The following is a 57671-nucleotide window of genomic DNA, read 5'->3' on the forward strand; positions in this document are numbered from 1 at the left end:
TTCCTGCTTCTGGTCAGCACCCTGGCCAGCTTCGTCAGCTGGCTTGCCGGCATGGCCTGCGAAGCAGCGGATATCGCCCACTGGTTGTGGCCGGTCAAAAGCACCCGAAAGCTGTATTCCACCCTGCGTATCGGCCGCGAAGCATTGGCCAGAGGCTGGCCACTGGGACCAGCATCGCGCTGCCTTGAACATCTCAGATCACCGCCACAGGCCGTCTTGGAGCAGATGTCTCTACGCCCGTGAAAACGTGGGGAAACCTAAGACTCTGACCCGTGTTTTCGCCAGCTCATCGTCCAGTGGCAGGTCCATATCTCCACGTACCTGCGATGCGGCACGAACCACCGCACCAGTCACCAGATACACCAACACCGTCTCCCCGCGTATCAACGTGGCATCACCGAATCGGGACGATGGCCAGCAGCCGATGGTGCCGAGTACACCCTGCCCAGGCGTTCGCACCTGCAACACAGCATTCAACGTGCCCTTGAGCGACCGCAGCACGCGCATCTGCGCAGTGCCATCGCCATGCTCCATGACCTCACCAACGAACACGGCATCCGCCCGCGCAGCCAGCTCATCCGCCAGCTGCGACTGTACAGCCAGCTCCTGTGCCTGGGTCTGCAGATACCGCTCACTCCCCACAACCAGCGACGGACATGCCGAAGCCAAAGGTGCCAACAAGCACAGCAACAAGACCAACTGGCGCATAGCAATCACCACACTCCTACCCATAAATCACCGGACACCATTAAGTGCACTCTGACCCGGGTTTTTGAAAGCGAAAGGCTAGGCCAGCGTGCTGCCGGAGTTGACGGGAAGCTCCTTACGGAATTGTTAGGCTGCTAGCCCATGATGTAGTCGTATACGATCTCAGCCTGCTGGCGTTCTAGCGCAAGCTCGCGATTACGGACTAGTGCATCAGAGACTTTCGCCCGATCGTCTCCATAACTCGTATAAATCAGCGATAGCGCAAAAACCAGGATGCTGTGGCACTGGTCGACGGAAAACGCGTTCCCAAGGTACTCGCGGAGCGTTGGGGCGTCGACAGCACATGCAGCCGACAATTCAGCGCCAAACTTCTGTAGTTGCTTAAGGTTCGATGGGTCTTTCGGGGGAGCGACCCGATAACGGCCGCGGCCAAAGTTGGCGATGCGAAAGCCTTCAATAGGCTTTAGCTCAAGGTGGCCGCGGTGATACATGTCAAAGTACACCTCGCGCTCTGTGCCATCCGAGGTGCGGACCCGGTAACAGTCTAGAAGATTCCCGTAAGGGCCCGTCCCCACGCTTCCTGCGCGGGTGAACTCCGGAGACTGTGCTTGGTTGTCGCGGAGGTTAGACAAGTATTCCTTCTCACCGCTAGGGTCTTCGCAACGAACTGGGTTCGTTTTGCTCCCCAACGGTCCGCTGACGTTGTGGTTGGCCATGGCATTTCGCGGCGCGCCAGACGCGGGCGATTCAAGCCACTCCTGCTCCTGCACAGTTATCGCGCCCCAGGCGCACGCCGCGATTTGCACTAGAGCGGAGGCTCCACCCCAGAAATCCGAGTACCTTGCGAAGTAAGTGACTGCAACCAAACAGCTTAGGCCGATGCAGCCAAACACAGCGATCTTGCGCCTGTTCGGGGCGACAAGTGTTCCAACCGCGCCGAGGATGAATCCAGACACGCCATGCAGAAAAAGCGCACTAATGACTACATTCCGGCCAGTATCAAGTGACCAGATTGAGAGATAGATACGTGTCACGAGCCATGACGCCATAAACGCCAAAGGCAAGAACAGGATCCATCGCGCGGTGTTTTTGATCAATTCCACACTCCCCTCCCCAAGAAGCGACGTACCTTACCTAGCAGCCTAACGTTCGACATGAGCGGCATGACCCGGCTTGCCGGGGCATGTCCGCTCGATGGAGGGGTTAGGCGGCTCTTTGCGCACGGAGCTACCTACACAAGCTGTCGATCTGCTCGGAAAAGCTAGGGTACGCTTCGTTTGCCCTTGCGAGCACCTCTGCAGCCGAGAGCTTGGCAATCCCCGAGTTCTCTTGGGCAAACAAGGTGAACTGAGCATTTGGCTTGCTATCTGGGCTTGGATAGGCGACAGCCTCATATGGACCCACACCATCTGCTAGTAGCCAAAGGTATTCGTCCAAACTGAGCGCCACAACACCCTTCTCGCCTTCCGAGCCAAGAAACACTACGGGCTGCTTCTCAATCGGTTGGTCCGGGAGAACAAGCCAGAAGGCAGCGTAGCCACCAGTACCGTCTTGCCCAAAGACCCGGAACTGCGAGCCGTCGATCGCGGCATTGCCTGTCCACGCTTTGAACCAGCTCGCATTCTCTTCCGCTGGGAAGAAGCTTTGGTACGGCTCAAAATCATATCCGTCGCCGTCGTCGTAATCGAACTCAAGTTGGTGGAGCTTGTGCAGCAGCGGCGGGAATGTGGTGTCCCAATTGCTCAATGGTCTCTCCTCAAGATGGTCTGAGCTGCCTAACACCTAGTAGGCCGCCTAATTGCGGCATATTTGCCGAGTCTGGCCGGAAGCGCGTCACTTGTAAACCTGCAGACGCCTTAGCAAGACTGGCGCTGCTTCGACGCATCACTGCGATATCGACTACTCCACCCGCGTGTTAGGCCGCAGTTCTACGGACGTATTGATTACCCCCGCGATGTAGCGGGTGTAATCCGGGCCGAAAACACGCCATGACGCGCTTTGGCCCTGCAACCAACTACGCAGGGCGCCGTTTCCTCGCAGCCCGGCGTTGCCACCGGGCGTTGCTGTTTCCCTGCCCGTTCCAGGCAGGGCGCTGCCCTCATTCCACAAACAAAAAATAGTCATGCGCGGCGCGTGCGAGGTTGGCAATCACCCGCTCGCGCTGGGCGGTATCGGCGGTGGATTCCATCAGCACGGCCACGATCACCTCGCCCTTGCCGTCAGGCAGGGTAATCACGCCGACATCGTTGATGACATCGCCCACGGTGCCGGTCTTGTGGGCGACGGGCGTATCAGGCGGCAGCACGCCGCGCAGGCGGCCTGCGCCGGTGCGGGTCTGGCCCATGATGGCCTTCAGTACGGCGGTGCTGTTGTCGCTGAGCACCTGGCCTTTCCACACGCTGGCCAGCAGCTGCGCCATCGCGGTGGTGGTGCCGCTATCGCGCGGGTCGCGGTTCCAGGCATCGGTATCGCGGCGGCGCACATCCGGGGCACGTACAAAGCGGTCCAGCACACCGTAGTCTTCCGGGCTGATGGGATTTGCCTGCGAGGCCGGGTTGCCCTGGTAGTTGGCCAGCAGCTCCCAGATGTAGCGGTCGATACGCACATCGTTGATGCCCAGCTGGCGCATGCGCTGGGTCACCGCATCGGTGCCACCACCCAGTTTGACCAGCATGTCGGTGGCGTTGTTGTCGCTGACCGTGATCATCATGTGCAGCAGGTCACGCACGCTGATGGACGAGCCCGGGGTGAGATGGATCTGCATCGGCCCACCCATTTCCGGGTAGATGTCGTTGGGCCCGATCACCACGTTCTGGTCCAGGCGCAGCTTGCCCTCGTCCACCAGGGTGAGGATGTGCACGGCCACCGGCACCTTCATCACGCTGGCCAGCGGGAAGGCACGCTCGCCATTGACGTGCACAGCACGACCGCTTTGCAGGTGCAGCATCGACACCCCCACCTCGCCGGGCAACATCGCCACCAGGCGCTGGGCCTCGTGCTGCAAGGGCGTGGCACTGGAGGCGGCAAACGCCGGCGCGGCGCACAGCAGGGCACCCAGCAGCAGGCTGCGGGCAATCATCGAACAACGCGGGGAAACAGCGGCACCAAGGCGCATGGCAGCAACTCCAACAAGACGGTATCACCGCATCTGAGCACAGCCCTGCACCATTGCCCACCTGCCGCAGGTCATGCCACACACAACAACGCCGGCCACAAGGGCCGGCGTCGGGGTCATTCCATTGAATCCACCAAATGCTTACTTGGTGATGTCCACGTCCTTGGTTTCGTGCAGGAACAGGGTGCCGACCACCACGGTCATCAGGGCGATGCCGATCGGGTACCACAGGCCGTAGTAGAGGTTGCCGGTGCCGGCGACCAGGGCGAAGGAAATGGCCGGCAGGAAGCCACCGAACCAGCCGTTGCCGATGTGGTACGGCAGCGACATCGAGGTGTAACGGATGCGGGTCGGGAACAGTTCGACCAGGTAGGCGGCGATCGGGCCGTAGACCATGGTCACGTAGATCACCAGCACCCACAGCAGCAGCACGGTCATCGGCACGTTGATGCGTGCGGTGTCGGCCTTCTCCGGGTAACCGGCATCCACCAGCGCGGTCTTCAGGGTGGCACCGAACTCGCCGCCCTTGGCCTTGAGCTCATCCTTGGACAGGCCGGCGGCCTCGTAGGAGGTCACGCTGTTGTCGCCCACCTTGACCACCGCCAGCGAACCGGCCGGTGCCGGCTGCACGGTATAGGGCACACCGGCGCGGGTCAGCGCGGCGGTAGCCACGTCACAGGAGTTGGTGAACTTGCGCACGCCCACCGGATCGAACTGGAAGGAACAGGTGGTCGGGTCGGCCACCACCAGTGCCGGGGAGTTGGTGCGGGCTTCCTCGATGGCCGGGTTGGCGTAGTGGGTGATTCCCTTGAACAGCGGCATGTAGGTGATGGCGGCCAGCAGGCAGCCGGCCATGATGATTTTCTTGCGGCCGATCTTGTCCGACAGCCAGCCGAAGAAGATAAAGAACGGCGTACCCAGGGCCAGGGCACCGGCAATCATCAGGTTGGCAACGGTGGCGTCGACCTTGAGCATGCTGGTCAGGAAGAACAGCGAGTAGAACTGGCCGCCGTACCAGACCACGGCCTGGCCAGCCGCGGCGCCGAGCAGCACCAGCAGCATCAGCTTGAAGTTTCCGCCCTTCAGGCTGTCACGGAACGGGGTCTTGGAGCCCTTGCCCTCGGCCTTCATCTGTTGGAACAACGGCGACTCGCTCAGCTGCAGGCGGATCCACACCGAAATGCCCAGCAGGATGATCGAGACCAGGAACGGGATGCGCCAGCCCCAGGCTTCAAAGGCTTCGGTGCCCAGGGTCATGCGGCAGATCAGGATGATCAGCAACGACATGAACAGGCCCATCGTGGCCGTGCTCTGGATGAAGCTGGTGTACAGGCCACGCTTGCCTTCCGGTGCGTGTTCGGCCACGTAGGTGGCCGCACCACCGTACTCACCACCCATGGCCAGGCCTTGCAGCAGGCGCAGGATGATCAGGATCACCGGGGCGGCAAAGCCGATCGTGTTGTAGTTGGGCAGCACGCCCACCAGGAAGGTGGAGATGCCCATGATCAGGATGGTGACCAGGAAGGTGTACTTGCGGCCGATGCGGTCACCCAGCGAGCCGAAGAATGCCGCACCGAACGGGCGGACGAAGAAGCCGGCGGCGAAGGCCAGCAGGGCAAAGATCATGCCCGTGGTTTCGTTGACCCCGCTGAAGAACTGCTTGGCGATGATGGCCGCCAATGAGCCATAAAGGAAAAAGTCGTACCACTCAAAGACCGTGCCAAGACTGGAGGCAAAGATGACCTTTTTGTGGCCCTTGGTGAGTTCGCCCTTGTGTGGGGCGCTGGCGCTGGTGTTGGACATAGGTGCTTCCCCTCCGAAGCAATCGTGTAGCGAGGCGGTGTTACGCGATGGAATGGTGCTGGCCAAACATGGGGGAGTTACATCGACAACAACTGCTGGTACTGCCGGTGTGGCGGGCACGGCGCAGCCGGCAGTGGGCTGCGCCGTGGATGTGGCTTAGAAGCTGTACTTGGTGGTGAACTGGACGCGGCTGATGTCGCCCTTGCGGCCATCCTCGATCTCGCGCACGCCGTACATCAGCTCGGCGCCGACATCGACCTTGGGCATCGGGGTGTAGAAGATGTTGCCGCGGATGGACTGCACGCTGCTGGTGACCAGCGGCCCCAGCGAGCTGTCATTGTCGTACTCGCTGCGGGCGTAGATCAGGTTGGTGCGCAGGGTCGGGCTGAAGGCGTGGCGCCAGCCGATGTAGCCGGCCAGCACGCCGGTCGGGTTGAGCTCATCGCGGGCGACGTCATAGGCCGTGTCGGCGGTGATGCCCAGGCCCACGTAGCGGGCAATGCCCTCGCCACCGCTGAGCTGGTAATGCAGGGTGTCGCTGCTGCCCATCACCCACTTGCCGCCCAGGGTCAAGCCACCGCCGATCTTGTCGGCATCGGCACCGGTGGTCTGGTTGTCCACCTTCAACTGGCGCAGCAGGCCGGCCACGCCGAAGGTGCCCCAATCCCCCTTCCAGCCATAACGCAGGGTCAGGTCAGGCAGGCTGCCACGGTCGGCATTGGCACTGACATTGGTCCACGCCCCGGTGACCGGGTTGCGGGTGCCGGTCAGGGTGGTGGTCTCCGGGTTTTCCAGGGCGATGCTGAAACCGCCGTTGGTGTAGCGCACCTGGGCCTGGCGCACGAACAGCACGCCGTCGGTGGGGCCGACGAAATCGGCCGCTTCCGGCAGTGCGCCGGCATCCATGAAGTTGGACCAGGTCTGGCCGGCCAGCCAGTTGTTCCAGTACATGTAGGCATGGCGCACGGTGGTGCCATAGGTGTTGGTGGCGGTCTGGTTGCCCAGCGCATTGCCGAAGAAATCCACTTCCAGCACCGCGCCGGCCTTGTCGCCCTTGTCGTTGGCGTGGTCCAGGCCGAAGGTCAGGCGCGAGAACTTGGCGTGGAAGTTGGTATCCCAGTCCGAGCGCTCGCCACTGCCGCCGGCCCCGTGCACCGGGGTCTGCCCGGGCAGGTACAGCGCGCGGCCGGTGGCATCGTCGGCCAGCTGGCCATCGCCGGTGGAGGTGGACAGGAAATCGGCCTTGATGAAGCCGCCGACGCGGAACGTGGTGCCCGGGTTGGCTGCCGGGGTGATACTGGTCAGCTGGATCGGCTGCTTGCCGGCCGGCACCGCTGCCGGGCTGGCGGCCTTGGCCTGGTCCACGTCCGCACGCAGGGCCTGCATCTGCTCGGCCTGCTGCGGCTGGGCGGCCAACAGGGCCTGCACCTGCTGTTCGAGCTGGGCAATGCGGGCTTCCAGCGCCTGTTCGCGCGGGGTATCGGCCAGGGCCAGGCCCGGTGCCAGCAGGGCCAGGGACATGGCCGCAGGCAACAGACGACGGACAACAGGGGCGCTATCACGAGGCTGCATCGGAACTCTCCGTAACAGAATATGAATATGACTAGAGAAAAGCGTCGAAGTGCAGACTGCCTGCGACGCGCCGCAACACACCATTAGCCATTGGTCGAAAGTGCCAAGGCCTGAAACAACGAAGGCCGGCAAAAGCCGGCCTTCGTCTGCAACATGGCTGGCGGATCAGTGATCCGACGCCTGGGCGGCACCGATGCCGGTTTCCGCCCGCACCTGCTGGGCCAGGTAGGCATCACGCTCGCCACGCGCACGCGCGCCACGGTCGGTGATGGAGAACAGCCAGATCGCGGCAAAGGCCAGCAGCATCGAGAACAGCGCCGGGCTGGCATACGGGAACGGCGCACTGCCGGCCACGTTGCCGAAGGTGTCTTCCCACACCGACGGCGACAGCAGGGTCAGGCCGACCGAGGACACCAGGCCCAGGAAGCCGCCGACCACCGCACCACGGGTGGTGCAGTCCTTCCACAGCAGCGACATGATCAGCACCGGGAAGTTGGCCGAGGCCGCCACGGCGAAGGCCAGCGAGACCATGAAGGCCACGTTCTGCTTCTGGAAGGCGATACCCAGCAGCACCGCCAGCACGCCCAGCACCAGGGTGGTGATGCGCGAGACCCGCAGCTCGGTGCCGCCCGGCGGGTTGCCCTTGTGCAGCACGGTGGAGTACAGGTCATGGGACACCGCCGAGGCACCGGACAGGGTCAGGCCGGCAACCACCGCCAGGATGGTGGCAAAGGCCACTGCCGAGATGAAGCCCATGAAGATGTCACCACCCACCGAGTGGCCGACCAGTACCGCAGCCATGTTGGTGCCGCCACGCAGGATGCCGGTGGCCGGGTCCAGATATTCCGGATTGGTCAGCACCAGGGTGATCGCACCGAAGCCGATGATGAAGATCAGCAGGTAGAAGTAGCCGATCCAGGTGGTGGCCCACAGCACCGACTTGCGTGCTTCCTTGGCATCGGGAACGGTGAAGAAGCGCATCAGGATGTGCGGCAGGCCGGCGGTGCCGAACATCAGCGCCATGCCGAAGGAGATCGCACTGATCGGGTCCTTGACGAAGCCGCCCGGGCCCATGATCGCCTGGCCGATGGCCGCCGCCTGTTCGGAAGTGGCACCACCGTCAGCGGCGATCTGCGCCTTGACCTGGACGGCGCTGGAGAACAGGCGCTCGACGTTGAAGTCGTACTGCCACAGCACTGCCACGGCCATGAAGGTCACGCCGAACAGCAGCAGGGTGGCCTTGATGATCTGCACCCAGGTGGTGGCGGTCATGCCGCCGAACAGCACGTAGACCATCATCAGGATGCCGACCATGACCACGGCGATCCAGTATTCCAGGCCGAACAGCAGCTGGATCAGGGCACCGGCACCGACCATCTGTGCGATCAGGTAGAAGGCCACCACCACCAGCGAGCTGGACGCGGCAAAGCCACGGATCGGGGTGGAGGCAAAGCGGTAACCGACCACGTCGGCAAAGGTGAAGCGGCCCAGGTTGCGCACGCGCTCGGCCAGCAGGAAGGTCAGGATCGGCCAACCGACAATGAAGCCGATGGCATAGATCAGGCCGTCAAAACCGGTCAGCATGACCGCCGCGGTGATGCCAAGGAAGGACGCGGCAGACATGAAGTCGCCGGCAATGGCCAGGCCGTTCTGGAAGCCGGAGATGCCGCCACCGCCGGTGTAGAAATCACTGGCCGAACGGGTACGCCCGGCGGCCCACTTGGTGATGCCCAGGGTGGCCAGGACGAAGGTGGCGAACATGATGATCGCCGTCCAGTTGGTCGGCTGGCGTTCGGTCTGGCCGAAATCACCGCCCGCGGCCACAGCCGCACCGGTGGCAGCGAGCAGGCCGAGGCCGGCCAGCAGGGGAACAATCTTGCGCATTACTTGCCGTCTCCCACGATCTGTCGGGTCATCGCATCGAACTTGGTGTTGGCCACGCGCACATACCAGGCGGTGGTGGCCATGCTCAGCACCATCAGGGCCAGGGCCACGGCAAAACCGATCGTGGTGACATGCCCGTCAACCAGGGGGCTGGCCAGCAGCTCCTTGTTGAAGGCCACCAGGCCGATGAAACCGAAATAGCTGACCAGCATCACGACGGTCAGCACCGCGGCGAGGCGGTTGCGACGTTGCCGCAGCTGCTGGTACAGCGGGTTGGCGGCAATGGCTTCCGGGCTGGAAGCAGTGGGGTTGGACATGGATAGCTCCGTAGGATCGTCACCAGCGCCCGCCAGGGACGGTGGTTGCATGGCCAAAAAAACCGTGCAAGGGTCCGCACTCCGCCACAGGGCAGAATGTTTCTCAGGGCCGGCAAGGCCGGGGTTGGGGGGTGCGGCAGGCCGCTACCGGTACAGGTGATCGTGTTCGTGGGGGGAACCCGGATCATCCGGGGCGCTGCGCCAAGCGCAGCGACCTGAACCAATAACGCATAGACAAAAAGACTGATGCGCCGCAGCAGGATACGCGCAAACCGATAGACATAAATGGCTGAATCGGGGCGCTTCGACCATTGTCTAGTGCTATTGCGGCCACCACCCCCAGTCAGCTGCGGCACACTGGCTGCAGAGGCAGCTGCGAGGGGCAGCTGTCAGATGATTGGTCATTGCAAGTGAGGGTGCCATGGCAGATATCCATCCGGTCGATCCGCAGTTCGCCGCCAGGGCGCGCTACGACAAGGCCCGCTATCAACAGCTGTACCAGCAGTCACTGGACGACCCGGAAGGGTTCTGGGGGCAACAGGCCCAGCGCCTGGACTGGTTCGTCAAACCGACCCGGATCAAGGATGTCAGCTACGCGCTGGAGGACTTCCGGATCAAGTGGTTCGAGGACGGCGTACTCAACGTCTCGGTCAACTGCCTGGACCGCCAGCTGGCCCAGCGCGGCGACAAGACCGCCCTGCTGTTCGAGCCGGACAGCCCTGATACCCCCGCCCGCCACGTCACCTATGCCCAGTTGCACGAGAAGGTGTGCAAGCTGGCCAATGCCCTGCGTGCGCTGGGCGTGGCCAAGGGCGACCGCGTCACCATCTACCTGCCGATGATCGTGGAAGCGGCGGTGGCGATGCTGGCCTGCGCCCGCATCGGCGCGGTGCACACGGTGGTGTTCGGCGGCTTTGCCCCCAACTCGATTGCCGACCGCGTCAGTGACAGCGGCTCCAAGCTGATCATCACCGCCGATGAAGGCCTGCGCGGCGGCAAGAAGGTACCGCTCAAGGCCAATGTGGACGCCGCACTCAAGCTGCCGGGCACCAACAGCGTGGAAACCGTGCTGGTGGTGCGCCATACCGGCGGTGCGGTGGCCATGCAGGCCCCGCGTGACCGCTGGTACCACGATGTGGTGGACAGCCAGCCGGCCCAGTGCGAGCCGGAACGGATGAACGCCGAGGACCCGCTGTTCATCCTCTACACCTCCGGTTCCACCGGCAAGCCCAAGGGCGTGCTGCACACCACCGCCGGCTACCTGCTCTACGCCAGCCTCACCCACGAGGCGATCTTCGACCTGCGCGAGGACGACGTGTACTGGTGCACCGCCGATGTCGGCTGGGTCACCGGCCACAGCTACATCGTCTACGGCCCTCTGGCCAATGGCGCCACCTCGCTGATGTTCGAGGGCGTGCCCAACTACCCCAGCGTGTCGCGCTTCTGGGAAGTGATCGACAAGCACCAGGTGACCATCTTCTACACCGCGCCGACCGCCATCCGGGCGCTGATGCGCGAGGGCGATGGCCCGGTCAAGGCGACATCGCGGGCCAGCCTGCGCCTGCTCGGCAGCGTCGGCGAGCCGATCAACCCGGAAGCCTGGCGCTGGTACTACGAGGTGGTGGGCGATGCCCGATGCCCGATCGTGGACACCTGGTGGCAGACCGAGACCGGCGGCATCCTGATTTCGCCGCTGCCCGGTGCGGTGGACCTCAAGCCCGGCGCGGCAACCAAGCCGTTCTTCGGCGTACAGCCGGCCCTGGTCGATGCCGACGGGCAGATCCTGGAAGGCGCGGCCGAGGGCAACCTGGTGATCCTGGACGCCTGGCCGGGGCAGATGCGCAGCGTCTACGGCGACCACCAGCGCTTCATCGACACCTACTTCCGCACCTACCCGGGCACCTACTTCACCGGTGACGGCTGCCGCCGTGATGCCGATGGCGACTACTGGATCACCGGCCGCGTGGATGATGTGATCAATGTCTCCGGCCACCGCATCGGCACTGCCGAAGTGGAAAGCGCGCTGGTCAGCCACCCCAAGGTGGCCGAGGCCGCCGTGGTCGGCTTCCCGCACGAGATCAAGGGCCAGGGCATCTATGCCTATGTCACCCTGATTGCCGACGAACCGGCCAGCGAGGAGCTGCACAAGGAGCTGATCAGCTGGGTACGCAAGGAGATCGGCCCGATTGCCGCGCCGGACCACCTGCAGTGGGCCCCCGGCCTGCCCAAGACCCGCTCGGGCAAGATCATGCGCCGCATCCTGCGCAAGATCGCCGAAAATGCCCCCGAGCAACTGGGCGACACCTCCACCCTGGCCGACCCCTCGGTGGTGGCCTCGCTGGTTGACCAACGCAAGGTCCGCTGACGCCGGAAAGAGCAGGAACGAGCCTGAAAGAGCAGGAACGAGTGGTGAGAAACGAGAAAAAAGTAAGTGCAACACCCCCACTCGTTCCTTTTTCTAGCTCCACCCACTCGTAGCTCGCTTCTCTACACTCGTTCCTCTTTCCTCGCTCCCCTACTCGTTCCTCGCTCCTCGCCCCACCCCACTCGTTCCTCTTTCCTCGCTCCACCCACTCGTTCCTCGCTCCTCGCCCCCTCCCCCATTACCGTTGTGCCTGCCATGCCTACCCTTCTGATTGCCGATGACCACCCGCTGTTCCGTGAAGCCCTGCGCGGGGCTGTGCAACGCGTGATGCCGGGGGTACAGCTGTTTGAAGCGGACAGCGTGCAGGCGCTGTACGCGCTGGCCGATGCCCACAGCGAGGCCGACCTGGTGCTGATGGACCTGAACATGCCCGGCGCCCAGGGCTTCAATGCCCTGGTCCACCTGCGCGCCCTGCACCCGCAGCTGCCTGTGGTGGTGGTATCGGCCCGTGAGGAGCCCAGCGTGATGCGCCGCGCGGTGGACCACGGCGCGGTCGGTTTCATTCCCAAATCCGCCGATTCGGACACCATCGGCCAGGCCCTGGCCGCGGTCCTGGACGGCGAGCACTGGCTACCCGAGGCGGCCTTGAACGAACCGCCCACCGATGCGGCCGAGCGCGAAATCGGCGCCCGCCTGCGCGAGCTCACCCCGCAGCAGTTCCGCGTCCTGCAGATGCTCGGCTCGGGCCTGCTCAACAAGCAGATCGCCTGGGAGCTGAGCGTTTCCGAAGCCACCATCAAGGCCCACGTCACCGCCATCCTGCGCAAGCTCGGCGCCACCAACCGCACCCAGGCCGTGCTGATGGCCGGCAAACTGGCCATCGACGGCGAAGGCATCGTGCTGCCGACCGAGGAAGACTGAAGGCGACAAACAGAAACGAGTGAAGAGGAACGAGCAACGAGGTGCCAGAAAAGAGTGAAGAGAAACGAGCAACGAGTGGAAAAGCCGGCAGCCGCTGCTTTTACTCGTTCCTTTTTCCTCACAACTCGTTCCTGCTCCCTCGTTCCTCTTTCCTCACAACTCGTTCCTGCTCCCTCGTTCCTCTTTCCTCACAACTCGTTCCTGCTCCCTCGTTCCTCTTTCCTCACAACTCGTTCCTGCTCCCTCGTTTCTCGTTACTACTCACTCGTTCCTCGCCTCCTGCCTCCACGCTCTGCTAGAATCCGCGCACCCCTTGGGGAGTAGCCGGCTTCCAGCCCTTGGAAGCAGCCCACATCAACATGCTTGGCCAGTGCGCCATGGTGTGGGCAACCAGCAACGGTAGGCGAGACCAGCGGCGCGCGTGCACAACAACGGTTGGGCGCGTGCGTGCGCCGTGTCCGACCCGCCCGACCGCCGAGCTTGCATGTCCCCGTTTTCGATTCTTCTGATTGGCCTTGCCATGTCCACCGATGCCTTCGCTGCGGCGATCGGCAAGGGGGTGGCAATGGGCCGCCCACGCCTGCGTGATGCCCTGCGTACCGGCCTGATCTTCGGCACCATCGAGGCCATCACCCCACTGCTGGGCTGGCTGCTGGGCAAGGCCGCCGCGCCCTATGTGCAGGCCTGGGACCACTGGATCGCCTTCGTCCTGCTGCTTGGCCTGGGCCTGCACATGATCATCAACGGCGTGCGTGGTGACGAACACGACGAACCCGAGGCACAGGCTGACAGCGCGCGCTCGTTCTGGCTGCTGGCCCTGACCGGCCTGGCCACCAGCATCGACGCGGCGGCCATCGGCGTGGGCCTGGCCTTCCTGGACGTGCACATCGGCATCGTGGCCGCGGTGATCGGCCTGTGCACCTTCGGTATGGTCACCCTCGGCGTGCTGCTGGGCAGCAAGCTGGGTGAAATCGCCGGCAAGCGCGCCGAAATCCTCGGCGGCATCGTGCTGATCCTGGTCGGCGCCGGCATTCTCTACGAACACCTGCAGCACCCGCTGGCCTGAGCCAGAGCGATGCTGGTGTGCACTGTGTCGCGCATCAGCATCGCCCTTGTGCCGGCCCGGCAGAGCGTAGGCTAAGCTGGCCCGACATCTGACCGGAGAGCTGCAATGGATTTGCGCCGTAGTCTGCTTGTTGTGGTGGGTCTTGGCTTGCTGGGCAGCGTGCCAGCCCAAGCCATTGACCTGTTCGGCATCGAGCGCCGCCACGAGGCACGCCGGCAGGCCGCGATCAAGGCCCATCAAGCCGAACAGCTGGAACAGATCCGTGCGTTCGACCGCATCCTGGAATCGGCCAACCGCGATGGGCTGGCAATGGTGATCACGCAGATCTTCAATACCGGCTCCAGGGCCAATTCATCGCTGCGTGAACACCGCGACTACACCACCTCGGTAGGTTGGGAACTGGAAGGCAGCAATGGTGGAATCCACCTGCTGCACAGTGACCGCATCAAGACCAACGACGGCTTTGTCCTGAATACGGTTGAAGGCAGCTTCCGCATCAACCTGGTGGTACCAGGCACTTACCGTTTGCAGAGCGTGATGCAGGAGCACCACTATTCCGATACCCACAACATGACCCTGACACGCAATCAGGGAGCAGGTGGAATCGGTATCTACGAGATAAATGAAACGGCTTTCGTAGAGACTGAAACCGAAGAGTATTACCGCCCCACGTCCTACAAGACGGTCAACCACAGTTACTGCAGCGCGTCTTATGTGGTCAGTGGTGCCTGTGCCAGCTGGAGCAGCTGGAGCGAGGAACACGTGGACCGCCAGGGGGGCTGGGACACCCGCCAGGTCGGCCGCGAGCGCGATGGCTTGATTGTGGTGAGCAAACCCCGGCAGACCCTGGCCACCCTGATCCTGGCTCCCGGCCAGGTGGCGCTGATGGACACGGTGTTTTCGCGCCTGCCCAACAATGGTTACCTGCGCGACACCTGTGCCCGCACCGGTGGCCAACGGGTGGAGTGCCAACTGGCCTCGTTCTCCTTCCAGGTCGTACCGGCACGTGCCGATGCGCTGCAACACGCGATCACGATGGTGCGCAACAACGGTCAAGTGGAGCTGGCCGGCATGCTTGAACGTGCCGTACCGGTGCCGCTGCAGATCAGCGGCGCCAAGGCAGACTGGCGCGACGGCCAGTGGGGACAGAACTACTATCTGGAAGTCCCGGCTGCCGACACGGGAAAATGATCTCGGCACGCCTGTCCATCCGGTGCCCGGCTCTCCGCCGCTGAACCATACTTGCGGCCTGCCTGCGGCGGCCTACAGCCGCTGCAGGTCGATCTGCACATCGCGTGGATGATCGCCCTGGCGGGCCTGGCAATGCACCTGCAGGCCGCGATCATCAGCGTGCACGGTGCCGCTGAACTGCATCCAGTCACCGCGCCGCTTCTGGTTGGCCTTCCAGCGGAAGCTGCCATTGCCACCCGGGCGCAGGCGATGCTCGGCACGCTGCCTGCAATGCCGCTCCAGGTCCTCCATATCCTCGATCAGCCCGCCGTCGTGACTACCGCTGCTGCCCCAGCTGCGCGAATGGCTGCTGGAAACCCCGGCCCCGGTGCCGACGCTCAACGAGCAGCCGCCGATCACCACGCACATCACCCACAAACCCCAGCCACGCATGCTGCTTCCTGTGTGTCGTCCCCGTGGCCTGCATGGATAACCCGGCAGGCAGCCGGCCCGACATCCCCGTAAAGGGGGACGCCGGCAGCGCTCAACGGCGTGCGGCCACCTGGGCAGACAGGAACGCACGCAGCGAGGCCGGCTTGACCGGCTTGGTCAGCATCCGCCAGCCCTGGTCTCGGGCCGCCTTCTTCAACTCGTCGCGGCCATCGGCGGTGAGCAGCGCACCGGGCAGGTCACGCTCACTGCTCTGCCGCAGCAGGTCCAGGGTCTGCAGGCCGTCCAGACGGTCATGCAGGTGGTAATCCACCAGCAGCACATCCGGTTGCTCGGCCAGGCAGGCCACCGCCTGGTCCACGGTGGTGGCGGCAATCACCTGGACCTGCCAGCGCGCCAGCAGCGCGCGCATGCCGTCCAGGATCTCGTGGTCGTTGTCCACGCACAGCACGCGCATGCCGGCCAGTGATTCGCCGGCGGGCTGGCCAGTGCTGACCGGGGCGGCAATGCGCCGCACTTCCGGTGCCTCCACCTGCTCCAGGCCGATGGCGAACATAGAGCCATGGCCGACCTGGCTCTGCGCGGCCAGGCGGTGGTCGAGCAGACGGGCGATGCGCTGGCAGATCGACAGGCCCAGGCCCAGGCCCTGCTCGCCCCAGTCAAAGGACTGCTGGTAACGGTGGAACTCGGTGAAGATCTGCTGCATGTGGGCATCGGGAATGCCCGGGCCGGTATCCCAGACCTGCAGCCAGACCATGCCCTGGCGCTGGCGCAGGGCCAGCACGATGCGGCCGGTGCGGGTGTAACGCAGGGCATTGGCGATGAAGTTCTGCAGCACCCGGCGCAACAGGCGGCGGTCGGTATGTACCCAGGCGCTGCGGCCATGCACGCGCAGCTTCAGGCCACGGCCGGCGGCGACCGGTGCGTACTGGCTGACCAGCTCGTCCACCAGCACGCGCGCATCGAACACGCTGTATTTGGGCTGCAGGCCACCGCCGTCCAGGCGCGACACGTCCAGCAGACCGTCCAGCAGCTCCTCGGCCGCGCGCAGGGAGGCATCCACGCGCTCGACCAGACGGCGCTGCTCGGGGTTGTTGGCCTGGTGCTCGCGCAGGGCCGAGGCAAACAGGCGCGCCGCGTTGAGCGGCTGCAACACGTCATGGCTGATCGCGGCCAGGAAGCGCGTGCGTGACTGCTGGGCCAGCTCGGCCGCCGCCGAACGCTCGGCCACACGCTGTTCCAAGGTCTCGTTGGTTTCCAGCAGCGCGCGTTCGACCCGCTTGAACTCGGTGATGTCGTTGTAGCTGGTCACATAGCCACCGCCCTGCAGGGCCTGGCCGCGCATCTCGAACACCCGCCCATCGCTGCGCACACGCTCGAACACATGCGGGGTGCCGGCGCGCATGTGGCTGATGCGGCGGGCGATCTGCGCTTCCACATCCCCATTGCCACCGACCTCGCCGCGGTCGGCGTTGTAGCGGATCAGATCGGCCACCGGGCGGCCGACATACAACATGCCGTCGGGATAATCGAACATGGCCTGGTACTGGCCGTTCCAGGCGATCAGGCGCATCTGTGCATCCACCACACTGACCCCGGCGGCGATGTTCTCCAGCGTGGTGTGCAGGATCTCGCGGTTGAAACGCAACTCCTGGCCGGCCTCGTCCAGCACGGCGACCACCTCGTCCACGCGCATGCCCGAGCCACGCAACAGACTGGTCAGCAGCAAGCGCGAAGAGGTGGCACCGATGGAGGCGGCCAGCAGGCGCTCGGTGAACTGCACCCAGCCACGGTCGGCCTGGCCGCTCAGACCCACCGGCTGCTGCACGCGGGTGGCCTGCTCCTCGAAGGCATGGCGGGCCTGGCGGTCGCCCAGCACACGCCCGGCCAGGGCCAGCAGGTCGGTGACCCGCACATGCCCGGACCAGCCACCGGCAGCCGCCGCCGTGGGCTGGCTGGCCGGCTCCAGGAACGGGGCCGCACGCAGGCGCTCGGCCATGCCCGGCGGCCAGCGCCAGGACACCAGCACCAGCACGGCGGTATTGACCAGCAGCGACCACAGCGTGGCGTGGGTCAGCGGATCCAGCCCGTGCAGCCCGAGCAAGGCCTGTGGCTGCAGCCAGGACAAGCCACCCGGGCCATCGAGCATCCACTGCGGGCGCAGCCCCGCGCCGTCGGCCATGGTCGGCAGCAACAGGGTGTACAACCACACGGCAAAGCCGGTGAGCACGCCCATCTCCGCACCGCGGCGGCTGGTGCCACGCCAGTACAGCCCGGCGATCAACGCCGGAGCAAATTGGGCCACGGCGACGAAGGCCATCAGGCCATAAGAGGCCAGCGAGGCATCGTTGCGGCTGATGCGGTAGTACGAATAGGCCGCCAGCCCCAGGCCGAGGATGGCCAGGCGGCGGATCCACAGCACCCGGGTCGCCCGCACCGCGGCGGCATGCGCGTCACCATCGCGACGCAGCAGCAGCGGCATCACCAGGTCGTTGGAAATCATCGTGGCCAGGGCGATGGAGGACACCACCACCATGCCGGTGGCCGCCGAGAAACCGCCGATATAGGCAACCAGGGCCAGCAGCTGCCGGCCATCGGCCAGGGGCAGGCCCAGCACCAGCGAATCGGCGGTACTGCCATCAATGCCGAGCAGCATCACCCCGGCGCTGGCAATGGGCATCACTGCCAGCGAGATCACCAGCAGGTAGGCGGTGAACATCCAGCGCGCGCGGCGCACGTCGGCCACCTCGCCACACTCCACCACGGCTACGTGGAACTGGCGTGGCAGGCACAGCATGGCCAGGAAGCTGAGCACGGTCTGGGCGATGAAACCGCCGGGCATCGCCGTGGGCGAGAACATGGTCTGGATCGCCTGCAACGGTGGGTGGCCGTTGCTGCCGAGCAGCTTCCAGGCAAACACACCCACCGCGCTGATGGCCACCAGCTTGACCACCGATTCCAGCGCGATGGCCAGCATCATGCCGTGGTGGTGCTCGGTGGCATCGACCCGGCGTGCACCGAACAGGATGGCGAACATGGCCATCATCAGGGCCACATACAGGGCCGGGTCCTGCCAGTAGCCCGGATCGGCGCCGCCATCGGTGGACAGCACCTGCAGGCTCATGGCCACGGCCTTGTACTGCAGGGCCAGGTAGGGAATCACCCCGACCAGGGCAATCACGGCCACCAGCGCCCCGAGGCGGCGTGAATGGCCGTAGCGCGAGGCGATGAAGTCGGCGATGGACACCATGTTCTGCTGCCGCGCCACATGCACCAGGCGCTCCAGCACATGCCAGCCCAGCAGCATCAACAGCACCGGGCCCAGGTAGATGGGCAGGTAGCCCAGGCCATGGCGTACGGCGGTGCCGACCGCACCGTAGAACGTCCACGACGAGCAGTACACCGCCAGCGCCAGCGAATAGATCAGCGGCCGCAACCAGGGGCGGTTGGGGTACATGGGGTGACGGTCGCCCAGCCAGGCAACGCCGAACAACAGGGCCGCGTATGCCAGCGATACCAGCAGCAGGATCCAGCTCGACACAGCACCACTCCCGACAACACCCCAGCGCCGCAGTGTAACGCCCATCTGCCGGCAGCGCGGGGCGCACAAACGACAACGCCGCCTTCAAGGCGGCGTTGTCGTTGATCAGCACATCAAGGCTTACTGTGCCGGCACGCCCATCTCGGCCAGCAGGTCATGGGCCGGGTAGACCTTGTCCATCAGCCAGCGCATGTAGCGCATGTCCACGTGCACGGCGCGCTTGTAGCGCGGATCGAACCACCAGCTGGCCGATACCGACTCCCAGTTGGAGTCAAAGTTCAGGCCGATCAGCTCGCCCTTGGCGTTGAGTACCGGCGAGCCGGAGTTGCCGCCGGTGGTGTCCAGGTTGGTCAGGAAATTCACCGTCTGCGTGCCCAGGGCCGGGTCGGCGGTGTTGCCCCAGTCGCCCTTGGCGATGGCCTCCAGCAAGGGCTTGGGCGCATCGAACGGGTAGGCATTGGTGTTCTTTTCCAGGATGCCGGCCACGGTGGTGACCGGGCTCCAGGTCACCGCATCGCGCGGGGTGATCGACTCGACCCGGCCGTAGGAGATGCGCAGGGTGCGGTTGGCATCCGGGTACAGCGCGCGGCCCTGGCTGTTGCGCCAGGCGAACAGTGCCTGCATGTAGGCCGGGCGCAGGCGCAGCGATTCGCCCTCGCGGGTCTTGGCCTCGTGCTCCAGGCGCAGCTGGGCGGCCACCAGCGGGCCGGCGATGGCCAGCAGGGCGTCATCGCCCAGGGCCTGGCCGGCCTTGGCCTTGTCCAGCAAGCCGAGGCGGGTAGCTTCGTCGCCCAGGCCGGTGGCGGCATACAGCGCATCCAGCCGGGCGCTCAGCTCGGCCGGGGTGCGGCCGAAGGCGGCATCGAACTCGGCCACGCGCTGGGCGTCGGGCAGCTGCTGGTAACGGCCCAGCACATGGGCCAGCAGGGCCTTTTCGACCTTGGGGTCAAAGCGGCGCTGCACCTGCTTCAGGGTGCCTTCGATCATGCCCAGGTCACGGGCCTGGTAGCCGGTCTCACGCTGTGCATCGGGCTTGGCCGCTTCGATGCGCAGGCGCTCCAGCAGCAGGGCCGAGCGCAGCAGCTGGGTGGCACCGCTTACCTGCTGCAGCAGCAGGTCACGTTCGCCCACGCTGGCGCCGCCGGCAATCTGCGCGAACAGCGCATCGATGCTGCGACGCTGGGTACGCGGGGTGGCAGCCAGCATGGCCGCCTCATCGGCACCGCGCAGGGTCTTGGCATCGCTGCGCAGCAGGCCTTCCAGCTCGCCGGCGGCACGCTTGCGGTTGTTCTTCAGGCCCTGCAGCTGCGAGGCATAGCGCTGGGTGGCGGCGGCATCACCGGCGGTGGCCGCCTCGATGGTGTCGATCATCTGCTGGAACAGCGCCACCCGGCGCGGCAGCACCTGGTCGATCTGGCTGGCGAACTCGGCCGCGGTGCGGTGGCGGTAGGTCACCCCCGGGTAGCCGGCCAGCATGGCGTAATCGCCCTCCTTCGGACCTTGCGCCGACAGGTGCAGGAAGGCCGGGTTCTGGTAGGGGACGTTGTTCTCGCTGTACGGGGCCGGCTTGCCATCCGGGCCGACATAGGCGCGCAGCAGGGTGAAATCGCCGGTGTGGCGCGGCCACATGAAGTTGTCGATTTCATCGCCGTAGTTGCCGATCGCCCGCGGCGGCGCATAGACCAGGCGCACGTCCTGCAGCTCGACCTGGGCGATGCGGTAGAAATCGGTGCCGTAGTACATGTTGGCCACCGAGCAGCGCACGCTGCCATCGGCCTCGCACTGCGCCACGATCTGCTTGGACGCCTGCTCGATGGCGTCATGGTAGGCGCGGCCGGTCTTGCCCTTGGCCGCGGCCAGCACCTGGTCGGTGACCTTGTCAAAAGCGGTGGTGACCACCACCCGGAAATCCGGGTTGGCCGGGCGCTCTTCAGCACGGCCCTTGGCGACAAAACCGTTGTCGATGATGTTGTCTTCCGGGCTGCTGTTGTACTGGATCACCCCCATCGCAACATGGTGGTTGGTCAGCAGCAGGCCGTTGGCCGAGACGAACGAACCGGTGCCACCACCGGCGCGCACCACCGCACTGAGCGGCGGCGCGGTGACATCGGCCAGCCCGGCCGGGTCGCCTTCAAAACCGGCCGCCTTCATCTGTGCGGCCAGATCCGGCAGCTGGGTGGGCATCCACATGCCTTCATCGGCATGGGCAGTAGCGGCCAGGCCAAGGGCCAGCGCGGCGGCAAGGGTGTTGCGGGTCATGGGAACGTCCCCGGGACATCAATCAAGCCCCGCAAACTAACGGCCCGCGCCGGCAGCGGCAAGGGCCACAGGGCATGGAAGGTGGATTCAGTCCTCATCCATTGCCGCAAACGCTTGTACGAAGTGATCCAGCAGGGCGCGCACCGAGGGCAGCTGGCCGCGCCGGGAGGGGTACACCGCATGGATGATCTCCTGCGATGGCGCCCAGTCCGGCAGCACCCGCACCAGCTCACCGCTGGCCAGCGAATCGGCCACCAGCATCAGCGGCAGCTGCACCACCCCGACCCCGGCGCAGGCGGCCTGGCGCAGGGGCAGCATGCCGCGGGTCACCAGCCGCGGCTGGTGGCGGAGTTCGGCCTGCAGCCCGTTGGGGCCCAGCAGGTGCCAGGCATGCTCATCCTGCGGTTGGCCCAGGGCCAGGCTGGGCAGGCCTGCCAGATCGGCCGGGCCCTGCGGCACCCCATGCCGCTGCAGCAGGCCTGGGCTGGCCACCAGGCCCTGGCTGCGCTCACCGAACACCTTGAGCACCAGCTCGCTGTCCTCCAGCGGCGGTGGGCGCACGCGGATGGCCATGTCAAAGCCTTCGGCAATCACATCGACGCGGCGGTTGGTTTCCTCCAGGTGCACCTGCACGTCCGGGCAGGCCGCCATGAACTCGGCCAGCATCGGCCCGATGCGGAAATCCAGCAGCATGGTCGGGCAGCTCAGGCGCACCGTGCCACGCGGCTGGCTGCGGGTCAGCTCGATCGCCTCCCCTGCCGCCTCGGCCTCGATCAGCATCGCGCGCACATGGGCGTAGTAGGTCTGGCCGATATCGGTAACCGAAAAATGCCGGGTCGAGCGTTGGATCAGGCGCACCCCCAGGCGTTCCTCGAGCAGGGCGATGCGCCGGCTCAGCTTGGACTTGGGCTCGCCCAGGGCGCGGCCGGCCGGGGCAAAGCCGCCGTGCTCGACCACCTTGGCGAAGTAATACAGGTCATTGAGGTCCTGCATGGGCCACCATCGTTCACCAGATAGGACTATCTGACCATATTTCAGCTACTACCGGCCACATCGTTCCAAATCCATTATTCCCTCCAACGAAGGCGCAACCCGCGCCGCAACCGGAGAAGGACATGAAGAAGATCAGCGGCCTGTACAGCGCCCCCCGCCCGCACTGGGTTGGCGACGGTTTCCCGGTGCGCTCGCTGTTCTCCTACAACACCCACGGCCGCCAGCTCAGCCCGTTCCTGCTGCTCGACCATGCCGGCCCGGCGCAGTTTGAACCGGCCAACACCCCACGCGGCGTGGGCCAGCACCCGCACCGCGGCTTCGAGACGGTGACCATCGTCTACGACGGCGAGGTGGCCCACCGCGACTCCACCGGCGCCGGCGGCGTGATCGGCGTGGGTGATGTGCAGTGGATGACCGCCGCTTCGGGGATCATCCATGAGGAATTCCACTCCGAGGACTTCACCCGCCGTGGCGGCAAGCTGGAAATGGCCCAGCTGTGGGTCAACCTGCCGGCAGCAGACAAGATGAGCGCGCCGGGTTACCAGAACATCACCGCCGACATGATTCCCAACGTAGCCCTGGCCGATGACGCCGGCAGCCTGCGGGTGATCGCCGGCGAGTACGCCGGGCACAAGGGACCGGCCCGCACGTTCACCCGTATGAACGTGTGGGACCTGCGCCTTGCCCGCGATGGCCAGGTGAGCCTGGACTTTGCCGCTGGCGACACCGTGGCTGCGGTGGTGCTGCGTGGCACGGTGCTGGCCAATGGCGACCAGGTGGTGCGCGAAGGCCAGATGGCCGTGTTCGACCGTGCTGCCGGCGAGGTGCTGCTGGAAGCCAATGGCGAGGCCATCGTGCTGGTGCTGTCCGGCGAGCCGATCGACGAACCCATCGCCGGCTATGGGCCGTTCGTGATGAACACCCAGGACGAGCTGCGCCAGGCCGTGGATGACTTCAACGCCGGCCGTTTCGGCCAGGTCCCGGAAGCGGCACAGGCCTGAGCGCGGCAACCCCTGTTTCGGGCCACCCTCCCCGGTGGCCCATCCCCTCAGCGCTCGCGCTGATCCTGCGCAGGCACACGCGCCTGCACCCTTTCAAGGAGTTATCCCATGGGCAAGCCCTACGTGCGTCTGGACAAGGACGATGTTGCCGTACTGCTGGTGGACCACCAGACCGGCCTGCTGTCGCTGGTACGCGACATCGACCCGGACAAGTTCAAGAACAACGTGCTGGCACTGGCCGACATCGCCAAGTACTTCAACCTGCCCACGATCCTGACCACCAGCTTTGAAACCGGCCCCAACGGCCCGCTGGTGCCCGAGCTCAAGGAACTGTTCCCGGACGCCCCGTACATCGCCCGCCCGGGGCAGATCAACGCCTGGGACAACGAGGACTTCGTCAAGGCAGTCAAGGCCACCGGCAAGAAGCAGCTGCTGGTTGCCGGCGTGGTCACCGAAGTGTGCGTGTCTTTCCCGGTGCTCTCCGCGCTGGCCGAAGACTTCGACGTGTTCGTGGTCACCGATGCCTCGGGCACCTTCAACGAAATGACCCGCAACGCCGCTTGGAGCCGCATGGAACAGGCCGGCGCCCAGCTGATGAGCTGGTTCGGCGTGGCCGCCGAACTGCACCGCGACTGGCGCAATGACGTGGAAGGCTTGGGCACCCTGTTCTCCAACCACATCCCCGACTACCGCAACCTGATCAACAGCCACACGCTGTTTACCAGCGGCAAGTAAGGCACTGTTCCAGCGCAAATGAAAAAACCGTCGTACCGCAAGGTACGGCGGTTTTTTTATGCCCGCCTGAGCAACCGGATGGCGATTGCAGCAAGGCCCTGCCGAGTGCCGAGCTGGTTTGCATGGCAATGGATTAAGGAAAAACCTTACCTGTAAATCAGGAACAGCCTGACAGCCACTAACCCACCCGGTTATCTGCAAGCAGCTGCAGGCTTGAAACCAATGGCGCGATGAAGGAATCTTCACAGTGTCCGATTCCGTAGGAATGACAGGGGGACACATGGAATGTGAAACAGGCGCACGCCAGGCCGTGCGTTGGATCGTGATGACCGCGCTGCTGTGCTGCACTGCTGCCCACGCGCAGACAGTGCGCTCGGCCACGGGTACGCAGCAACGGGTCTATATCCCGCCGGCACGCCAGCCGCACAACTCGATGGCGCGTGACACCACGCCCTTCAACTGCGAGCAATACCGCCGCCACCCGCATCCGGGCATGGCCAGCTACTGCCAGGGCATCGAGAACATGGCCCTGCACAACGAAGCCCGCCGCCAGGGCCGGCCCGCACCTTCGGCTTCCATCATCGAACTACCGCCGCTCGGCTCCGAACCGGCCAAGACACTCGGCTATGCCTGCATCGGCGGCCAAGCGTTCAAGCGCCTGGACAACGGCTGGGAGCAGGTGTCGGCCGCTGCAGGTGGATGGCAGCGGTGTCGGGGCGGCTGACTTAACCACACACAAAGGAAAGGAAAATGTCCGCAGAACTGCACGCAACTACCGCTGCAAAGACCAGTAAGTCGGGCTTCTTCTCTTTCTTTGAAAGCCTGCTCAGCTTCGTACTGTGTGCGCTGATGGCAATTGGCCTGATAGCTGCAACCGCCACTTGGCGCAGCAGCACGGTGGAATTCATCGGCAGTGACCGCATGCGCATCACGGAAAACACTTGGTGGGGCTTGCTGAGCGATGAAACCACCTACCGCAGCAGCGCCGGCGGCTGGCTATTGATTCGCTCAAATGGTGATGAGGTGGCGGTGAGCGCACAGCCAATTCGCATAAATAACTAATGTCTTAACCTGTCGATTGAAAGGTATCTCTGAATCCATCTCTCCACCCGCATCCGGGCATGGCCAGCTACTGCCAAGGCATCGAGAACATGGCCCTGCACAGCGAAGCCCGCCACCACGGCCGGCCCGTACCATCCGCTTCCATCATCGAACTACTGCCGCTCCGCTCCGAACCGGCCAAGACACTGGGCTATGCCTGCATCGGCGGCCAGGCGTTCAAGCGCCTGGACAACGGCCGGGAGCAGGTGTCGGCGGCTGCAGGTGGATGGCAGCGGTGTCGGGGTGGGTGAGTAGACCTGATCCCGTTCTCACATCTCACCAAGCTGGAGGAACCGGCCTGTGATTGCCGACATGCGGTTGCGAACCTATTTTTCTCTCCACCACGCGCAGATGGCTGCCTACCATGCGAGGGTGGCTCAGAGCCTGGAGGTCAATGAGTCGGAGGAATCGGCTATCGCTCTATCGGCTCATGTTTCTGCAGCAGTGATCTCCGCCGGGGCGTTCATGGATGCGACCGCAAACGAAGTTGCGGAGAACTCCAAGCGGCCTGGAAAGGATGTTAAAGGACGCCCTGCGTCGTTGCTGCGACTCAACGAGCTTTTGGAGGCTGCCAATGTCCCCGCGATCGATTACATAGATCCTCTATGGGTAAATGCGCAGACCCTCATTGAACTGCGGAATAGACTTATCCACTACGAGTACGACTGGCTAGATGAGGGGACAGCCAACATGATCGGGCCTGGTGCTTTGAATGTGAGTCCGCTGCAGGAAAAGCTCAGAGCAGCATTCACGTACTTGCCGCTGACAGTGGGCTACATCCCAAGATTCCTTTCGCCAGATTGCGCAGCTTGGGCAGTTCAGTCGGCCGTTGCTTTTCTGGATGAGTTCTATTGCCGTCTCAATCAGACACCGAGCCATGATCATTTGCGTCACAGAATCAAGGTTTCACGTCCTTAGCCCCGAGAAAGCGGGGTTTTTTATGATGCCCTTTGCAGCCTTTGCCACTGTTTCGTAGCCTCGTCGCACTGCCCATCGATGCGATCAACGGAGTCAGGCTGGCCTTTAAAGCTTCTGCTTTTTGCTTTTAATGTTCCGCCGTAGTGCATGGCCGCTGGCCGCAGCGAATACCCGCAGCCCGATGCTTATGGCACGTCGCTTCAGGCCGCCCGCACAGCGCTTGACTGCCCATTGCAGGCAGATCAGCGCTGTTGCGAGCGGTGGCCAGCTACGCTTCCCCGCGATATCGCCGATGCACAGCGATGTTCCAGGCACGGCAGGCCTCGTCCAGGGCAGCACTCACCTCTTCCACGCGGTAGGCGGTGGCCTGGCGGGCATCCAGCCAGATCCAGCGCTGGCGTTGCTGCGTGCGGCAGCGGGCATGCAGGTTGCCGCCGGCATCCAGCCGTACCTGGTCCACCGCGTCGAACTGGCGCAGCACCACTTCCATCAACAACTGGGCAGCCGCACGCCGGCAATCTTCGGCGCACATTGAGGGGCTGGCCACCTGTGCCTGCTGCAACAGCTGCAGCAATACCTGCCATTGACGGTGCAGGGGATGGCCGGTATCGCTGACGCTGTGGATCATCGGCGGTGACATGGCAGGCTCCATCGCAACCGGGCATCCAGCCTGCATGCCTGGCCGCAGCAACCACCATCGGTGCCCTGCCCGGCCGGTATTCGGAAAAATAGCGCCCGCGTGGTTGGGACTTATGACCTCTGCACCTTGACCGGGCCCATCACGCTGGCTATCAAGGAGCATCCTGTCGTGTGGAGCGGTTATGCGCCTTGCCTTGCCCGTTGTCCTGTCCACCCTGTTGCTGGCCCTGCCGGCTGCCGCCCATCAACCCATTGCCAGCGTGCGCGTGGCCTTTGACCGCGACAGCATCGGCGCGGCGCAGACCCAGGGCTGGGCCGATGTAGCCGCCCAGCGCGCCGTCACCGCCGATGACCCGGTACGCATTGCCTCCATTTCCAAGCTGGTGCTGGCCATCGGTGTGATGCGTCTGGTCGAGGAAGGCAAGCTGGACCTGCATACCGATGTGTCCCAATACCTGGGCTGGGAGCTGCGTCACCCGCGCTTTCCGCAAGTGCCGATCACCCTGCAGATGATGCTGTCCCACCAGTCCGGCCTGACCGATGACGCCGGCTACTGGGCCACCCCGCTGGACGGGCAGATCCGCGACATCGTCGATGACCCGCGCGCCTGGGACGAACACGCTCCGGGCACCTGGTTCCGTTACACCAACCTCAACTCGCCGCTGGTCGCCTCGATGATGGAGCGCGTCACCGGCGAACGCGTGGACCTGCTGATGCAGCGTCTGGTGCTGCAGCCTGCCGGCATCAACGCCTGCTACGGCTGGGAAACCTGCGACGAGGCCACCGCCGCCCGCGCGGTGGTGCTGTATGACAAGGACGGCAAGCCGGCGGTGGACGACAACCAGGGCAAGAAGCCGGAATGCAACGTCCGCCGCGCCACCGATGGCAGCTGCGACCTGGCCCTGTGGCAGCCTGGCCGCAATGGCGGTGCGTTCTCGCCGCAGGGCGGCCTGCGCATCAGTGCCAATGCCCTGGCCCGGGTCGGCCAGCTGCTGCTGGGCGGCGGTGAAATCGACGGCGTACGCATCATCTCCGACGCCTCGGTCAAGACCATGCTCACCCCTCAGTGGGTATATGCCCCGGGCAATGGCCAGACCTGGGAAGACGGCGAGCCGATGCCGCCGCCGGGCGTGCCGCACGCCACCCTGTGCAGCTACGGCCAGGGCACCATCATCCTGGCCACCGGCCACCCCGATTGCGGCGATGACCCGTTCGGCGATGGCATCGCCCGCGTCGGCCACTCCGGTAATGCCTACGGCCTGCGTTCGGGCCTGTGGATCGACCCGGCCAGCGGCACCGGCGTGGCCTATTTCGCCACCGGCATGGACGGCGCCCCGATCGGCAAGCGCTCGGCCTTCACCGCCGAAGCCGAGCGCCTGGCCACTGGCGAGTAAGCCCGGCAGGGCAGCCGCAGAGGGCCATGGGGCACACAAGGCCGCATGGCCCACGGCCGGCGCTCAACGGTAGATCACCTTGCTGCCATCCAGCCGAATGACTCCGGCCTTGACCAGGCTGGCAATCAGTTCATCGGCCTGCTGGCTGGAAATGGTCTTGGCAAACGTCGCCAGCACGTGGTTGCGCAGGCTTGCACGCTTGGCCGGCCGGTTTTTTGGGTGTTTGGCGAGCAACAGCTTGATCTGTTCCAGCCGCTGGGTGGCATTGATCGCCGGCTTGCCGGACTGTGCCGCCACAACCGGCTTCGGTGTTGGCACAGCAGCCGGCGCAGCCACCGGCTCCACGGTGACCACCACCGCCTCGGCCCGGGCCGGGCGCACCACCGCCATTGCCTTGGCTTTGGCCGCTTGGGGAAACATCGCCATCTGCGCAATGGCCGGCACCCGGTACACCGTCGCCTTGTGCTGGCGCAGGTGGGTTACCAGCGGGTCAAAGCCGGTGTCCTTGGAAATGATGTGGAAATACCCATCCGGGTCTTCATGCAGCAACCGGCCCAGGTAGCAGGCAATATGGAAATCCAGCGCGTTGCTGCCATTGCCAGTAATGCGCACATAGCGCACCCGCTCCCCCATCGCATGCGCGGCAATGGCCAGGTCAGTTGAAAACTTGGCCTGCGAGGCACCAATGAAGATCCAAACCTGCACAGTGGGCAGGTCAAGCAACGACAGATCATCTGGTTGCACGTTTTCATGGTCGATGAAAACGTAATTCCGCCGTGGCGTGATTAGCATCAGGTTATTGCCGCTTTCTGCTTCATTCACGAAGTTGGCCCGCTGGATCTTTCTTCCCGCGATGATTGCCCAAGCGCTTACGGCTTGCCAAGCAGGCAGCAACCAGCCAAGAGATTAGATCTTCGCGTCCACCTTCAGATCACCCTCCTTGATCCAGCCGATGCGCCGCAGCGGCCAGGCGATCAGCAGGCACAGCACGGCCGGCAGCAGAAAATGCAGCAGGCCGATCTTCAGCCAGACATCCAGGCCATTGCCCATGGCCGCCAGTGTGCCGACCTGGCCGACAAAACCACTGGTGCCCATGCCCGAGCCGGTGGGCACGTTCTGCATGCCAAACCCCAGGGTGGCGACAGGCCCGAGAATGGCGGCGGTGAGTACCGGCGGAATCCAGATGCGCGGGTTGCGCACGATATTGGGCAGCTGCAGCATGCTGGTACCCAGGCCCTGGCTGAGCAGGCCGGCGCTGCGGTTTTCCTTGAAGCTCATCACCGCAAAACCGACCATCTGCGCCGCACAGCCCACGGTAGCCGCACCACCGGCCAAACCGCCGAGGTTGAGCGAAATGGCCAGCGCGGCACTGGAGGTGGGGCCGGTGAGGATCATGCCCATCACCACCGCCAGCAGCACGCTCATCAACAGCGGCTGCAGGCCCATGGCCCATTGAATGCCATCGCCGGTGGCCGCCAGCACTGATCCAATCAATGGCGCCAACGCCGTAGCCACGGCAAAGCCGCTGACCAGGGCCGTGGCCGGAGTGACGATGATGTCCAGCGGGGTGGTCTTGCTGACCAGCTTGCTGGCCTCGGTGGCCACCGCCACGGCCACAAAGCACCCTACCGGGCCGCCCATCTTGGCCCCGAACAGGCCGATGGCCGCACTGGCGAAGATCACGATTGGCGGGCCCTGCAGGCCATACGCCACGGCCACACCAATGGCCGCGCCCATCGCCTGCTGGGCCATGGTGCCGGCTTCCACCAAGGCCGGGATGCCGGTCCAGCCGCCCACGGTCTTCAGGATCAGGCCGATCACCAATGAGCCGAACAGGCCCAGGGTCATGTAGTTGAGCGCATCGATGCCGTAACGGCGCAGCGAGAACTCGATGTTGCGGGCGGCGAGGAAGGTTTTCAGCGACATGACACGGGCCGGGCAATGGGGGGTGCCGGGGCGGCATGGCCACCGGCAGCGAAGTGTACGACGACGCGCACAGTCCCTCGCCCATGCCGATGGCACAGTGCAGCCATCCCGTCGGAGGTTGTTGCCATGCCGCTCCAGAACCGTTGTCACGCAGGCCTTGCCACAAGCCTGCTGTTGCTTGGCAGCGCATGTGCCTCCAGCGCCGGTATGCCGGGTGACCTGCAGATACGCACAACCTCCCCGGCGCAGCTGCTGGCGGGAGCACAATCGGCCGGCCACGGATTTCCAGCTGCATGCAGGGCCTGGACCCTCTCCCCCTCCCAGGCCAGGCAGTTCTTCGCCCTGGCCTTGGAGCAGCTACCGCAAGACCAGCATCGTTTTGACTACCTGCCCTGTGAAATCACCGGCGAGCTGCAAGCCGATGGCCAGCGCTGGCAGTTCCACATCAATGCCGCCGGCACTGGCCGCTGGCAGCACAACGGCAGCCAGCGCCACTTTGCCTGCACCGAGCCGGCCTGCGAGCCGCTGGTCCTGATGCTGCCCGAACCCGGCAATCCGTAACCACAGCCGGCAGGGTTCAGGCAGGCCGCGAGGCGCGGGCTATGCTTGCTGCATCGCCTGCCTGCCGCATCCCCACGTGACCACGCACCGCGCCATCCGCGATGGCCTTCCCGCCAGCCACTTCCAGCTTCCTCCCGGCCCGTGGGCCACGGTGCTGCAAGCGCTGTGTGCGCATTTCCCGGCCATTGCCGAAGACATCTGGTGTGACCGTTTCATCCGTGGCCGGGTACTGGATGCCGACGGCCAGCCGTTGCCTGTCGATGCGCCTTACCGGCTCGGCGCCACCGTGCAGTATTTCCGCGAAGTGGCCGACGAGCCGGTGATTCCGTATGCCGAAACCATCGTGCATGCCGATGAGCATCTGGTCGTGGCCTGCAAGCCGCACTTCCTGCCGGTGGTACCGGCCGGGGTGTATGTACGCCAGACCCTGCTCAACCGCCTGGTGGAGACCCTGGACAACCCACACCTGGTGCCGCTGCACCGCATTGACCGCGACACGGCCGGGCTGGTGCTGTTCTCGGCCAACCCGGCCAGCCGCGGTGCCTACCAGGCGCTGTTCCGCGAGCGGCGCATTGCCAAGTACTACCTGGCCGTGGCCCCGCCACTGGAACAGCTGCCGTTTCCGTATATGCACCGCAGCCGCCTGGTGCCCGGCGAGCCGTTTTTCCGCATGTGCGAAGCGCCGGGCGAGGCCAACAGCGAAACCGTGATCGAGGTACTCAGGCGCGGCCCCAAGCACTGGACTTACCGCCTGCAGCCGATAACAGGGCGCAAGCACCAGTTGCGTGTGCACATGGCCGCGCTGGGGGCTCCCCTGCTGCATGACCGCAGCTATCCGCAGCTGCTGCCACAACAGGCCGATGCAGCGGAGCAGCCGCTGCAACTGCTGGCCCATGCACTGCACTTCACCGATCCACTGGATGGCACACAACGGCAGTTCCACTCTGCACGGGTACTGAGCGAGGATTGCTTGCCGTCATGAAGCAGCGGGGAAAACGCCCCAGTGCTGCCGACCGACCAAGTACTGCCGCCCGTCGATTGAAAAATAACAATCAAACCAATTATTTGCACTTGTTTGAAAAGATCATGAACGCGCAATAGACTGGGCCATTCGTGCGTTATGGCACACCCAAATAAATATCCGGCAAGGCAACCGCCGGCATTTATTCAGCACGGCACAGATGGCAGCACGAAGCGTTGGTTGTGTGGCAAACAAAAAACCACCCGTAAGCCCAGGAAGGATCGGCAATGCTTCCAGCTCAACTTGCGCACTATCCAACCCAATATGACATGTCGCTGCTGGCCATTGCGGTGCTGGACCAGCGCACATTCTCCACGGTCTACTGCAACTCAACCTTCCTGCGACTGCAGAAAAATCATGCCATGGTGGCTGGAACGGACATGTTCCGTGAAACCAACCTGCGCGAAGCCGCCCAACGCTGCTGGCAGCAGAAGATCATGGTGCTGACCACGCTGCCGGACAGCTTGTTGCGGGTTGAATTTTCCCCTCTGCCCGGCGATGACGCCTCCGCCCCCTATGTGCAATGTCTGCTGCTCAGGCCACACATCGAAACCGGTGCCGGCGAGCAGGCCCTGTAACAGCCCGGGGATGCTTCCTTGTCCAGTATGCCGCTGGCTTATGCACGGATAATCGACCACCTGCCCCACAGCATCTGGTTGTGCACACCCCAGGGCGAGATCTTCTGGACCAATGGCACCTCCAATCGTTACGCCTACGGCACCGACGAGATGCTCGATGCCAGCAACACGCGCTATGTGAGCAAGGTGCATCCGGACGACCTGACCGGTGCCGGGATTGCCCTGTCTCGCGCCATGAACGGTGATCCACCCGAGCGCCCCTACCGTTACCGCCTGCGCGATCACCGCGGTGCTTTTCGTTGGCACGAGTTCTGTATTGCGCCGGTCTATGACGACAACCGCCAGCTGCTGTACTGGATCGGCAGCAGCGTCAACATCGAGCACACCATGGCTGAAGCCCGGCATCTGGAGGCGGCACTGAGCACCGCCAACAGCCAGTTGGCCAGCCTGCGCAGTGAGCTGGACAGGCATCTGCAGCACTCGGCAATCGAGCAGAAGATGGCCCTGGTCAACCATCTTGCCGGTGGCATTGCCCATGACCTCAACAACCTGTTGCAGGTGGTGGTGGCCTGTACCGAAATGGCCCTGCTGGCCGACCCATCACCCGCGGTGGAATCCAAGCTGCGCCTGATTGCCGATTGCGTGAACCGTGCCGGGCGCATGTCATCGCAGCTGGCCAGCTTCAGCGGCCGTCAACCACAGAACTCACGAGTGCTCGATACCCACGCCACCTTGTTTGAGTGTGCACAGCTGCTGCAACGCGCGGTTGGGGCGGAGATTGAATTCGAGTCCCGCATTGCCGATGACCTGCATCCGATCCTGGCCGACCGCTCGCAACTGGAAAACACCCTGATCAACCTGGCCATCAATGCACGAGATGCCGTCAATGGGCATGGCCGTGTCCTGTTTGATGCCTGCAACACCACCAGCCTGGATAGCGACGGCAATCCGGTCGAACAAGTGCAGCTGACCCTGTCCGATGATGGCATCGGCATGGACCCGGCACTGCAGGAGAAGGTGTTCGAGCCCTTCTTCACCACCAAACCCGATGGCAAGGGCACCGGCCTGGGGCTGTCGATGGTGCGGCGCTTTGTCCAGGCCAGCAATGGCCATATCACCCTGAACTCAGAACTGGGCAAGGGCACCAGCATCAGCCTGCTGTTGCCACGCAGCCGCCAACAGGCAGCAGTGGCAACCGAACAGGTCGATACCCAGGCTTCATTGAAGCTGAAAATCCTGCTGGTAGAAGACGACGAACAGGTGCGCCAATCCATCCACCTGCTCCTGCTCCAGCTCGATTGCGATGTCATCCCCTCGTTCAACATCGACCATGCCTTGGCATTGCTCGATGGTGGCATGCGTCCGGATGTGATCATCTCCGACATCCGTATGCCGGGCAGGAAAACCGCCCGTGACCTGATCCACTGGGTGGAATCCAGGCCCGGCATGGCATTGTGCTTTGCCACCGGCTACAGCCCGGATGTAGCGGTGGCAGAAGGCCTGATCGACGGCAAGTATGTCGTTTTGTTCAAGCCGTTTACCCTGCACGATCTGGCCGGCATCCTGCACCGCCTGGTCGCAACGCATGCCCGGCTGGCTGCTGAAAACTGAAAGTGCCCTGCGCAGGCAGGGCATTTCATTGAAACCGGCATGGGTTACATGCCGTTGATCACGATCTCGTTGACCACATTGCTGCCACTGGTGACGCGTACATAACGCTCACCGATCCGGCGCCATTCCTGGCCACGCGGTGCCTTCTGCAGACCATGGCGGCGGTGTTCGGTAACCACTACGCCCTGGCGGTTTTCTGCCAGCGGGGCTCCCAGGCGCAGCGGGCGATGGCCGGCACGATCGACCGAGCGCGGTCCACCGCGGCGATGCATGCCGTCATGGCGATGCATGCGCCCTGCATGGGCCTGTGGCGCCCCGTGCGGGGCCGCACCAAACTGGCGACGCTGCCCGTGCGGGCCCTTGTGATGACGCCCCGGAGCCTCGGCGGCTTGCCCGGCCTGCGGCGGGCGAATGCCCTGCTGCCCGGCAACCGGGGGCAGCGCAGCCGTACTGACCGCCGCCGGAGCCGGAGCGACCGGGGCAATCGTTGCCGGTGCCGCCAGGGCCGAGCCTGCAACCAACACCGAGAGCGAAAGAATCGTTGCGACAACCTGCTTCATGAAAACCTCCTTCACAGCGGTCTTGCTGCGTGGTTCCACGATAAGGCCGGAAAAATGAACGCCCGTCTAAAAACAATACTCCGAATGTATCCGCATGTATCACATTGTTTTGTTTTCAAGCAGACGCCGATCGAAAACAATGCAGAAAACATCCCGGACAACAGTCGCAACAACAGCAGATCGAATAAATATTTTTATATTTAATACTTACAGAGACAAATAATAAACACATAAAACATAATAAATAAAACAGAGTGCCAGAACAGCAAGTCACTCAGTCCGCCATTAACAGCCGTATGTCAGCAGCGCACCATCAAACCGCCACGTCCGGCCCACGCCTGCGCTGGACCGGGTTGATCACGCAACGTCTGTGTGGCCAACAGGCAGGAAACAAAAAGGCGGTGCCGCTTCAACGGCACCGCCCGGGAACGATCAGCAGATCGGGGTCAGGCCTGCTCAGGCGGCCTTGTGCCCGGCGACCCAGCGGTCTACGCGCTTTTCCAGCAGGTCCAGCGGCAATGCGCCACCACCGAGGACGGTGTCGTGGAAGCCACGGATGTCGAACTTGTCACCCAGTTCGGCTTCAGCCTTGGCACGCAGCTCGAGGATCTTGTTCATGCCGATTTTGTAGGAGGTCGCCTGGCCGGGCATGATCAGGTAACGGCGTACTTCCGATTCCATCGCTGCACGCGGGATCGAACTGTTGGCAGCGAAATACTCCACCGCCTGCGCTTCGGTCCAGCCCTTTGCATGCAGGCCGGTGTCCACCACCAGGCGGATCGCGCGCCACATTTCCGAGGTCAGGCGGCCGTAATCCGAATACGGATCCTGGTAGGTGCCCGGCATCTCCTTGGCCAGGCGCTCGGTGTACAGGCCCCAGCCTTCGGCATAGGCACTGAGCATGAGCTGGGTGCGGAACTTGGGCAGGCCGGTCAGCTCCTGGGCAATGGACAGCTGCATGTGGTGGCCCGGCAATGCCTCGTGGTAGGCAATCACTTCCAGCTCGGTCTTGGGCATGGCTGCCATGTCGGACATGTGCATGTAGTAGATGCCCGGACGTGAACCATCGGCGGTACCCGGGTAGTAATGCTGGGCCGCACCGGGCTGCTCACGGAAAGCTTCGACGCGACGCACTTCCAGCGGTGCCTTGGGCAGCAGGCCGAAGTACTCCGGCAGCACCTTGCGGATGTTGTCGATGGCCGCATTGGTGTCGGCCATGTAACGGGCACGATCCTCGTCGGTATTGGCGTACTTCAGTGCCGGGTTGGCGGTGACGTGCTTGAAGAAGGCCTGCAGGTCGCCCTCCACCCCGAGCTGCTTCTGGATCGCCTCCATCTCGCCGCGGATGCGCGCCACGTCGGCCAGGCCGATCTCGTGGATCTGCTCGGCACTCAGGTCGGTGGTGGTGTTCTGGCGCAGCTGGTAACGGTAGTAATCGGCACCGTTGTTGCCGGCCTGGGTGGTGCCCACACCGGCCGGGTTGAGCAGGGCCTTGGGAGCGGCAGCACTGGCCCAGTCAATGATCTGGGTGTAGGCAGGCTGCACCTTGTCCACCAGTGCCGTGCGCGCCTGTGCCTTGAGCTCATCCGCGCGGGCCTGGTCAATGGTGCCGGCCTTGGCCAGGGCGTCGGCCTTGCGCTGCAGGTCGCCCCACAGGGCGCTGTCACTGCCCGCATTGAACGGCGCACCGGACACCAGCGCGCGCGACTGCTGGGCCACCGCCTCCAGGGCGAAGCGCGGCGGCAGGGTGCCGGCAGCCTCGGCCTTGCGGGCATGCTCGAGCAGCTGGCCGAAGAAGCGCGGCACTTCATTCAAACGGGCGATGTAGGCCAGGTAATCGGCCTCGCTGTCCACGGTGTGGAAGTTCATCAGCAGCATCGGCAGGGTCGACTGCATGCCGTTCATCTGGTCGAACGCGTACTGGTTCAGGCGGTAGGCCTTGCCGTCACGCTCGTTCTCGTACTGGCGCTTCCACAGCTCCCACGAGGTCTGGGTCTCGGCATCGAGCTTGTCAAAATCAAACTGGCTCTCCATCGCCTTGACCGAGGCCTCCAGCCAGGCGATGCGCGCATCGGCACCGGCTTCGGACACATCGTCCAGCTTGTCGTTGAGCTGCTTGCTGCCCTGGAAGCTGAGCATCAGCGGAGAGAAGGTCATCCATTCGGCGTACTGCGCATCAAACCAGGCATTCAGGCGCTGCGATTCGGCCTGCACCTGTTCGGCGCTGGCGGTACGGCCGGCCTCCGGCGCCGACGAAGGGCCCGGCGAACAACCGGCAAGTACGGCAGCCAGGGCCAAGGCCAGGGCACTGTGGGAAACGAGCGAACGCATGAGGGATTCTCCGCAAATGGTGAGGCTGAAGGTCAGCGTTTGTTATACCAATGGCCACGCCGCCGGAGGGATGACAAAGGTCACGCCTGCAGCAGCCGCTGCACGCAGGGCCACAACCTGCCAAGCTGGCCCTGCCCTCCAGATGACGGACATCCCATGACCCTTGCCACTGCCTGCGTCCTGATTGCCTGCCTGCTGCCGATCGTGTGTGCCGGCATCGCCAAATCCCCCGGGTTCGGCAAGCCGCGCCGGGATGGCGGTTTTGACAACCGCAACCCACGCGCGTGGATGGCCGGGCTGGAAGGCTGGCAGGCACGCGCCAATGCCGCCCAGCAGAACAGCTTCGAAGCGCTGCCCATCTTCATCGCCGGCGTGCTGCTGGCCCAGCAGGCCGATGTACGGCAAGGCCTGGTCGATGGCCTGGCCTGTGCCTTCATCGTGCTGCGTGCCGGTTACATCGCCGCCTATCTGCGTGACACCGCCAGCCTGCGCTCGCTGCTGTGGGCGGCGGCAATGGTCTGTTGCGTGGGCCTGTTTGTCTGCACCGCGCTGTAACCCACACGCAGGCTCAGGCCAGGCCGGCCAGCCATGCCTGGCGTGCGGCGGGGGCATGGAAACTCCAGGCCACAAACCGGCTGCGCTTGTTGCCCTGGGCCATGTCCACCTGCTGCACCTGGAGCGCACCGGCCTTGCCCAGCTGCTTGTGGATGTCGGCCAGGTGCTCGCTCTTGGCCACCAGGGAGGAAAACCACAGCACCTGCTCGCGGCAGGCCACGCTCTCCTTGATCATCCGGCGCAGGAACGAGGCCTCGCCACCGGTGCACCACAGCTCGTTGGCCTGGCCACCGAAGTTCAACGCCGGGGCGCCCCGCTTGCCTGTCGCCGCGGCTGACGGCTTGCTGCCGGCCAGGTTGCCCAGCTTGCGTTGGCTGCCACGTGCCGCCTCGGCAGCCGAGGCATGGAACGGCGGATTGCACAGGGTCAGGGCAAAACGCTCCTGCGCCTGAAGCAGGCCGGCAAAGATGCTGCCGCGTGCAGTCTGCTGACGCAGTTCGATCTGCGCCTGCAGGCCATTGGCCTGGATGTTGGCCTGGGCCGATGCCAGCGCGCCGGCATCGATATCGGTGCCGACAAACTGCCAGCCGTACTCGGCCTGGCCGAGCAGGGGGTAGATCAGGTTGGCCCCGGTGCCGATATCCAGCACCCGCACCTGCGGCCCCTGCAGCAGCTGGCCGTGGTTGTCCTCGGCCAGCAGGTCGGCCAGCCCGTGCAGGTAATCCACCCGGCCCGGGACCGGTGGGCACAGGTAGCCGTCGGGAATGTCCCAGTGGGCAATGCCGTAATCGGCCTTGAGCAGCGCGCGGTTGAGTTCGCGCACCGCAGCGGGGGCAGCAAAGTCGATGCTGTCGCTGCCGGCCGGGGTGCGGATCAGGTAATCACGCAGTGGCGGATGCACCGTCACCAGACGCGTCAGGTCGTAACGGCCCTGATGGCGGTTGCGGGGATGCAGAAGGGGAGCGGGCGCGGCAACCGGACGGGCCGGGCGCGGAGTGGATCGTGCGGTCATGCCGGGTATTGGACACCATCACGGCACGCTGTGGCAGCTTTGTACGGCGGCCAGGTCAGCGGCCGCCCCGGGGATCGACCGCTGCAACAGGGCCGGCTCAACGACGGGCAGACAGGATGTCCACGATCAAACCGTTTGCGCTGGCGATCAACAGATAACGCCCGTCCAGCTGATGCCACTGCTGGCCACGCCCCGGACTGCGCAGGCCCTTGGCGCGCCAGTCGCTCATGCGTACACCACGCTGGCCGGCCGGCAGATGGCCGCCCTTGCGATAGGCCTGGCTGGTGGCATGGCCGGCGGGCTGGGCGTGCTGACGTGCCGGCTGGGCCTGGCTGTGCTGGGCCGGACGGGCCGGCTGCTGTGCCGGCTGGGCCTTGCCGGATTGCGCATGCTGCTGCGGGGCCGGGGTGCTGGCCGGGTGGGTGCGGTGGCCATCACCATGGGCTGCCGGCGCCGGAGCGGCGATGGCGGCAGCCGAGGCCAGCAGGCCAAGGCCAAGCACAGTGGAGAACAGGGTCTTCATGGTGATGCTCCAGACAGGACAGCGCAGGTGGCTGCGACAAGTCCAAGGTAGGCCTGCAAAAATGAATCAACCCCGGCATTTTCCGGCGCCTGGGTATCGGTCTGTATCACCGCATGGCGCTGTGTGACAGCACGCGGGCAGCCGGGCCGGCATGACTTGCCGCCCTCCCCGGCCAGCGCCGGTTTGACTATCGTTGCTTCCTCGGCAGGGCCAGCGTGGCACTGCCCCTGCTGCGACTGCTTCCGTGACCCATTCCCACGCCGCTGCCTGCCAGAACTGCCACACCGCCCTGCAGGGTGAGTACTGCCACCAGTGTGGCCAGGCCGCGCACAATCCGCTGAAGTCCTTCGCCCACGCGGTGGAGGATGTGTTCGAGTCGTTCTGGCACCTGGACGGGCGCATCTTCCGCAGCCTGCGCGAGCTGTGGATTCCCGGCCGGGTGGCCGCCAATTACCTGGCCGGCCAGCGCGTGCGTTACCTGCCGCCGTTGCGCCTGTTCGTGATCCTGTCGCTGTTCGCCTTCCTGATGGCACGGCTGTCGGTCTCCACCGATGACAGCGTGGTCAGGGTGGTTCCGACCAACGACCCCTTCGCCAGCCTGACCAGCCCGGCCGAGGTGGTGCAGCAGCGCGATAGCCTGCTGGCCGGGTTGCCGGTGGCCGACAACGCCGACCTGACCACGCACACCGCGACACTGGCAGCGCGTCAAGCCATCAGCGAAGCGGCCACGGCACGCATCGACGTGCTGCAGGGCCGCCCGCCAACCGTCAGCGAACGGGCACTGGACCTGCGCCTGGGCAGCGACCAGCAGCGGCCATGGCATCCGGTGGACAACCCGGTGAAGCTGTCCGCCCTGCCGGGCTGGGCCAATGCGGCGATCAACCAGCGTCTGGAACGCCTGCAGGCCAACCTGAAGCCGGACCAGGCCCACTGGAAGTACCTGCTGGGAAAATTCATCGCCGCCCTGCCGGCCGCGCTGATCGTGATGATGCCGCTGCTGGCTCTGGTCCTGCGGCTGCTCTACTGGCGCCGGCCGATGGGCTACCTGGAGCACCTGGTGGTGGCCCTGTACAGCCATGCCTGGCTGCTCAGCGTGTTGTTCGTGGTCAGTGCGCTCAACGCGCTGGCCGCCCTCTCCGGCGTGGCCGTGCTCGGCACCGTGTCCTCGTTGCTGGCCACTGCGCTGTGGCTGAGCGTGCCGGTGTATCTGTGGTGCATGCAGCGCCGCGTGTATGGCGGCAACTGGCTGCTGCACAGCCTGCGCTTTGCCACCACCGCCGCCACCTATGGCGTGCTGGTGGTGCTGGCCGCGTTGTATGCGATGGCTGCCAGCCTCACCTCCTGAGCAGGCCCAACACACGGCAGCGGGCGCTTTCATGCCCGCTGCACGCCAGGCAGACACCTCGCAGGCAAGCGCTCGGCCACACTGGCCAGCCTTGCCTTCCGGTGACCTGCCCATGATCCGCACCTGCCGCCTGCTGCTCGCCCTGTCTGCCTGCCTCGCCCTGCCGGCCATCGCAGCCGACACGCTGGCCGATCCCCTGCCCAACACCACCGTGGACCATGTGGACCTGCAGCGCTATGCCGGCACCTGGTATGAACAGGCCAGCCTGCCGATGGTGTTCACCCGTGCCTGCACCGGTGACACCACCGCCCTCTATACGCCGCGCGAAGACGGCATGATTGACGTGCGCAACCGCTGCCGTACCGAGGACGGCAGTTTCAACCAGGTCGACGGCGAGGCCCGCACGGTCGGTGATTCCACCTCCAAACTGGAGGTGCGCTTTGCCCCGGGCTGGCTGTCCTGGTTGCCGATGGTCTGGGGTGACTACTGGGTCATCGACCTGGACAAGGACTACCAGTGGGCGGTGGTCGGCTCACCCAAGCAAGATTACCTGTGGATCCTCTCGCGTGACCCAGACCTGGACCAGGCCACCTATGACCGCCTGGTCGACAAGGCCCGACGCATGGGCTACCCGGTGGAGAAACTGCAGCGCACCGAGCAATCAGCGCAGCAGTGAGCCTGGCATGGCCGGCGGCTTCCGCGCTGCCGGCCAGCCACGCATACTCGGCACATGACCCTTGCCTCCCTGACCGCCTCATGGCACCGCACCGGTTTGCTGGCCGGCCTGATCATCGCCCTGGCTGGCTGCAGCTCCAGCGGCCGCGCCCCGGCAACGCCAGCCCCGCCGGCCGTTGTCCTGGAAGGCACCCACAGCCACCACATCACCGACCCGGACAGTGGCCGGGAGTATCCGCTCTGGGTAAGCCTGCCGCCGTCCTATGCCAGCGCGCCGCAGCGCCACTATCCGGTGCTCTACACCACCGATGCGCCGTGGTCGTTCCCGCTGCTGGTGGGCATCCGCAACCTGATGGGCCGCGGCAACAACCGCTTTGAAGAATTCATCCTGGTCGGCATGCCGCCGCAGACCGGCCTGAGCCTGCGCGACAGCCGCTCACGCGACTACACCCCGACCGATCCACGCCAGCGTGCCGGCTTTGACCCCAGTGACTACGAAGCGCCCGAGTACGGCCAGGCCCGGGCCTGGCGTGACCTGATCGCCGGGCAGGTCATCCCGCTGGTGGAAGCCACCTACCGAACCGATCCGGCCCGGCGCGTGTATGCCGGCCACTCCTACGGCGGGCTGTTCGGCAGCTATGTGCTGCTGACCCAGCCGCAGCTGTTCAGCACCTACATCCTGGGCAGCCCCTCACTGTGGTTCGACCAGGGCGAGATCTTCCGCATCGAACAGGCGTCAGCTGCCCAGCGCGCGCAGGCCGGTGACAACGCACTGCCGGCACGGGTACGCATGTACATCGGCGGCTGGGAGCGCCCGGGCGAGGAAGAGCGCAGTTATGGCCCCGATGGCAAGGACATGGTCGGCGACGTCAAACGCTTTGCCGACGTGCTGCAGGGCCATGGCTACACCGGGCTGCAGGTGGATTACCGGGTACTGCAGGGCACCGACCATGGCAGCGTGTACCCGGCCTTCATCACCGATGCCCTGGTCTGGGCCCTGCCCGGCACGGCCGGCAAGTACCAGGACGATGGCGACGCTCAGTCGCCCTGAGGCGGTTCTGGGCTGGCCCAGCGCGCGGCACGCGCGATCTGCTCGTCATCCAGCGGCACGTCGCGGGCATTGGCGTGCTGGATCTGGGCCGGGCCACCGGTGACCCGGTTGAGCCAGCTGCCGCCCTTGGCCAGCGCCTGGGTGATGCCGTACATCAGGTAGCCGCCCTGTTGCAGGGCAATCTCTTCCGGGCTCGGGCCACGGCCGAAACGGCCATCGAAATGATTCGGGCGGCGCGCGAACGGATCCGGGGCCCAGTCCACCGGCGGGCGCAGGGCCTCGATGGTCTCCAGGGTACGCACCGGCGCGTGCCCGGCCTTGGCTTGTGCGGCGTCCTCCCCGGCGGGCGGTTCGGCAAGCGACTGCGCCTGGGCCAACAGCGGCAGGCACAACAAGAGCCAGAGCAGGTGTTTCATCGGTGCCGCCAACGCAGTGGGATGAGCGAGTTTGCCGGATCTGGCATCCACGGACTGAACACCGGCCAACCCGGCCACTGCCGCCTCGCGCCGATGCCCACTTCCGGCAGGCGTCGCAGGGGCTGAGACCGGCCTATGGTTAGCTGTGCCCCTTTGCTCGGCCTTGTTGCTTTCCATGGTCTTCCCGATTGCCCCCCGCACCGTCGCTGCCGAACAGGCCCTGGCCACCACCGATGGCCGCCCCAGCCGTGACGGTGCCCTGCTCGGCCAACGCCTGAGCCGGCGCTATGCCGACCGCGTCACCGGCAGCTTCACCGTGCCCGGGCGCGAAGGCCGCTATGCCCCGATTCCCGATGACGTGCCCGATGCCCTGCAGGCGGCCCTGCGCGCGCGCGGCATCGGCCAGCTCTACAGCCACCAAGCCCAGGCCTGGGAAGCGACCCAGCGCGGCGAGAGCGTGGCCATCGTCACCCCCACCGCCTCGGGCAAGTCGCTGTGCTACACCCTGCCGGTGGTGGCCGCGGCGATGGCCGGCAATGCCAAGGCCCTGTACCTGTTCCCGACCAAGGCCCTGGCCCAGGACCAGGTGGCCGAGCTGCTGGATCTGAACCGTGCCGGCGACCTGGGGGTCAAGGCCTTCACCTTCGATGGCGACACCCCGGGCGATGCGCGCCAGGCCATCCGCCTGCACGGCGACATCGTGGTCAGCAATCCGGACATGCTGCACCAGGCGATCCTGCCGCATCACACCAAGTGGGCCCAGTTCTTCGAGAACCTGCGCTATGTGGTGATCGACGAGATCCACACCTACCGCGGCGTGTTCGGCAGCCATGTCACCAACGTGCTGCGCCGGCTCAAGCGCATCTGTGCCTTCTACGGGGTGGCGCCGCAGTTCATCCTCTGCTCGGCCACCATCGGCAACCCGCACGCGCATGCCCAGGCGCTGATCGAGCAGGAGGTCACCGCGATCACTGAATCCGGTGCGCCCAGCGGCGACAAGCATGTGCTGCTGTGGAACCCGCCGGTGGTCAATGCCGACCTCGGCCTGCGTGCCTCGGCCCGTTCGCAGGCCAACCGCATTGCCCGCATCGCGATCAAGAGCGGCCTGAAGACCCTGGTGTTCGCACAGAGCCGGCTGATGGTGGAGGTGCTGACCAAGTACCTGAAGGACATCTTCGACCATGACCCGCGCAAGCCTCCGCGCATCCGCGGCTACCGTGGCGGCTACCTGCCCAGCGAACGGCGCGAGGTCGAGCGGGCGATGCGCGCCGGCGACATCGACGGCATCGTCTCCACCTCCGCGCTGGAGCTGGGCGTGGACATCGGCGCGCTGGACGTGGTGATCCTCAATGGCTATCCCGGCAGCGTGGCCGCCACCTGGCAGCGCTTCGGCCGCGCCGGACGCCGCCAGCAGCCCAGCCTCGGCGTGATGGTGGCCAGCAGCCAGCCGCTGGACCAGTACGTGGTGCGCCATCCGGACTTCTTTGCCAGCGCCAGCCCCGAGCATGCCCGCATCGCCCCGGACCAGCCGCTGATCCTGTTCGACCACATCCGCTGCGCCAGCTTCGAGCTGCCCTTCATCGAAGGCGAAGCCTTCGGCACCATCGACCCGCTGGTGTTCCTGGAAGCCCTGGTCGAAGCCGGCGTGCTGCTTCTGGAAGCCGGGCGCTGGGAGTGGATTGCCGACAGCTACCCGGCCAACAGCGTCAGCCTGCGCGCGGTGGCCGATGGCAACTTCGTGGTGGTGGACCGCAGCGACGGCCAGCAGCGCATCATTGCCGAGGTGGATTACTCGGCCGCCGCACTGACCCTGTACGAAGGCGCCATCCACATGGTGCAGTCCACCCCCTACCAGGTGGAGCAGCTGGACTGGGAAGGCCGCAAGGCCTATGTCACCCGTACCTTCGTGGACTACTACACCGATTCGATCGACTACACCAAGCTCAAGGTGCTGGACCGCTTCGACGGTGGCGCGGCCGGTGCCGGTGACAGCCACCATGGCGAGGTGCACGTGGTGCGCCGCGTGGCCGGCTACAAGAAGATCCGCTACTACACCCACGAGAACATCGGCTACGGGCCAGTCAACCTGCCCGACCAGGAACTGCACACCACGGCGGTGTGGTGGCAGCTGCCGCAGGCCACCCTGCTGCGCGCCTTTGCCAGCCGCCAGGACGCGCTGGATGGTTTCCTTGGTGCGGCCCACGCCCTGCACATCGTCGCCACCGTCGCGGTGATGGCCGATGCCCGCGACCTGCAGAAATCGGTGGGCAGTGGTGATGGCAGCTGGTTTGCGTTGGCCGATGCCAGTGGCCATGGCCAGCTGCGCAGCGAGGGCGGCAGCGAGGGCAACGTCGAGCTGTTGCAGAGCTTCGTGCCCACCGTCTACCTGTACGACAACTTCCCCGGCGGCGTCGGCCTGTCCGAACCGCTGTGGCTGCGTCAGGCCGAACTGGTGCAACGCGCACTGGAACTGGTGGATGGCTGTGATTGCCGCTGCGGCTGCCCCGCCTGTGTCGGCCCGGTGCTGGCTGCCCAGGAAGAGGGCAACAACCAGACCCCACGCGTACTGGCGCACACCGTGCTGCAGCTGCTGCACGCCGCCCATTGCGGCCAGGTGGCAAGCGTGGCCCCGCCTGCGATCGAGGCGATCGACCTGCTGCCATGAGCCTGACCCTGGACAAGCTGCGTGCGCTGCGCCGCCAGGCCGGGGCGGCCGATGCCGCCGCAGTGGCGACGCCGACCGGCCTGCCCTTGTCCGCTTCCGCCGCTCCGGTATTTGCCCACGCCGCAGAATTAGAACCGGCTTCGGCTTCGGCTTCGGCTTCGGCTTCGGCTTCGGCTTCGGCTTCGGCTTCGGCTTCGGCTTCGGCTTCGGCTTCGGCTTCGGCTTCGGCTTCGGCTTCGGCTTCGGCAACGATGCCACCGCCAATGGGGCAATTCCCCCTGGAAACCGCTGCCGAAGCATCCGTCACCCTCGCACGCACAACCCACAGCGCAGCCAGACGCTTCATGCTCCGGTCTGCCCCATCGGCTGCTGTGGGAATCGCCCCGACGCCGGCTGCTGTTGTGGGAGCAGACCCGGCCGCGACATCCCCAACCACCGGCCACGCTTCCGCACTGGACTGGATCAACACGGCCATCCGCCACGCCGACCCCGCCGCCCTGGCAGCACGCGCCCATGGCAAGCCCACCGCCCTGCGGCCATCAGCACGCAATCGCCACACCCTCGCGACTGTGCCCAACACCCCAACTGCGGCCACAGCGGTGGGAACAGCCCCGACGCCTGCGGCTGTGGGAGCGGCCCCGGCCGCGACATCCCGGCCCATTGACCAAACTTCCGCACTGGACTGGATCAACACCAGCATCCGCCACGCCGACCCTGCCGCCCTGGCAGCACGCGCCCATGGCAAGCCCACCGCCTTGAGGCCATCAGCATGCAATCGCCACACCCTCGCGACGGCCCCCGACACCCCAACTGCGGCCACAGCAGTGGGAACAGCCCCGACGCCGGCTGCTGTTGTGGGAGCGGCCCCGGCCGCGACATCCCAAGCCACCAGCCAAACGTCCGCACTGGACTGGATCAACACGGCCATCCGCCACGCCACGCCCGCCAGCCCAACCCGCACACACACCGACCAGGCACTGCCGGCTTCCATCCCGGGCATGGCATTGGCCAGGGCAGCGGCAATCGCCACACCCTCCCCCAGCGCAACCACGGTGATCACCCCGCGCAATGTGGGCGACCTGCAGCGCCTGCTGGCCACACGCCAGCGTGTCCAGGCCACTGCGCCTCCCGGCATCCACAACGCATCCGACCGCCGCGACCTGCCCGGTGACGAGATCGCTCCCGGCCTGTGGCTGCAGCAGGCACACGTGCCCATGGCCATCCCCGCGGCACCGCTGCCACTGGACTTCGCACGCCGCCCGGAGGCGACGGTGGAAGCCGCCCGGCTGCTGTTCTTTGACACCGAAACCACTGGCCTGGCCGGTGGTACCGGCACCCGCGCCTTCATGATCGGCGCGGCCGACTGGCACCACGATCCCGTGCATGGCCCGGGCCTGCGCGTGCGCCAGTTGCTGATGGCCACCCTCGGCGCGGAAAGCGCGATGCTGCAGACCTTCGCCGGCTGGCTGGCTGCCGATACCGTGCTGTCCAGCTTCAATGGCCGCAGCTACGACGCGCCGCTGCTCAAGACCCGCTACCGGCTTGCCCGTCTGCCCGAGCCGCTGTCGGCCTGCGACCACATCGACCTGCTGCACCCGTCACGGCGGCGCTGGAAGGGGCTATGGGAGAACTGCCGCCTGGGCACCATCGAGCGCAACGTGCTGGGCATCGTGCGCGAGGACGACCTGCCCGGCAGCCAGGCTCCCGGCGCCTGGCTGGATTACCTGCGCGGTGGCAGCAGCGACCTGCTCCATCGCGTTGCCGCCCACAACCATCAGGACGTGGTCACCCTGGCCTTGCTGCTGCGGCAGCTGGCATCGGTACCGGCCAGCCTGCCGAACGATGGCAAACCATGATGAGCACGCACCGCACTGAGCACAGCCAGATGATTACTGCGTAGTGCATGACTTTCTTTGAGCTCATCGCAACATGGATCGCCGAACCCGCAACGGGATGGCAACAGTCAGTACACAGGCACGGCCGTGTATGGCCTGACTTCAGAACCGGATATTTCTGACCAGCAGAATCTGAAACCACACGGCATTGCATGACGGCCACAGGGGCGGGCATACCCAACACAGCTCGCGCACCATCACCGCCCCAAGGAAACCTGCATGGGTTGTTCCCGGCTATCGACGATAAACCCTGGCACCGTCTGCCCCGGCTGATGTGCTGCTGCATCCATGGAAACCGCTTCGGGGGTGGCGATAGCTTGCGCAGACGGAACATGGGCACGCAGGTGTCCAGGGTCATCCACCTTGCCCTGCACCACAAAAAAAACAGGGGCCTGCGCGTCACCTCCGATCAACACCTGATCTGCCTGTGTAATGCCTTGCTGCCGTGCCTGTGCATACAAGCTGGCAACAACCCGCGCCGAAGTCGCGTCGGTCGCCCGCCCCAACCCTGCTTCCAACTGCGCTACGCCTGCCTCTATCTGCTGATACAACGGCGTCTGCTTCTCCGCCTGAACGCGTTCGTTTGCCAACAAACCACCATCGAGCTGCAAGGCCGGCTGTGGCGCAGCACAGGCCGTGGCCATCAATTCAGCGGCATCGCGCTCCAGCGGTCGCCCGCTCACGGCATGGCGGACATGGTCGGTCACCGTATCGAGCAGATTGCGCGGCAAGGCCATGAGGTTGTGCACGCTGGCCACATCGGCACGGTACTTGTCGAACATCGGCTGGTAGTGCTGATAGCGTTGTTGGTTCTGCGCACTGACGATCGACCCGCCGATAGCCAGATCGTTCTCCGGCAGGAAATTACGGCTGTAATGGGCCTTGATCCCGACTCCGGCCATGACCTGGAGCGGATTGCGCACATCACTCCAACGCCGCCCGTCATTGGCGTAACCGGCTTGATGCAGCGCGTCCACATCCTGTTGCGCGGCATACAGACGAACCTCGCCGACGTGCCCGCTGGCAGCACTGACAAAGTCGGTAGCCCGGACATGGTTGACGATATGCCCCACATCCGGGTTGAGATCGGCCACCAGGCCCCCGGCGCCATAAGCATCGAAGGTTTCGGCACGCAGACCGTAGCGATGGGCGGTGTATTGGGCAAGCAGGCCTCCCAGCGAGTGCCCGGTGACCGTCAATGTCAGCGGCCCACAGTCCTTGGCCTTGTCCCTTGCATATTCGAGCGCAGCCTCGGTGGCCTGCTTGGCTGCAGCCACCTGCGAACTCAAGCCGGTCAGAACCATGCCCAGGTCGGCAATCACCCCGTCTCGAACAGGTTGACGCCCGAACTCGGTTCCTCTGTGAGCCAGAACCAAATCACCGCTTATCGTGTCTTGGTAAAGAACCCCCTGATACCCGAACAATCCACCGAAGGTTCTGATTACCTGAAAGTATCGACCATCAACTTCCATTTCCTCATCAGGATCCCGCGAATCGCTCTGCCTGTACGAATCAACAGGTAGATAGGAATTTACCAGGGTACTCATCCGTGACTACTCCCATGAATATTCCATCACAACTTTCTTGATCGAATATCCACATTGAAAAGATCACTTTCCTTGACACGCGACCTCAATGGAGTACCAACGCGATAGCGCATCGCCGCGGTATCTTCAAACCCTCCATTGGGGTAATCGCTGTGTAGGAATCCTGACTGAATCACTGATTCACTCTGAATTTCACGAGTCGACATTGATTCAAAAAATCGAGTTTCTCCCGAATTTTCTGTCGGCCAAAGCACGATCCGTGCGGCAATCATCGGCACATGGCAAATCCCCAGGCCGAAATAGTCATGGCTCTCGATCAGATCGGTATACACCACACCGCGGAATACACCCGGCGACACCTGTTCCACATCGAAGGGAATGCTTTCATGCAACCCCATGCGGGTACCGGACATACCCCCGAGGTCCGGACCACAGGGATCGGCCAGCTTGGTCTCGTACTGCATGAACCCCTCGGCACGGACAAACGGCCCGGGTGGGTCATGCAGGGTCAAGATGAGCTCGTAGGCGGTTGGATGGGGATTGCGCTTCAGCGGCGGTGCCGGTGGTGCCCGGTGCCGGACATCCATACGTGCCAGATAGGTGGGGTCAGTCATGGCGCGCAGCACACAACCGCTGGAGAACAGCACCATCACCACCACCGCGGCACAGGTGATTGCCGCAAAAAGTTTCCGCATGTTGTCTCTCCCTGCAGTGCTGGCGCATACCTTTTCCTGATTGCTTGCTGCTCGCCCCTGCCCCATCAGAGCACAAGGCCACAGCGTTTCCTGTCGGAAAAACCTGAAATATCCCTGCCCGTAACCACGCTCACGTTTCGTGCCAATGCCGCAGGCACATGAGCGCCCCCCGCAACCTGCTGCCTGCGTCGGTCAATGACCTGCCGGCGCGCTGATCTGGCTGTGGATGCCCCAGCGCGCGAACTCGTCCTGAAATTCGGCCAGCTCCAGCAGCCCGACACACACGTGCGCGCCCACCGGCAATGGCTGGCCGGCAGCCCAGCGCCGGGCCAGCACGATGGCGGCAAAGGTGGGGATTTCCGGCCCGTGCAACATCGGTGCGGTCAGATCCCAGTGGCATTCAAGCCGCTGTCCATTGCGCTGCCCGCGCACACTCACCCGCATGCCGCCCAGGTCACTGCCGAAGCGGTCAAACCAGCGCCCGCAGCGGGCCAGCAGCCGGCACAGCAGGGGCATCGGCAAGGGCAGCCCCAGCTGGCGTACATAGGCCAGGCCAGCCAGGCAGCGCTGCAGGAACGGCAGCTCCAGTGCGGCGCGGAAACGCACGCCCTGCAGCTGTGGCCATCGCTGCTGCAGCACGTCATGGTCGGGCACATCGCAGGGCGCAGCCAGACGCGGGGGCAGGCGGGCAAACTGCGCCGTCTGCGGCGAGCCCCATCCGACCATTTCCTGCCAGCGCCCCTGCCACCACACCGGAAATGCGCTGCCGCAATAGCCCAGCACCGCCTGCACGGTGGCCAGGCCCAGCGGCGAGGCCTGGGCCGGGGCAATCACCATGTCGATCTCCTCCAGCTGATCCAGGCGTGCTGCCAGTGCGTCCACCACGGCGCTGGACAGGGCCGGCAGGGTGCTGGCGCCACTGATCACACTGCACCCGGCCTGGCGCGCAGGTGCATCCAGCCAGGCAGGGAAATCGCGCACGAACTGCCGCCCATCGGCCAGGTCGATGTAATCCAGGCCGGCCTCGATGCAGGCGCAGGCCACTGCATAGTCCTGCCCCTGAAAGGGCCCGGCGCCATGGATGAGCAGGCCGGCACCACTGGCACGCAAGCGCTCAACCAGGTCGGGGGCGGCGGCATCGATGGCCAGGCAACGCACACCGGCAAGGGGGGCACCGGCCTGATCTGTCATTGTCGCCGGTGGATGGCGGCCACCGGCAATGACCGTGATGCCCGGGCTGGCGGCCAGCGCGCGCACGATGCGCGCACCGAAATGACCGTAGCCACCCAGGACCAGAACCGTTTTGTCCTTCACTGCCCTTCCTTGCTGCGTGATGGTCGAGGCTTGCCATCCTGCCCGAGTCCGCCGGCAGCGGTAAACCGACGTTGCGCCCCTGCCGGGCAGGGCCCGGCGGGCATCGGGCATGATGTGGGTGATGCCCCAAGCCAAGGATGCTGCCCGTGTCACCTGCACCGTCCATCGTCCAGATAGACGCGCTGGCCAGCGTCACCCTGGCCATCCTGCTGTTCTTCATCGGCAAGGCAACCGCGGCACGCTTTGACGTGCTGCAGCGTTACGGCATCCCCGAATCGGTGATTGGCGGCGTGCTGTGTGCCCTGTTGTGCAGCCTGCTGTACTACGCCGCCGGCATTGAAATCGACTTCAGCCTCGGCCTGCGCGATGTCCTGCTGCTGTATTTCTTCGCCGCACTTGGCCTGAACTCCAGCATCGGCCAGCTGTTCTCCGGCGGGCGCCTGCTGGTGCTGCTGGTGCTGCTGTCGTGTGCCTTCATGCTGATCCAGAACCTGGCCGGCATGGGCCTGGCCAGCCTGTTCGGCATGGACCACCGCGCCGGCCTGATGGTGGGCTCGATCGCGCTGACCGGCGGAGTCGGCACCACCCTGGCCTGGGCACCGTATTTCAACGACACCCTGCAGATCCAGGGCGCCACCGACCTGGGGCTGGTTACCAACATGGTCGGGCTGGTGTCTGCCTGCGTGATCGGCGGGCCGATGGCCAGCTGGTTGATCCGCCGCCATGCGATCCAGGCCTCTGCCAATGCCAATGTCGAGGTCGGCACCCTGCATGGCGACCATTCGCGTGACCGGCTCGATTACCACGGCGTGCTGCTGGCCCTGTTCTGGCTCAACGTCGCCCTGATGCTGGGCCAGTTGATCAGCAACGCGCTGGGCCACACCGGCCTGAACCTGCCGGGTTTTGTCGGCTGCCTGCTGGCCGGCATCGCCCTGCGTTCGTGCGGCGATGTGCTCGGCCGCCGGCACGCCGAGCTGTGGAACCTGCCCAGCATGCGCCCGGGCATCGCCCTGGTGTCGGACATCTGCCTGGGCCTGTTCCTGACCATGGCCCTGATGGGCCTGAAGCTGTGGCAGCTGCAGCCCCTGCTGGGTTTCATCAGCATGGCCATGCTGGTCCAGGTCAGCCTGGTGGTGCTGTTCACCGTGCTGGTGGTGTTCCGGGCCATGGGTGGCAATTACGAGGCGGCCGTGGTCTGCGCGGGCTTTGGCGGCATCACTCTGGGATCCACCGCCACCGCGGTGGCCAACATGGGAGCGGTCACCCGCCAGTACGGCGCCGCACCACTGGCCTTCCTGATCGTGCCGCTGGTGTGCGGTTTCTTCATCGACCTGGCCAATGCGCTGCTGATCGGCTGGCTGCTGCGCTGAGCCTGCAACCGGGCGCCCGGAATCGGCCGCACATCTGGTGCACACTGGGCCACACCCTGACCAAGGACATGACCATGCGCTTTGCCCTGTTTTCTGCCCTGCCGCTGTGCGCGGCCATGACCGCCTGTGCAACGTCCCCGTCCAGCGGCGGCAGCAACGAAGTACCGCCGGCGATCCAGAGTGATGGCGGCAACTACAACTGTGAAAATGCCGACCTGGCCGAATTTGCCGGCAAGACCGGCAGCGCCGAGGTCTACGAGCAGGCACGGATCAAGGCCAATGTCCGTCACGTGCGGGTGGTCAAGCCGGGCATGGCCGTGACCATGGATTACCGCATCGACCGCCTGACCGTGATGCTCGACGACAACGGCAAGATCGAGTCGATCAGCTGCGGCTGAGCCCCTCCTGTTCGCCCTGGCCCACGCCCTCCGGCACGGGCCAGGTATCACTGGCCGGGCCCGCCGCAATCCAGGTCTGCGACCGCATCTGCACAATGAAAACATCGGCCTGGTTGAAAGCAGGCAAGCCGCCTGCAGAAACCAGCACAAACGTCGACCGTTTTCGTTGAAGTTGCCACTGCAACCTATGTTGCGGCGCAGTAATGGCTGTGATCTATTCGACTGCCCGGGGCCCAGCGATCCGCCCAATCGACGATCAGCCAGGCATCCGGCCCCCTGTTGGACGGATCGAGGCACCGATGTCGCACCGCAACTGTAGTGGGCTTTACAACGTAAACGACGAACGCGATGCCTGTGGTTTCGGCATGGTCGCCCAGCTCGATGACCAGCCCTCGCGCATGCTGGTGGATACCGCCATCGGCGCCCTGTCGCGGATGACCCACCGCGGTGGCGTGGCCGCCGACGGCCTGACCGGCGATGGCTGCGGCCTGCTGATCCGCAAACCCGACGTGTTCCTGCGCAACTGCGCTGGCGATGCCGGCATCGTGCTGCGTACCCACTTCGCTGCCGGCAACATCTTCCTGCCGCGTGACCCTGACGCGGCTGCACAGTGCCGCCAGGTGCTGGCCGAAGAGCTGCAGCAGACCGGGGCCGAACCGGCCGGTTGGCGCGAACTGCCCACCGACGACAGCGTCTGCGGCGCACTGGCCCGCGACACCCTGCCCGGCATCAGCCAGTTGTTCGTCAACGCCGGTGTCGGCCAGAGCGAGGACGACTTCGCCCTGGCCCTGTTCCTGGCCCGCCGTCGCGCCGAACAGCGCCTGCGCGAGCATGCCGACTTCTACGTCACCTCGCTGGCCCCCAATGCGATCAGCTACAAGGGCATGGTGCTGCCGGACAAGCTGGCCACCTTCTACCCGGACCTGCAGCGCAGCGACCTGGCCGCCAGCGCGATCCTGTTCCACCAGCGCTTCTCCACCAACACCATGCCGCGCTGGCCGCTGGCCCACCCGTTCCGCATGCTCGCCCACAACGGCGAGATCAACACCATCGAGGGCAACCGCCGCTGGGCCCAGGCGCGCAGCAAGGTGTGGAAGACCCCGCGTTTTGACATCGCCGAGTTCGACCCGGTGATCTCCATGCATGGCTCGGATTCGCAAAGCGCCGACAACATGCTCGAGCTGCTGGTGGCCGGTGGCATGGAGCTGATCCAGGCCCTGCGCATCCTGGTGCCGCCGGCGACCCAGTCGCTGGAGTACAAGGACGCCGACCTGGCCGCGTTCTACGAGTTCTACGGCCTCAATTCCGAGGCCTGGGATGGCCCGGCCGGCATCGTCGCCTGCGATGGCCGCTATGCCGCCTGCACGGTGGACCGCAACGGCCTGCGCCCGGCGCGCTGGCTGCTCACCTCCGACCGCCATTTCCTGGTCGCCTCCGAAGCCGGTGTGTGGGAAGTGCCGACCGAGCGCGTCATCCGCAAGGGCAAGCTGGGCCCGGGCGAGATGATGGCCATCGACCTCAAGCGCGGCGAACTGCTCGACACCGATGCCATTGACCGCATCAACCGCGCACGCGCGCCGTACAAGCAGTGGCTGCACAACGGCGTGACCTGGTTGCAGACCGAGCTGATCGACCCTTCGCTGGTGGAGGAGCCGTTCGACGAGGCCACCCTGCGCAGTTACCACAAGCTGTTCCAGCTCAGCACCGAGGAAGTGGAGCAGGTGCTGCGGCCGCTGGCCGAAACCGAGCAGGAAGCCACCGGCTCGATGGGCGATGACACGCCGATGGCCGTGCTCAGCCAGCTCGACCGCCCGCTCTACGATTACTTCCGCCAGGCCTTTGCCCAGGTCACCAATCCGCCGATCGACCCGTTGCGCGAATCCTGCGTGATGTCGCTCACCACCCAGCTGGGCAAGGAGACCAACATCTTCAATGCCGGCGCGGAGACGGTGAACCACGTCATCCTCAACTCGCCGGTGCTGTCCCAGCGCAAGCTGCGCCAGCTGTTGAAGATGGAGCAGTACATCCACCGCAACCGCCTGCTCGACCTGTCCTACAGCGTCGAGGAGGGCCTGGCCGGTGGCATTGCCCGCATCTGCGCCGAGGCCGAAGCAGCCGCGCGCGAAGGCATCGTGGTGCTGCTGCTCTCCGACCGCTACCCGGTGCCCGAACGGCCGATGGTGCATGCCCTGCTGGCCACCAGCGCGGTGCATCACCACCTGTGCCGTGCCGGCCTGCGCTGTGACGTGAACCTGATCATCGAGACCGGTACCGCCCGTGATGCCCACCACATGGCCTGCCTGCTCGGCTTCGGTGCGACCGCGGTGTATCCGTACCTGTCCTACCAGACCCTGTTTGACCTGGGCCGCCGCGGCATCCTCAAGCTGAGCAAGGGCGGCGAGCAGTCGCAGATCGGCCGCCGCTACCGCAAGGGCATCAACAAGGGCCTGTCCAAGATCATCTCCAAGATGGGCATTGCCACCGTGGCCAGCTACCGCGGCGCACAGTTGTTCGAGGCGGTGGGCCTGGACGAGGACGTGATTGCCCTGTGCTTCCCCGGCACCCCCTCGCGCATCGGCGGCGTCTCTCTGCAGCGGCTGGATACCGAAGCCCGCACCCTGAGTGCGCGGGCCTACAACGACCAGCTCAAGCCCGATGTCGGCGGCCTGCTCAAGTACGTGCATGGCGGCGAATACCACATGTACAACCCGGACGTGGTGCTGACCCTGCAGCGCGCCGCACGCAGCGGCGATGCCGCCCACTGGCAGGCCTATTGCGATGCCGTGCACGGTCGCCCGGTCTCGGCCCTGCGTGACCTGCTGCGCCTGCGCCCGGCCGCCACCGCGCTGCCGCTGGACCAGGTCGAGCCGGCCGAAGCGCTGTTCAAGCGTTTTGATACCGCCGCCATCTCGCTGGGCGCGCTGTCGCCGGAAGCGCACGAGGCGCTGGCCATTGCCATGAACCGCCTCGGCGGCCGTTCCAACTCCGGTGAGGGCGGCGAAGACCCGGCCCGCTACGGCACCGACAAGCGTTCCAAGATCAAGCAGGTGGCTTCCGGGCGCTTCGGTGTCACTGCCGAATACCTGGTCAATGCCGAAGTGCTGCAGATCAAGGTGGCCCAGGGCGCCAAGCCCGGCGAAGGCGGCCAGCTGCCCGGGCACAAGGTCAACGAGCTGATTGCCCGCCTGCGCTATGCCAAGCCGGGCATCGGTCTGATCTCCCCGCCGCCGCACCATGACATCTACTCCATCGAGGACCTGGCCCAGCTGATCTTCGACCTGCGCCAGGTCAATCCGGCCGCGCTGATCTCGGTCAAGCTGGTCAGCCATGCCGGCGTGGGCACCATCGCTGCCGGTGTGGTCAAGGCCGGCGCCGACCTGATCACCGTGTCCGGCCATGACGGCGGCACCGGCGCCTCGCCGGTCAGCTCGATCCGCTATGCCGGCGTGCCGTGGGAACTGGGCCTGGCCGAATCGCACCAGGCACTGGTGGCCAATGACCTGCGCAGCCGCACCATCCTGCAGACCGATGGCGGCCTGAAGACCGGCCTGGACGTGGTCAAGGCCGCCATCCTCGGCGCGGACAGCTTCGGCTTCGGCACCGGACCGATGATCGTGCTGGGCTGCAAGTACCTGCGCATCTGCCACCTCAACAACTGCGCCACCGGCGTGGCCACCCAGGACGAGCGCCTGCGCGCGGACTACTTCACCGGCCTGCCGGAGCGGGTGGAGAACTTCTTCCGTCTGCTGGCCGAGGAAGTGCGTGGCTGGCTCAGCCTGCTCGGTGTGCGTTCGCTGGACGAGATCGTCGGCCGTACCGACCTGCTCGAGCAGCTGCAAGTCGAACCACGTCCCGGTGTGCGGGTGGATCTGTCGCGTCTGCTCGCCCCTACCCAATTTGAAGGTGCCCACTGCGCCGCCCAGCGTCTGTACCAGCCGGCCGACGGCCTGGCCAGCCAGATCGACGGCCTGCTGGCCGATGCCATCGCCAACAAGACCGGCGGCGAACACCGTTTCCTGATCCACAACACCGACCGTTCCATCGGCACCCGCGTGGCCGGGCAGATTGCCCGCGTGCACGGTATGCACGGCATGGCCGATGCCCCGGTCACCCTGCGCCTGCGTGGCACCGCCGGGCAGAGCCTGGGCGCGTTCAACGTTGATGGCCTGCAGCTGGAAGTGGAAGGCGAAGCCAACGACTACGTCGGCAAGGGCATGGGCGGTGGCCGCATCATCGTGCGCCCGCCGCGTGGCGCACGCTTCGAGGCCCGCTCCACCGCGATCATCGGCAACACCTGCCTGTACGGCGCCACCGGTGGTGAGCTGTTCGCAGCCGGCCGTGCCGGCGAGCGCTTTGCGGTACGCAACTCCGGTGCGCTGGCGGTGATCGAAGGGGCCGGTGACCACTGCTGCGAGTACATGACCGACGGCATCGTCGCCGTGCTCGGCAAGGTCGGCCTGAACTTCGGTGCTGGTTTCACCGGTGGCTTGGCCTATGTGCTGGATATCGACCGCGACTTCGTGGACCGCTTCAACCACGAGCTGATCGACATCCACCGCATCAGTGCCGAGGGCTTCGAGAACCATCGCCAGCACCTGCATGGGCTGATCAGCCGTCATCGCGAACTGACCGGCTCGATCTGGGCCCAGCAAATCCTGGACGAGTTCCGCGATTACGTCGGCAAGTTCTGGCTGGTCAAACCCAAGGCCGCCAGCATCGAGTCGCTGACCGACGCGCTGCGCCGCGCCGCCTGACCCGGCAGCGGGCCGTTACCACGGCCCGCTCCTTCCCGAATTGATTGGTGGATTTACCGCATGAGCCGCAAGCAGCCTTTCCAGTTCCTCGACCTGCCCCGTCAGATGCCGCAGCGCATTCCTGTAGAACTGCGCGTGGCCGGTGACTGGGGCGAGCTTTACCAGCGCTTTGACAAGGCCGATGCGCAGTACCAGGCCGGCCGCTGCCTGGACTGCGGCAACCCGTACTGCAGCTGGAAGTGCCCGGTGCACAACGCCATCCCGCAGTGGCTGCAGCTGGTGCAGGAAGACCGCATCCACGAAGCGGCCACCCTGTGCCACTCGACCAATCCGCTGCCGGAAGTGTGCGGCCGCGTCTGCCCGCAGGACCGCCTGTGCGAAGGCAGCTGCACGCTGGAGGAATTCGGCGCGGTGACCATCGGTGCGGTGGAGAAGTACATCGTTGATACTGCCCTGGCCACCGGCTGGAAGCCGGACCTGGACACCGTGCAGGCCACCGGCCAGCGGGTGGCCATCATCGGTGCCGGCCCGGCCGGCCTGGCCTGTGCCGACCGCCTGGCCCGTGCCGGTGTGCAGGCGGTGGTGTTTGACCGCTATGAACAGATTGGCGGCCTGCTGCAGTTCGGCATTCCCAGCTTCAAGCTGGACAAGCAGGTGATTGAGCGCCGCCGCGAGGTGCTCGAAGGCATGGGCGTGCAGTTCCGCCTCGGTGTGGAGATCGGCAAGGATGTGTCAGTGGATGACTTGCTGGCCGAATTTGATGCCGTGTTTGTCGGCACCGGTGCCTACCGCTACACCGATGGCGGCCTGCCCGGCCAGGATCTGAAGGGCGTGCTGCCGGCGCTGCCCTTCCTGGTGCAGAACAGCCGCATCGTCACCGGCAACGACCCGGGCGGGCGTCCGATCGCCGGCTGGG

General features: G+C 65.2%; 47 protein-coding genes, 2 pseudogenes and 1 riboswitch (1 of these 50 running past the window's edge). Of the genes and pseudogenes, 26 read left to right on the plus strand and 23 right to left on the minus strand.

From position 1 onward, the window contains the following. Positions 1 to 243, plus strand: a pseudogene (locus tag ABB30_RS15715) (IS4 family transposase); the annotation flags it as partial. On the opposite strand, the gene ABB30_RS06310 reads toward ABB30_RS15715, so the two are convergent. From ABB30_RS06310 to ABB30_RS06345, 8 genes are all read right to left on the minus strand, one after another. Next, positions 232 to 708, minus strand: coding sequence for a hypothetical protein (locus tag ABB30_RS06310; protein ID WP_057637472.1), 477 nt, complete (start codon positions 706 to 708; stop codon positions 232 to 234). The pseudogene ABB30_RS15715 and the gene ABB30_RS06310 overlap by 12 nt on opposite strands. A gap of 134 nt (positions 709 to 842) precedes the next feature. Beyond that, complete coding sequence (locus ABB30_RS06315) at positions 843 to 1811, minus strand: hypothetical protein (protein WP_057637473.1); 969 nt, start codon at positions 1809 to 1811, stop codon at positions 843 to 845. Between the two features lie 124 nt (positions 1812 to 1935). After that, positions 1936 to 2454: an SMI1/KNR4 family protein gene (locus ABB30_RS06320; RefSeq protein WP_083489737.1), complete on the minus strand. Its 519-nt coding sequence runs from the start codon at positions 2452 to 2454 to the stop codon at positions 1936 to 1938. 352 nt (positions 2455 to 2806) lie between these two features. Then, positions 2807 to 3823 (minus strand): class A beta-lactamase, encoded by a 1017-nt coding sequence (gene bla / locus ABB30_RS06325; protein ID WP_083489730.1) that lies wholly within the window; start codon positions 3821 to 3823, stop codon positions 2807 to 2809. 141 nt (positions 3824 to 3964) lie between these two features. Next, positions 3965 to 5626 carry an MFS transporter gene (locus ABB30_RS06330; protein ID WP_057637476.1) on the minus strand — a complete coding sequence of 554 codons (1662 nt, stop codon included), beginning with the start codon at positions 5624 to 5626 and terminating at the stop codon, positions 3965 to 3967. A 156-nt stretch (positions 5627 to 5782) separates the two neighbouring features. After that, the gene (locus ABB30_RS06335) at positions 5783 to 7198 is read right to left on the minus strand and encodes a DcaP family trimeric outer membrane transporter (protein ID WP_057637477.1); all 1416 of its coding nucleotides are present in this window, start codon (positions 7196 to 7198) and stop codon (positions 5783 to 5785) included. Positions 7199 to 7363: 165 nt separating this feature from the next. Further along, on the minus strand, positions 7364 to 9082 hold the full coding sequence (locus tag ABB30_RS06340) for a cation acetate symporter (protein ID WP_057637478.1): 1719 nt from the start codon (positions 9080 to 9082) through the stop codon (positions 7364 to 7366). Next, positions 9082 to 9399 (minus strand): DUF485 domain-containing protein, encoded by a 318-nt coding sequence (locus ABB30_RS06345; protein WP_057637479.1) that lies wholly within the window; start codon positions 9397 to 9399, stop codon positions 9082 to 9084. Before ABB30_RS06345 ends, ABB30_RS06340 begins: the two co-directional genes overlap by 1 nt. A 421-nt stretch (positions 9400 to 9820) precedes the next feature. Here ABB30_RS06345 and acs point away from each other — a divergent pair, with 421 nt between their 5' ends. The 4 genes from acs to ABB30_RS06365 all read left to right on the plus strand — a co-directional run bounded on the left by acs (position 9821) and on the right by ABB30_RS06365 (position 14942). Continuing rightward, positions 9821 to 11764 (plus strand): acetate--CoA ligase, encoded by a 1944-nt coding sequence (acs, locus tag ABB30_RS06350; protein WP_057637480.1) that lies wholly within the window; start codon positions 9821 to 9823, stop codon positions 11762 to 11764. 255 nt (positions 11765 to 12019) lie between these two features. Further along, the gene (locus ABB30_RS06355; protein ID WP_057637481.1) at positions 12020 to 12685 is read left to right on the plus strand and encodes a response regulator transcription factor; all 666 of its coding nucleotides are present in this window, start codon (positions 12020 to 12022) and stop codon (positions 12683 to 12685) included. 309 nt (positions 12686 to 12994) lie between these two features. Then, a riboswitch (yybP-ykoY riboswitch) is annotated at positions 12995 to 13158 on the plus strand. 11 nt (positions 13159 to 13169) lie between these two features. Continuing rightward, positions 13170 to 13751, plus strand: coding sequence for a manganese efflux pump MntP (locus tag ABB30_RS06360; protein ID WP_057637482.1), 582 nt, complete (start codon positions 13170 to 13172; stop codon positions 13749 to 13751). A gap of 105 nt (positions 13752 to 13856) precedes the next feature. After that, positions 13857 to 14942 (plus strand): hypothetical protein, encoded by a 1086-nt coding sequence (locus ABB30_RS06365; protein WP_152980610.1) that lies wholly within the window; start codon positions 13857 to 13859, stop codon positions 14940 to 14942. A gap of 72 nt (positions 14943 to 15014) precedes the next feature. Here the strand turns inward: ABB30_RS06365 and ABB30_RS06370 are convergent, their stop codons facing one another. The 4 genes from ABB30_RS06370 to ABB30_RS06385 form a co-directional block, all read right to left on the minus strand. Continuing rightward, entirely contained in the window at positions 15015 to 15374 is a 360-nt protein-coding gene (locus ABB30_RS06370; RefSeq protein ID WP_057637484.1) for a hypothetical protein, read from the minus strand. Between the two features lie 91 nt (positions 15375 to 15465). Continuing rightward, positions 15466 to 18957 (minus strand): hybrid sensor histidine kinase/response regulator, encoded by a 3492-nt coding sequence (locus tag ABB30_RS06375; RefSeq protein WP_057637485.1) that lies wholly within the window; start codon positions 18955 to 18957, stop codon positions 15466 to 15468. Between the two features lie 75 nt (positions 18958 to 19032). After that, the gene (locus tag ABB30_RS06380) at positions 19033 to 21171 is read right to left on the minus strand and encodes a S46 family peptidase (RefSeq protein ID WP_057637486.1); all 2139 of its coding nucleotides are present in this window, start codon (positions 21169 to 21171) and stop codon (positions 19033 to 19035) included. An 87-nt stretch (positions 21172 to 21258) separates the two neighbouring features. Next, positions 21259 to 22164, minus strand: coding sequence for a LysR family transcriptional regulator (locus ABB30_RS06385; RefSeq protein ID WP_057637487.1), 906 nt, complete (start codon positions 22162 to 22164; stop codon positions 21259 to 21261). A 122-nt stretch (positions 22165 to 22286) separates the two neighbouring features. Between ABB30_RS06385 and ABB30_RS06390 the strand changes: the two genes are divergently transcribed. The 6 genes and pseudogenes from ABB30_RS06390 to ABB30_RS06415 all read left to right on the plus strand — a co-directional run bounded on the left by ABB30_RS06390 (position 22287) and on the right by ABB30_RS06415 (position 25919). Continuing rightward, positions 22287 to 23165 (plus strand): pirin family protein, encoded by an 879-nt coding sequence (locus ABB30_RS06390; protein WP_057637488.1) that lies wholly within the window; start codon positions 22287 to 22289, stop codon positions 23163 to 23165. A gap of 108 nt (positions 23166 to 23273) precedes the next feature. Further along, positions 23274 to 23900, plus strand: a complete 627-nt coding sequence (gene ycaC / locus ABB30_RS06395) for an isochorismate family cysteine hydrolase YcaC (RefSeq protein ID WP_057637489.1) — start codon at positions 23274 to 23276, stop codon at positions 23898 to 23900. A gap of 325 nt (positions 23901 to 24225) precedes the next feature. Continuing rightward, positions 24226 to 24624, plus strand: coding sequence for a hypothetical protein (locus ABB30_RS06400; RefSeq protein ID WP_152980618.1), 399 nt, complete (start codon positions 24226 to 24228; stop codon positions 24622 to 24624). Positions 24625 to 24650: 26 nt separating this feature from the next. Then, complete coding sequence (locus ABB30_RS06405; RefSeq protein ID WP_057637491.1) at positions 24651 to 24962, plus strand: hypothetical protein; 312 nt, start codon at positions 24651 to 24653, stop codon at positions 24960 to 24962. A gap of 44 nt (positions 24963 to 25006) precedes the next feature. Then, positions 25007 to 25252: pseudogene (locus tag ABB30_RS06410) on the plus strand (hypothetical protein); the annotation flags it as partial. Positions 25253 to 25301: 49 nt separating this feature from the next. Then, on the plus strand, positions 25302 to 25919 hold the full coding sequence (locus ABB30_RS06415) for a hypothetical protein (protein WP_152980611.1): 618 nt from the start codon (positions 25302 to 25304) through the stop codon (positions 25917 to 25919). A gap of 268 nt (positions 25920 to 26187) precedes the next feature. Here the strand turns inward: ABB30_RS06415 and ABB30_RS06420 are convergent, their stop codons facing one another. Further along, entirely contained in the window at positions 26188 to 26559 is a 372-nt protein-coding gene (locus ABB30_RS06420; RefSeq protein ID WP_152980612.1) for a hypothetical protein, read from the minus strand. 181 nt (positions 26560 to 26740) lie between these two features. Between ABB30_RS06420 and ABB30_RS06425 the strand changes: the two genes are divergently transcribed. Continuing rightward, positions 26741 to 27952, plus strand: a complete 1212-nt coding sequence (locus ABB30_RS06425) for a serine hydrolase domain-containing protein (protein ID WP_057637494.1) — start codon at positions 26741 to 26743, stop codon at positions 27950 to 27952. A 63-nt stretch (positions 27953 to 28015) separates the two neighbouring features. On the opposite strand, the gene ABB30_RS06430 is transcribed toward ABB30_RS06425, so the two are convergent. Both ABB30_RS06430 and ABB30_RS06435 read right to left on the minus strand, forming a co-directional pair. Further along, positions 28016 to 28846, minus strand: coding sequence for a PIN domain-containing protein (locus ABB30_RS06430; RefSeq protein WP_152980613.1), 831 nt, complete (start codon positions 28844 to 28846; stop codon positions 28016 to 28018). 12 nt (positions 28847 to 28858) lie between these two features. After that, a complete protein-coding gene (locus ABB30_RS06435; protein WP_057637496.1) occupies positions 28859 to 29878 on the minus strand; it encodes a PTS sugar transporter subunit IIC in 1020 nt (339 codons plus the stop codon). Positions 29879 to 30226: 348 nt separating this feature from the next. On the opposite strand from ABB30_RS06435, the gene ABB30_RS06440 reads away from it, so the two are divergent. The 4 genes from ABB30_RS06440 (at position 30227) to ABB30_RS06455 (ending at position 33649) form a co-directional block, all read left to right on the plus strand. Next, positions 30227 to 30439 (plus strand): hypothetical protein, encoded by a 213-nt coding sequence (locus ABB30_RS06440; RefSeq protein WP_057637497.1) that lies wholly within the window; start codon positions 30227 to 30229, stop codon positions 30437 to 30439. Between the two features lie 76 nt (positions 30440 to 30515). Beyond that, a complete protein-coding gene (locus tag ABB30_RS06445; protein ID WP_057637498.1) occupies positions 30516 to 31421 on the plus strand; it encodes a pseudouridine synthase in 906 nt (301 codons plus the stop codon). Between the two features lie 308 nt (positions 31422 to 31729). Continuing rightward, on the plus strand, positions 31730 to 32038 hold the full coding sequence (locus ABB30_RS06450) for a hypothetical protein (RefSeq protein WP_057637499.1): 309 nt from the start codon (positions 31730 to 31732) through the stop codon (positions 32036 to 32038). Positions 32039 to 32065: 27 nt separating this feature from the next. Further along, entirely contained in the window at positions 32066 to 33649 is a 1584-nt protein-coding gene (locus tag ABB30_RS06455; protein ID WP_057637500.1) for a PAS domain-containing hybrid sensor histidine kinase/response regulator, read from the plus strand. Between the two features lie 44 nt (positions 33650 to 33693). Here the strand turns inward: ABB30_RS06455 and ABB30_RS06460 are convergent, their stop codons facing one another. Together ABB30_RS06460 and ABB30_RS06465 are read right to left on the minus strand one after the other, a co-directional pair. After that, the gene (locus tag ABB30_RS06460) at positions 33694 to 34209 is read right to left on the minus strand and encodes an RcnB family protein (protein WP_152980616.1); all 516 of its coding nucleotides are present in this window, start codon (positions 34207 to 34209) and stop codon (positions 33694 to 33696) included. A 456-nt stretch (positions 34210 to 34665) separates the two neighbouring features. Then, the gene (locus tag ABB30_RS06465) at positions 34666 to 36540 is read right to left on the minus strand and encodes a DUF885 domain-containing protein (protein ID WP_057637502.1); all 1875 of its coding nucleotides are present in this window, start codon (positions 36538 to 36540) and stop codon (positions 34666 to 34668) included. Positions 36541 to 36696: 156 nt separating this feature from the next. Between ABB30_RS06465 and ABB30_RS06470 the strand changes: the two genes are divergently transcribed. Continuing rightward, positions 36697 to 37095 carry an MAPEG family protein gene (locus ABB30_RS06470; RefSeq protein ID WP_057637503.1) on the plus strand — a complete coding sequence of 133 codons (399 nt, stop codon included), beginning with the start codon at positions 36697 to 36699 and terminating at the stop codon, positions 37093 to 37095. Positions 37096 to 37108: 13 nt separating this feature from the next. Here the strand turns inward: ABB30_RS06470 and rlmF are convergent, their stop codons facing one another. Further along, entirely contained in the window at positions 37109 to 38107 is a 999-nt protein-coding gene (gene rlmF / locus ABB30_RS06475; RefSeq protein WP_057637504.1) for a 23S rRNA (adenine(1618)-N(6))-methyltransferase RlmF, read from the minus strand. A gap of 97 nt (positions 38108 to 38204) precedes the next feature. Next, positions 38205 to 38630, minus strand: a complete 426-nt coding sequence (locus ABB30_RS16175; protein ID WP_057637505.1) for an RcnB family protein — start codon at positions 38628 to 38630, stop codon at positions 38205 to 38207. 244 nt (positions 38631 to 38874) lie between these two features. Here ABB30_RS16175 and ABB30_RS06485 point away from each other — a divergent pair, with 244 nt between their 5' ends. The 3 genes from ABB30_RS06485 to ABB30_RS06495 all read left to right on the plus strand — a co-directional run bounded on the left by ABB30_RS06485 (position 38875) and on the right by ABB30_RS06495 (position 41701). Further along, entirely contained in the window at positions 38875 to 39975 is a 1101-nt protein-coding gene (locus ABB30_RS06485) for a DUF3667 domain-containing protein (protein WP_057637506.1), read from the plus strand. Positions 39976 to 40090: 115 nt separating this feature from the next. Continuing rightward, positions 40091 to 40651, plus strand: a complete 561-nt coding sequence (locus ABB30_RS06490) for a lipocalin family protein (RefSeq protein ID WP_057637517.1) — start codon at positions 40091 to 40093, stop codon at positions 40649 to 40651. Positions 40652 to 40705: 54 nt separating this feature from the next. Continuing rightward, the gene (locus ABB30_RS06495; RefSeq protein ID WP_083489736.1) at positions 40706 to 41701 is read left to right on the plus strand and encodes an alpha/beta hydrolase; all 996 of its coding nucleotides are present in this window, start codon (positions 40706 to 40708) and stop codon (positions 41699 to 41701) included. Here the strand turns inward: ABB30_RS06495 and ABB30_RS06500 are convergent. After that, positions 41689 to 42117 (minus strand): hypothetical protein, encoded by a 429-nt coding sequence (locus ABB30_RS06500; protein WP_057637507.1) that lies wholly within the window; start codon positions 42115 to 42117, stop codon positions 41689 to 41691. The two genes, ABB30_RS06495 and ABB30_RS06500, sit on opposite strands and share 13 nt — an antisense overlap. A 175-nt stretch (positions 42118 to 42292) precedes the next feature. Between ABB30_RS06500 and ABB30_RS06505 the strand changes: the two genes are divergently transcribed. Together ABB30_RS06505 and ABB30_RS16765 are read left to right on the plus strand one after the other, a co-directional pair. Further along, the gene (locus ABB30_RS06505; RefSeq protein WP_057637508.1) at positions 42293 to 44782 is read left to right on the plus strand and encodes a DEAD/DEAH box helicase; all 2490 of its coding nucleotides are present in this window, start codon (positions 42293 to 42295) and stop codon (positions 44780 to 44782) included. 998 nt (positions 44783 to 45780) lie between these two features. Further along, positions 45781 to 46638, plus strand: coding sequence for a ribonuclease H-like domain-containing protein (locus ABB30_RS16765; RefSeq protein WP_245626439.1), 858 nt, complete (start codon positions 45781 to 45783; stop codon positions 46636 to 46638). Positions 46639 to 46874: 236 nt separating this feature from the next. Here the strand turns inward: ABB30_RS16765 and ABB30_RS06515 are convergent, their stop codons facing one another. The 3 genes from ABB30_RS06515 to ABB30_RS06525 all read right to left on the minus strand — a co-directional run bounded on the left by ABB30_RS06515 (position 46875) and on the right by ABB30_RS06525 (position 50233). After that, positions 46875 to 48224 carry an XVIPCD domain-containing protein gene (locus ABB30_RS06515; RefSeq protein WP_152980617.1) on the minus strand — a complete coding sequence of 450 codons (1350 nt, stop codon included), beginning with the start codon at positions 48222 to 48224 and terminating at the stop codon, positions 46875 to 46877. 26 nt (positions 48225 to 48250) lie between these two features. Further along, the gene (locus ABB30_RS06520) at positions 48251 to 48919 is read right to left on the minus strand and encodes a hypothetical protein (protein ID WP_057637510.1); all 669 of its coding nucleotides are present in this window, start codon (positions 48917 to 48919) and stop codon (positions 48251 to 48253) included. Positions 48920 to 49111: 192 nt separating this feature from the next. Next, positions 49112 to 50233: a saccharopine dehydrogenase family protein gene (locus ABB30_RS06525; protein WP_245626440.1), complete on the minus strand. Its 1122-nt coding sequence runs from the start codon at positions 50231 to 50233 to the stop codon at positions 49112 to 49114. Between the two features lie 146 nt (positions 50234 to 50379). Between ABB30_RS06525 and gltS the strand changes: the two genes are divergently transcribed. From gltS to ABB30_RS06545, 4 genes are all read left to right on the plus strand, one after another. Then, positions 50380 to 51603, plus strand: coding sequence for a sodium/glutamate symporter (gene gltS / locus ABB30_RS06530; RefSeq protein WP_245626441.1), 1224 nt, complete (start codon positions 50380 to 50382; stop codon positions 51601 to 51603). A gap of 68 nt (positions 51604 to 51671) precedes the next feature. Beyond that, positions 51672 to 52001 carry an I78 family peptidase inhibitor gene (locus ABB30_RS06535; RefSeq protein WP_057637512.1) on the plus strand — a complete coding sequence of 110 codons (330 nt, stop codon included), beginning with the start codon at positions 51672 to 51674 and terminating at the stop codon, positions 51999 to 52001. A 299-nt stretch (positions 52002 to 52300) separates the two neighbouring features. After that, positions 52301 to 56755, plus strand: a complete 4455-nt coding sequence (gene gltB / locus ABB30_RS06540; protein ID WP_057637513.1) for a glutamate synthase large subunit — start codon at positions 52301 to 52303, stop codon at positions 56753 to 56755. A 60-nt stretch (positions 56756 to 56815) separates the two neighbouring features. After that, positions 56816 to 57671, plus strand: partial view of an FAD-dependent oxidoreductase gene (locus tag ABB30_RS06545; protein WP_057637514.1) — the 5' portion only. Its footprint extends 611 nt past the window's final position; only the first 856 of its 1467 coding nucleotides appear in the window; its start codon is at positions 56816 to 56818; its stop codon lies beyond the right edge, outside the window.

The organism is Stenotrophomonas ginsengisoli (assembly GCF_001431485.1).
GTDB classification, from domain to species: Bacteria; Pseudomonadota; Gammaproteobacteria; order Xanthomonadales; family Xanthomonadaceae; genus Stenotrophomonas; species Stenotrophomonas ginsengisoli.

Coding starts and splice junctions, on each gene's coding strand:
- ABB30_RS06310 (WP_057637472.1), bottom strand. CDS start 708: ATGCGCCAGTTGGTCTTGTTGCTGTGCTTGTTGGCACCTTTGGCTTCG.
- bla (WP_083489730.1), bottom strand. CDS start 3,823: ATGCGCCTTGGTGCCGCTGTTTCCCCGCGTTGTTCGATGATTGCCCGC.
- ABB30_RS06330 (WP_057637476.1), bottom strand. CDS start 5,626: ATGTCCAACACCAGCGCCAGCGCCCCACACAAGGGCGAACTCACCAAG.
- ABB30_RS06335 (WP_057637477.1), bottom strand. CDS start 7,198: ATGCAGCCTCGTGATAGCGCCCCTGTTGTCCGTCGTCTGTTGCCTGCG.
- ABB30_RS06340 (WP_057637478.1), bottom strand. CDS start 9,082: ATGCGCAAGATTGTTCCCCTGCTGGCCGGCCTCGGCCTGCTCGCTGCC.
- ABB30_RS06345 (WP_057637479.1), bottom strand. CDS start 9,399: ATGTCCAACCCCACTGCTTCCAGCCCGGAAGCCATTGCCGCCAACCCG.
- acs (WP_057637480.1), top strand. CDS start 9,821: ATGGCAGATATCCATCCGGTCGATCCGCAGTTCGCCGCCAGGGCGCGC.
- ABB30_RS06355 (WP_057637481.1), top strand. CDS start 12,020: ATGCCTACCCTTCTGATTGCCGATGACCACCCGCTGTTCCGTGAAGCC.
- ABB30_RS06360 (WP_057637482.1), top strand. CDS start 13,170: ATGTCCCCGTTTTCGATTCTTCTGATTGGCCTTGCCATGTCCACCGAT.
- ABB30_RS06365 (WP_152980610.1), top strand. CDS start 13,857: ATGGATTTGCGCCGTAGTCTGCTTGTTGTGGTGGGTCTTGGCTTGCTG.
- ABB30_RS06370 (WP_057637484.1), bottom strand. CDS start 15,374: ATGCGTGGCTGGGGTTTGTGGGTGATGTGCGTGGTGATCGGCGGCTGC.
- ABB30_RS06375 (WP_057637485.1), bottom strand. CDS start 18,957: ATGGGCGTTACACTGCGGCGCTGGGGTGTTGTCGGGAGTGGTGCTGTG.
- ABB30_RS06380 (WP_057637486.1), bottom strand. CDS start 21,171: ATGACCCGCAACACCCTTGCCGCCGCGCTGGCCCTTGGCCTGGCCGCT.
- ABB30_RS06385 (WP_057637487.1), bottom strand. CDS start 22,164: ATGCAGGACCTCAATGACCTGTATTACTTCGCCAAGGTGGTCGAGCAC.
- ABB30_RS06390 (WP_057637488.1), top strand. CDS start 22,287: ATGAAGAAGATCAGCGGCCTGTACAGCGCCCCCCGCCCGCACTGGGTT.
- ycaC (WP_057637489.1), top strand. CDS start 23,274: ATGGGCAAGCCCTACGTGCGTCTGGACAAGGACGATGTTGCCGTACTG.
- ABB30_RS06400 (WP_152980618.1), top strand. CDS start 24,226: ATGACCGCGCTGCTGTGCTGCACTGCTGCCCACGCGCAGACAGTGCGC.
- ABB30_RS06405 (WP_057637491.1), top strand. CDS start 24,651: ATGTCCGCAGAACTGCACGCAACTACCGCTGCAAAGACCAGTAAGTCG.
- ABB30_RS06420 (WP_152980612.1), bottom strand. CDS start 26,559: ATGTCACCGCCGATGATCCACAGCGTCAGCGATACCGGCCATCCCCTG.
- ABB30_RS06425 (WP_057637494.1), top strand. CDS start 26,741: ATGCGCCTTGCCTTGCCCGTTGTCCTGTCCACCCTGTTGCTGGCCCTG.
- ABB30_RS06435 (WP_057637496.1), bottom strand. CDS start 29,878: ATGTCGCTGAAAACCTTCCTCGCCGCCCGCAACATCGAGTTCTCGCTG.
- ABB30_RS06450 (WP_057637499.1), top strand. CDS start 31,730: ATGTCGCTGCTGGCCATTGCGGTGCTGGACCAGCGCACATTCTCCACG.
- ABB30_RS06455 (WP_057637500.1), top strand. CDS start 32,066: ATGCCGCTGGCTTATGCACGGATAATCGACCACCTGCCCCACAGCATC.
- ABB30_RS06460 (WP_152980616.1), bottom strand. CDS start 34,209: ATGAAGCAGGTTGTCGCAACGATTCTTTCGCTCTCGGTGTTGGTTGCA.
- ABB30_RS06465 (WP_057637502.1), bottom strand. CDS start 36,540: ATGCGTTCGCTCGTTTCCCACAGTGCCCTGGCCTTGGCCCTGGCTGCC.
- ABB30_RS06470 (WP_057637503.1), top strand. CDS start 36,697: ATGACCCTTGCCACTGCCTGCGTCCTGATTGCCTGCCTGCTGCCGATC.
- rlmF (WP_057637504.1), bottom strand. CDS start 38,107: ATGACCGCACGATCCACTCCGCGCCCGGCCCGTCCGGTTGCCGCGCCC.
- ABB30_RS16175 (WP_057637505.1), bottom strand. CDS start 38,630: ATGAAGACCCTGTTCTCCACTGTGCTTGGCCTTGGCCTGCTGGCCTCG.
- ABB30_RS06495 (WP_083489736.1), top strand. CDS start 40,706: ATGACCCTTGCCTCCCTGACCGCCTCATGGCACCGCACCGGTTTGCTG.
- ABB30_RS06500 (WP_057637507.1), bottom strand. CDS start 42,117: ATGAAACACCTGCTCTGGCTCTTGTTGTGCCTGCCGCTGTTGGCCCAG.
- ABB30_RS06505 (WP_057637508.1), top strand. CDS start 42,293: ATGGTCTTCCCGATTGCCCCCCGCACCGTCGCTGCCGAACAGGCCCTG.
- ABB30_RS16765 (WP_245626439.1), top strand. CDS start 45,781: ATGGCATTGGCCAGGGCAGCGGCAATCGCCACACCCTCCCCCAGCGCA.
- ABB30_RS06515 (WP_152980617.1), bottom strand. CDS start 48,224: ATGAGTACCCTGGTAAATTCCTATCTACCTGTTGATTCGTACAGGCAG.
- ABB30_RS06520 (WP_057637510.1), bottom strand. CDS start 48,919: ATGCGGAAACTTTTTGCGGCAATCACCTGTGCCGCGGTGGTGGTGATG.
- ABB30_RS06535 (WP_057637512.1), top strand. CDS start 51,672: ATGACCATGCGCTTTGCCCTGTTTTCTGCCCTGCCGCTGTGCGCGGCC.
- gltB (WP_057637513.1), top strand. CDS start 52,301: ATGTCGCACCGCAACTGTAGTGGGCTTTACAACGTAAACGACGAACGC.